We start from the raw sequence: 56,872 nt of genomic DNA on the forward strand, positions 1-56,872 counted from the left end.
GCGTACTGAATGCCGCTTCGCCCGGCCGCAGGCGCAGGATGCCGCCGCCGCGGGTTTCCGTCACGTACACCGTACCGTCTGCGCCGAGCACGATATCGTTGCCCATTTCTCCCGCCGGCAGCGCCAGGCTGCGGTTGAGCGTGCCATCCGCGACGTTCAGCGCGTAGATGCGGTTGGCGCGCGTTTTGCCGCCGGAGAGGAAGTCCGGCGAATTGCCCCACAGCAGCCCGCGCCGTTCGTCCAGCCGCAGCGCGTTTGAGGCGAACACCGTGTCAGCGCCGGGGAAAAAGGTTTCCCACGCTTTACCCGGCCGTTTGCGCAGCACGTTGCCGCTGGTGATCAGGCCGACATACAGCGTGCCGTCCGCCGCGCGGGCGATGCCGTTGGGGTAAAGCGCGCCGGGCGGCAGCGTCATACTGCTTTCCGTACAGTGTGCATCGACGGCGGCCTGCGCCGGCGTGCTGAGGGTGAGTGCAGTAGCGAGGGTGAATAACGCCGCTCGCGCGGTCACAGCGTATGCCATGTCTTTCTCCTGGAATGAAGGAAAAGGGGCTACCAACGTTCGGGGCGGGCAGCGTGCGCCATTGGCGCCTCCAGCGCGGCCACGTCTTCCGGCGATAGCCTGAGGTCTAGCGCCGCCAGTGCATCCTGCAGATGGTGTGGCTTGGACATGCCCACCAGCGGCGATGCCACGCCGGGTTTGGCCAACAGCCAGGCCAGCGCGATTTGCGCCGGGGGAACGCCGCGCGCGGCCGCCACCTCCGCTACCGCAGCGACGGTGCGTTCGACCTCGTTTCTGCCGCCGTACCAACGGGGAGCCTGCTCGTCGGTGGCGGCGCGCAGCGTGCCGCCACTGCCGGAGCCGGCCAGCACGCCGCGGGCCAGCGGCGACCAGGGCGTCAGGCCAAGACCTTCCTCCAGGCACAGCGGGATCAGTTCCTCTTCGTCTTCACGCGTCACCAGGTTGTATTGGCTTTGCAACGAAATAAACGGCGCCAGGCGGTGCTGACGTTGAAAGGCCAGCATTTTCATCAGGCGCCAGGCGTGCAGTGAAGACGCGCCGAGATAGCGGATCTTGCCCGCCCGCACCAGGCCATCGAGGGTGTCGGCAGTTTCTTCGATCGGCGTTTCGGTGTCGAAGCGGTGCAGCACGAACAGATCGAGGTAATCCGTTCCCAACCGCTGCAAGGAGGCGTCAATGCTGTGCAGCAGGTGCTTGCGCGACAGCCCCCGGCTGTTCGGCTGCGCGTCCATCGGAAAGTAGGCCTTGGTGGCGATCACCACGTCTTCTCGACGGGCGAACGCCTTCAGCGCGCGGCCGAGAATGCGTTCGCTTTCTCCGTCGGAGTAAATGTTGGCGGTATCGAAGAAATTGATGCCCGCTTCCAGCGCCTCGCGGATAAAGGGGCGCGCTTCATCCTCCTTCAGCACCCAGGGGCGCCAGGCCGGATCGCCGTAGGTCATGCCGCCCAGGCAGAGGCGGGACACCTTCAGGCCGCTGTCGCCAAGCCGAACGTAGTTCATGGCGTCGTCTCCTCAGCGCATGCCGGCGATGGTGTAACCGCCGTCCACCAGCAGGCTTTGGCCGGTGATGAAGCGGGCTTCGTCCGTCGCCAGCCACAGCGCCACATCGCCGATGTCTTCCGATTCGCCCAGGCGGCCGGCGGGCGTGTGGGCGATAAAGGGCGCGAACGCCGCGCTGTTGGCCACGCTGCCGCGCGCCATCGGCGTGTCGATGATGCCGGGGTTGATGTTGTTGACACGGATGCCCTGGCCGCTGTATTCGAGCGCCACCGCGCGGATCATCGCATCGAGCGCGCCTTTGCTGGCGGAGTAGCTGGATGAACCGGCCAGCGCGCCGTGGGTCAGCCAGGAGGAGGTGTTAACGATCACGCCGCCCGAGCGCTGAGCCAGGAAGGTTTCAATCTCGTATTTCATCGCCAGCCAGACGCCTCTGAGGTTAATGGCGATCACCCGGTCAAAATCCTCGCTGCTCTGTTCGGTGATGGGAGCGAAGTTGCCGATGATGCCGGCGTTATTGAAGGCGACGTCGAGCCGGCCGTAGTGGGCGGTCACCGTGGCGAGCAGCCTGCGGATGTCGTTTTCCTGGGATACGTCGGCCACGATGGGCAGGGCGTCGCCGCCGGCGAGCGCGATGTCGCGCGCCGTGGCTTCGATTTCCGCCGCGCGTCGGCCGGCCAGCGCCACTTTGGCGCCTTCGCGGGCATAGGCCAGCGCGGCGGCGCGGCCGATGCCTGTGCCGCCGCCGCTCACCAGCACGACTTTGTCCGCCAGACGGCGCGGCGTTTCATGAGTTGGAGCTGTAGCATTAATCATCGCATCGATACCTGGTAATGGGTTCGATCGTAATGCTATGTTGTTAGATAACGGATAACTATCCGCTAAAAATTCATCTCACTATTAGATAATTTATATTAATAGCATGAAGAAACCCGAATTGTCCGGACTGGCGGCCTTCGTGGCTATCGCCAGTGAACGCAGCTTCCGCCGCGCCGCCGCCCGATTGGGCGTGACGCCGCCGACGCTGACCCACACCCTGCGCGAACTGGAAGCGCAGGTGGGCATTCGCCTGCTGAACCGCACCACCCGCAACGTTTCGCCGACGGAGGCCGGTGAGCATCTGTTGGCACAGCTGGTGCCGGCCTTTACCGACATCGACGCCGCGCTGGAGAGCCTGAATGCGTTTCGCGAAGGGCCGCGCGGCCTGGTGCGCATCAACGCGCCGCGTTCGGCGATCGATCTCGCCATCGTGCCGCATCTGGGGCGGTTGGCCAGCGAATATCCCGGCATTACGCTGGAGGTGGTGGCGGACGAAGGGTTCGCCAACATCGTCGAGCAAGGCTTTGACGCCGGTATTCGGCTCGGCGAGGATCTGCACAACGATATGCGCGCGGTGCGTCTGACGCCGGATCTGCGTTTTGCCATCGTCGCCACGCCGGGCTATTTTCAACGGCACGGCGAACCGATGCACCCGCAGGATTTGCTGCAGCACCGCTGCATCGGTTGGCGCAAGGCCTCTTCGGGCGAGCGCTACAAGTGGGCGTTTCAGCAGGGCGAGCAGCGATTTACCGTGGCGGTTAACAGCTCGCTGATCGTGGATGACGCCAGGCTGCTGCTGCAGGCGGCGCTGGCGCACGTCGGCATCGCCTTCGCCATCGAGCAGGAGGTGGAAGATCATCTTGCGAGCGGGCGGCTGCGGCGAGTGTTGGCCGACTGGTGCGCGCCGTTTCCCGGTTTTTACCTCTATTACCCCAACCGCAGGAACCATTCCGTGGCGCTGGCCACGGTGATCGAGTTGCTGCGTCTGCCCACCTAATCCTCTTCGCCTGCCATCGCGTTCGGAGAGCAGCAGGCGAATCAAGCTTGAACTATTTTTATTCCCTTTTCGTTTGTTCAGGTGCAAATAAACCCTTAAATTCTCGGCGTGTTTATAACTGTCTGTTTATAATTGTTATTTGAGTGTTTATTGCGAATATTCTGAGTTTATATCGGTTATTTGAGAGCCCGGTCACACTATTTTTTTATGCGAAATGTGAAGGGGGTCAAGCCATCAGGTCAAGGAGAGACGGTTATTCTCTCCCCTGGCTTACCGATCCGTTTTTCATGCTCCGTATACTGTCTGCAACCAGGGCAACGTGACGGAAATTTTCATAAGGAATGTGCGTGAAGCAATCGTGATTGCATCTGGCATACAAATAACACGGGGTTTTTTTGATTATCTGAGGTGCTTGGTATGGAAAAGAAAAAAATCTATCTGTTTTGTTCTGCCGGTATGTCCACTTCCCTGTTGGTTTCAAAAATGAAGGCGCAGGCCGAGAAATACGAAGTGCCGGTGATCATCGCCGCCTACCCGGAAGCGCTGGCTGCGGAGAAAGGCGTTGAAGCGGATCTGATCCTGCTGGGGCCGCAGATTGCCTACACCTTGCCGGAAGTGCAAAAACAGCTGCCCAACAAACCCGTTGAAGTCATCGATCCGCTGCTGTACGGCAAGGTCGATGGGCTGGGCGTGCTGAAGGCCGCGGTGGCCGCCATCAAGAAAGCCAACCAATAACAGGAGGCCGCCGTGAATACCCTCATTGCCTCGCTCGAGAAGGTTATCCTGCCTTTCGCCGTAAAAATCGGCAAGCAGCCCCACGTCAACGCCATCAAGAACGGCTTTATCCGCCTGATGCCGCTGACCTTGACCGGGGCGATGTTCGTGTTGATCAACAACGTGTTCCTAAGCTTCGGCGAAGGATCGTTCTTCTATTCGCTGGGCGTGCGCCTGGATGCCTCCACCATCGAGACGCTCAATAGCCTGAAGAGCATCGGCGGCAGCGTGTACAACGGCACGCTGGGGATCATGTCCCTGATGACGCCGTTCTTTATCAGCATGGCGTTGGCCGAAGAGCGCAAGGTCGATCCGCTCGCCTCGGCGCTGCTGGCGGTGGCGGCCTTTATGACCGTCACGCCGTTCAACGTCGGCGAGGCCTATGCGGTGGGCGCCAACTGGCTGGGCGGCGCCAACATCATTTCCGGTATGGTGATCGGGCTGGTGGTGGCCGAGATGTTTGCTTTCATCGTGCGGCGCAACTGGGTGATCAGCCTGCCGGACAGCGTGCCGGCTTCGGTGTCGCGCTCCTTCTCGGCGCTGATCCCCGGTTTCATCATCCTCTCCATCATGGGGCTGGTGGCGTTCGCGCTGGCGCACTGGGGCACCAACTTCCACCAGATCATCATGGACGGCATTTCGGCACCGCTGGCCAAGATGGGCAGCGTGGTGGGCTGGGTGTACGTGCTGTTCTCCTCGCTGCTGTGGTTCTTTGGGGTGCACGGCTCCATGGCGCTGGCGGCGCTGGACAGCGGCATCATGACGCCGTTCGCGCTGGAAAACGTGGAGCTGTACAACAAATACGGTTCGGTCGAAGCGGCGGTGGCCGCCGGGAAAGAGTTCCACATGTGGGCGAAGCCGTTCGTCGACTCCTACATTTACCTCGGCGGCACCGGCTCGACGCTGGGCCTGATCATCGCCATCTTCATCGCCTCGCGCCGCGAGGATTACCGCCAGGTCGCCAAGCTGGCGACGCCGTCTGGCATTTTTCAGATCAACGAACCGATTCTGTTCGGCCTGCCGGTGATCATGAACCCGGTGATGTTCATTCCGTTCATCCTGGTGCAGCCGGTGCTGACCATTATCACCTCGCTGGCTTATTACTCCGGGCTGATCCCGCCTATCACCAACATCGCGCCCTGGACCATGCCGGTCGGCCTGGGGGCGTTCTTCAACACCAACGGCAGCATCATGGCCATGTTGTTGAGCCTGTTTAACCTGGCGGTCGCCACCGTGATTTATCTGCCGTTCGTGGCGATCTCCAACAAGGCGCAGAGCCAGATCGACGCGGCGACGGAAAGCGAAGAAGACATCGCCAAGGCGCTGAAATTCTAACTGTGGAACGGGGCGGCGCGGCCGCCCTGCAAGGGACGCGAGTATGGAATATCAATTTGCCGACGGGTTCTGGTGGGGGAGCGCCACCTCCGCGCCGCAGTCTGAAGGGGCGGCCGCGCGCGACGGCAAGAGCCGCAACATCTTCGACTATTGGTACGAGATCGCGCCCGAGCGCTTTCACGATCGGGTGGGGCCGGCCGAGGCCTCGACCTTTTACGACCATTTCCGCGCCGATATCGGGCTGCTCAAAACGCTGGGCCACAATACCTTCAGAACGTCTATCTCGTGGTCGCGGCTGATCCCGGACGGTGACGGCGAGGTGAACCCGCAGGCGGTGGCGTTCTATAACGCGATGATCGACGAGCTGCTGGCGCAGGGCATCACCCCGTTTATCAATCTCTACCACTTCGATATGCCGCTGTGCATGCAGCAGCGCGGCGGCTGGGAAAGCCGGGCGGTGGTCGAAGCCTATGCGCGTTACGCCGATATCTGCTTCGGCCTGTTTGGCGATCGGGTCACCCACTGGTTCACCTTCAACGAGCCGATCGTGCCGGTGGAGGCCGGTTACCTGAATGACCTGCATTACCCTTGCGTGGTGGACTTCAAACGGGCGGTCACCGTGGCGTATCACAGCGTACTGGCGCACGCCATGGCGGTGCAGCGTTTCAGAGCGCGGGAGCTGCCGGGGAGCATCGGCATCATTCTGAATCTGAGCCCGACCTATCCATGTTCCGACGCGCCGGAGGATCGGCAGGCCGCGCACGACGCCGATCTGCTGCTCAACCGCAGTTTCCTCGATCCGGTCGCCAAAGGGCGTTATCCGGCGGCGTTGCTGCAGCTGCTGGAGCGGCATGGGCTGATGCCCCACTGCGAGCCGCAGGATGCGCCGCTGATTGAAGGCGGCGTGGTGGACATCCTCGGCGTCAACTATTACCAACCGCGCAGGGTGCAGGCGAAAGAGGGGCGTCGTGCCGAGGGGCCGATCGCATCGCCGGAGGATTTGTTCAGTTACTATGCAATGCCGGGCCGCAAAATCAATCCGCACCGCGGCTGGGAGATCTACGAAAAGGGGCTGTACGACATCCTGATGGATCTGAAAGAGAACTACGGCAACCTGCCTTGTTATATTTCGGAAAACGGCATGGGCGTTGAGGGCGAAGAGGCGTTTATCGGCGTCGATGGGCGGGTGGAGGACGATTACCGCATCGACTTTATTCGCGAGCACCTGAAGTGGCTGCACCGCGCGCTGGCGGAAGGCTCGCAGTGCAAAGGCTATCATCTGTGGACCTTTATCGACTGCTGGTCCTGGCTGAACGCCTACAAGAATCGTTATGGGCTGGTGCGGCTGGATCGGGCGGATCAGCGCCGCACCATCAAGAAAAGCGGCTACTGGTTTGCCGAGGCGGCCAGACGCAACGGATTTGACTAACGGGAGGCCGGCGCCGTGTCCGACAACCGAATTTCGCTGAGTGCCAACGACGTGAAGCTGATTCGCGAGCAGGATTTTTTTAACTGCAAAGATTTTCACCTGTTTATCTACAACAAGGTGGAAAGCGCCACCGGGCTGCATCAGCACGACTATTACGAGTTCACCATCGTGCTGAGCGGCAAATGCTATCAGGAGATCAACGGCAAGCGGGTGCTGCTGGAGCGCGGGGATTTCGTCTTTATCCCCATCGGCTCCTACCACCAGAGCTTTTACGAGTTCGGCGCGACGAAAATCTTCAACGTGGCGGTCAGCAAAGCGTTCTTTGAAGAGCACTATTTGCAGCAGCTGCCGCGCTGCTTCGTCGCCTCGCAGGCCTACAGCCTGAGAAACGAGTTTTTGGCCTATATCGAATCGGTGGTGAGTTCGCCGCAGTTTCGCGAGGACGACTTCGCCGAATTTCTCGAAACGCTGACCTTCTATGTGATCAGCCGTATTCGTCACCACAAAGAAGAAAACGACGGCGGCGATGATATCCCGCAGTGGCTGAAGAACACCCTGGCCGGCATGCATGACAAGGCGATGTTCGGCGAAAGGGCGTTGGCTAACATGGTGGCGCTGTCGGGGAAAACCCAGGAATATCTGACCCGGGCGATGCGGCGTTACTACCACAAGACGCCGATGCAGGTGATCAATGAGATCCGCATCAACTTCGCCAAGACGCAGCTGGAGGTCACCAACTATTCGGTTTCCGATATCGCTTTCGATTCCGGCTATGGCGATGTCAGCCTGTTCATTAAAAACTTCAAGCGGCTCACCGATGTGACCCCAGGCAACTACCGAAAAAAGTGCTACGGCCCTCTTTAGGGCCGCTCCCGATCAGTATCAACGCCGATATGCCGATGAGCTTCAGGCCGCCGGCCGGTTAATCATTCGATTTTTACCTTAGCGAAGGGGAATGCCGCGCCGGTCGGTCGGGCTTCCCTTGCCAAAAATTCATCCCGCGGGAGCCACTATGGAAAAACTACTGATCGTGAATGCCGATGACTTCGGCCTGAGCAAGGGACAAAACTACGGTGTTATCGAGGCGTATCAGCATGGCGTCGTTTCCTCTACCACGGCGATGGTGAACGGCGGCGGCGCACAGCACGCGGCGGCGCTCAGCCGGCAATATCCGGGGTTACCGATCGGGCTGCATTTCGTTTTGACCCATGGCAGGCCGCTGGGCGCCATGCCTTCGCTGGTCAACGAGCATGGCGAATTGGGTAAATGGCTGTGGCGCCGCGCCGAGGCCGGGGAGCTGCAGCTGGACGAGATCCAGGAGGAGCTGCAGCGCCAGTTCACACGGTTTGTGACGCTGTTCGGCAGGCCGCCGACGCACATCGACAGCCACCACCATGTACATATGCAGCCGCAGATTTACCCGCTGGTGGAGGCGTTTGCGCAGGCGCAGGGTCTGCCGCTGCGCCTCGATCGTGAAGAGGCGAAACGGCGCGATATTGCGTTGCAGACGCCCTGCAGCACCGACGCGTTTGACGCGGGATTCTACGGCGAAACGATTTCCGAAGCCTTGTTCCTGCAGCGGTTGGCGCGCGCTGACGAGCTGGGCGCCGAGTCATTGGAAATGATGTGCCACCCGGCGTTCCTCGACGCGACGATCCTGCAGAGCAAATACTGCCACCCGCGCCTCGTCGAGCTGGATGTGTTGACCGCGCCGACGCTGAAAGCGGCGATCGCCGAACGCGGTTTTCTGCTGGGCTCTTTCCTGGATCTGTAGCTCCGCGCCGTTTACAGCATGGCGTGCGCCTTTTTCAGGCCGGTGTCCTCTTGCGGATCGGCGCCCTGAGGCAAGTGCTCCGTTTCCTGTTCTTCAGGCTGCGGCTCGTCGACATCGGGCGCCGCTTCCGGCGGCGGCATGGTGTCGTGAATGATCTGCTCATCAAAGGTCGGATTGAGCGCCGGCGACAGCGGCGAGCTGGCGAGGCTGTCCGGCAGCGGAATGTGCGGCACCGGCGCGTCCTGCGCCAGCTGCGGTTCCTCCGCTTTCGCCGTGCGGCTGAGGGCCGCCAGCAGCACGCCGCACAGGGCGAAGAAGGCGTACAGGATATTGCCGCCAAGCGGCTCGATCAGCGCGCCGACCGCCAGCGGCCCGATGCTGGCGCCGACGCCGAACGCCATCAGCAGGCAGGCGGCCAGCGAGACGCGACGCTCCGGCTCGATCAGATCGTTGGCCAATGCCACCACCAGCGGGTAGAGCGTAAACTGCAGCATGCTGACGACGAACCCCACCGCCAGCAGCAGCGGGAAATCGATGTGCGGCAGCAGCGCCAGCGGCAGCGCCGCCACGATCAGAAAAATGGCGTTGAGGCGCATCAGCAAGGGGCGGTTATAGCGATCCGACAGCCAACTGAGCGGGAATTGCGCCACCAGCCCGGCGAAGATGGCCAGCGCCATGAACAGGCCGGTTTGCTGCGTGCTTAAGGATTGCAGGCTGGCGTAGACCGGCGCCAGGCCGTAAAACGAACCTACCACCATGCCGATCACCAGCGTGGTGGCCAGCACCTTGGGAATAGCGCCGACAAAGTAACGCAGTTCCATCGGCGCCGGCGACATGTGGCGCGCATTGGTGCGGGTGGTGAGAGCGATCGGCACCAGGCAGAGCGCGAAGCACAGTGCGATCACCAGCAGCGTGGCAATGCCCAGATTGCTTTGCAGCATCAGCACGATCTGGCCCAGAGACATGCCGAGATAGGTCGCCGCCATATAGAAACCGAACACCATGCCGCGCTGGTTGGATTCCGCCTGGTCGTTCAGCCAGCTTTCCAGCACCATGAACTGACACATCATGCACAGCCCGATCACCAGGCGCAGCGCAACCCAGGCGGGAATGAACGCCGTCAGGCCGTGCCCCAGCACCGCGGCGGTAATGATGCCGGCGCAGGCCACGTAGGCGCGGATATGCCCGACGCGGGCGATGAGAAAGTGGCCGACCTTACCGCCGATCACCAACCCGATGTAGTTGGCGGCGATGATGGCGCCGATCAGCGCGCTGCTGACGTGGATGGAGGCCAGCCGCAGTGAGACGTAGGTGGTGAGCAGGCCCGAGCCCAACAGCAGCAGCAGGGTGGTGGTGTACAACGGCAAGAATACGCCCAACGTTTTTTTCACGCTATCGTCCTAATCTCTTCTGGTGCGCCCTGAGGCCGCCGCCGCAGCGTGCCGCCTCCGTGATGTTCCTTGTGCTGGTGCGCCGCCGCTCGCTGGGGCGCTTCTTTTGATACTAGCAGCTTGGCCGGGCGCTTAAAACCGCACCTCCTGCGAGGCGCTGCGCATTTCTGCGCGCCAGACGTCGCGCCGCCTTGATAAATGCTACTATCGGGCGCATATACCTGAATTCGCGAGGGAGGGGTTATGAGTGAAAACCAACTGCGCCGGCTCAGCGTGCTGGCGGGGGAAAAACTGAAGGCTCAGGGCCGCTGGATCACCTGCGCGGAATCCTGCACCGGCGGCGGCATCGCCAAGGCCATTACCGATATCGCGGGGAGTTCCGCCTATTTCGATCGCGGTTTCGTCACCTACAGCAATGCGGCGAAGCACGACCTGCTGGGGGTGAGCGAAGCCACGTTGGCGGCGCACGGCGCGGTCAGCGAAGAGGTGGTGCGCGAGATGGCGATAGGGGCGCTGCGTGCGGCGCGGGCCGATCTGGCGCTCTCGGTAAGCGGCATCGCCGGCCCGGACGGCGGCAGCGCGGAAAAGCCGGTCGGCACCGTGTGGTTCGGCTTCGCCGGCAGCGATGGCCGGGGGCTGTCGCGCAAGATGCAATTCGAGGGCGATCGCGATGCGGTGCGGCTGCAGGCGACGATTTTCGCGCTGCAAACCGCCATCGACGAATTTTTGTAAATTAGGCTTGATACTGTATGACTATACAGTATAATTAGTGACATTTCCTGCACAACATACATTCAGTGGCAGTGTGGGGTAACACCGGCATTGCGAAACGAAGGAGCAAAAATGGCTATTGATGAGAACAAGCAAAAGGCGTTAGCTGCGGCACTGGGCCAGATTGAGAAACAGTTCGGCAAAGGCTCCATCATGCGCCTGGGTGAAGACCGCTCCATGGACGTGGAAACGATCTCCACCGGCTCACTGTCACTCGATATCGCTCTGGGCGCCGGCGGCCTGCCGATGGGCCGCATCGTCGAAATCTACGGCCCGGAATCCTCCGGTAAAACCACCCTGACGCTGCAGGTGATCGCCGCTGCGCAGCGCGAAGGCAAAACCTGTGCGTTCATCGACGCCGAGCACGCGCTGGATCCTATCTATGCGAAAAAGCTGGGCGTCGATATCGACAACCTGCTGTGCTCCCAGCCGGACACCGGCGAGCAGGCGCTGGAAATCTGTGATGCGCTGACCCGCTCCGGCGCGGTTGACGTCATCATCGTCGACTCCGTGGCGGCGCTGACGCCGAAGGCGGAAATCGAAGGTGAAATCGGCGATTCGCACATGGGTCTGGCGGCGCGCATGATGAGCCAGGCGATGCGTAAGCTGGCCGGCAACTTGAAAAACGCCAATACCCTGCTGATCTTCATCAACCAGATCCGTATGAAAATTGGTGTGATGTTCGGCAACCCGGAAACCACGACCGGCGGTAACGCCCTGAAGTTCTACGCTTCGGTGCGTCTGGATATCCGCCGCATCGGCGCCATTAAAGAGGGCGACGAAGTGGTGGGCAGCGAAACCCGCGTGAAAGTGGTGAAGAACAAAATCGCTGCGCCGTTCAAACAGGCTGAATTCCAAATCATGTACGGCGAAGGCATCAACAGCCGTGGCGAGCTGGTCGATCTGGGCGTGAAGCACAAGATGATCGAAAAAGCCGGCGCCTGGTACAGCTATAACGGCGAGAAAATCGGTCAGGGCAAGGCGAATGCCTGTAACTTCCTGAAAGAAAACCCGGCTATCGCCGCCGAGCTGGATAAGAAGCTGCGCGATTTGCTGCTGCACAGCGGCGGTGAGCTGGTGGCCGCTTCCGGTGACGACTTCGAAGACGACGAAGCGGAAACCAGCGAGCAGTTCTAACTCGCTGAAGATGTGCGCCGCCGTTCGTGTGGCGCATATCCCATAAATTCAGGCTTGAATGATGAATGACTTGCTAAGCCGCGCCATGCGCCTGCTGTCGCAACGCGATCATAGTGAAGCTGAACTGCGCCGCAAACTTGCGGCGCAGCCGTTTGTGGCGAAAGCCCGTTTTGGCAGCAAGGGGCCACATGCGCCGGCATCACCGCCGGTGGTTGAAGAGCCGGTGGATCCTGCGCTGATCGAGCAGGTTATCGCCTACTGTTACCAGCATAACTGGCTGGACGATAAGCGTTTCGCTCACAGCTACATCGGCAGCCGCAGCCGTAAAGGTTACGGTGCGCAGCGCATCCGCAGCGAACTGATGCAAAAGGGCGTCGACAAAGCGCTGGTGCAGGACGCGCTGGCGGAATGCGACATCGACTGGTGTGAACAGGCAAAACAGGTGGCGCAGCGAAAATTTGGCGATGCGTTGCCAACCGACTGGAAAGAGAAAGCCAAAGTGCAGCGTTATCTGCTCTATCGCGGCTTCTTCCAGGAAGAAATTCAGTCAATTTACCGTGATTTTGCGCAATGAGCGCACACGGGGTTTTACTTCCCTCTGAAGAAAATTTATCTTATCCCCACTTTTTGTTCGTGAGCTGGTTGTCATCGTCGGGATGACGCGTCACCGGCTCACGTGTCGTTATTCTAGCCTTTCCAGGAAAATTATGAGCAAGAGCACCGCTGAGATCCGTCAAGCGTTTCTCGATTTCTTTCATAGTAAGGGTCATCAGGTTGTAGCGAGCAGCTCCCTGGTGCCTAACAATGATCCGACATTGCTGTTTACCAATGCCGGCATGAACCAATTTAAGGATGTTTTCCTGGGGCTCGACAAACGCGCCTATTCCCGCGCCACCACCTCGCAGCGCTGCGTGCGCGCAGGCGGCAAGCATAACGACCTGGAAAACGTCGGTTATACCGCGCGTCACCACACCTTCTTTGAAATGCTGGGCAACTTCAGCTTCGGCGATTACTTCAAGCACGACGCGATCGGCTACGCATGGGAACTGCTGACCGGTGAAAACTGGTTCAACCTGCCGAAAGAGCGACTGTGGGTCACCGTGTATGAAACCGATGACGAAGCGTTCGACATCTGGCAGAAGCAAATCGGCGTACCGGCCGAGCGCATTATCCGCATCGGCGACAACAAGGGCGCGCCTTTCGCTTCCGACAACTTCTGGCAGATGGGCGACACCGGCCCATGCGGCCCGTGCACCGAGATTTTCTACGATCACGGCGATCACATCTGGGGCGGCCCTCCAGGCAGCCCGGAAGAAGACGGCGACCGCTACATCGAGATCTGGAACATCGTTTTCATGCAGTTCAACCGTCAGTCCGACGGCACTATGCTGCCGCTGCCGAAACCTTCTGTGGATACCGGTATGGGTCTAGAGCGCATTGCGGCGGTGTTGCAGCATGTGAACTCCAACTATGAAATCGATCTGTTCCGTACCCTGATCGCCGCCGTGGCTAAAGTGACCGGCGCAACCGATCTGGACAACAAATCCCTGCGCGTTATCGCCGACCACATTCGTTCCTGCGCCTTCCTGGTGTCGGACGGCGTGATCCCGTCTAACGAAAACCGCGGCTATGTGCTGCGCCGTATCATTCGTCGCGCGATCCGCCATGGCAACATGCTGGGCGCGAAAGACACCTTCTTCTACAAACTGGTGGCGCCGTTGATCGAAGTGATGGGCCCGGCGGCCGACGAACTGAAACGCCAGCAATCGCTGGTGGAGCAGGTGCTGAAAACCGAAGAAGAGCAGTTTGCCCGCACGCTGGAGCGTGGCCTGGCGCTGTTGGACGAAGAGCTGGCCAAGCTGCAGGGCGATACCCTGGACGGCGAAACCGCTTTCCGTCTGTACGATACCTACGGTTTCCCGATCGATCTGACCGCTGACGTCTGCCGCGAGCGCGGTTTGAAAGTCGACGAAGCGGGCTTTGAAGAAGCGATGGAAGCGCAGCGCCGCCGTGCGCGCGAATCCAGCGGCTTTGGCGCCGACTATAACAGCCTGATCCGCGTGGACGGCAGCAGCCAGTTCAGCGGTTACGATCACGACGAGCAGCAGGCGACGGTCATCGCGCTGTTCCGCGACGGCCAGCCGGTCGATCAGATCAACGCCGGCGAAGAGGCGGTGGTGGTGCTGGATGAGACGCCGTTCTATGGCGAGTCCGGCGGCCAGGTCGGCGATAAAGGCGTGCTGAAAGCCGCCGGCGCTGAGTTTACGGTCAACGATACCCAGAAATACGGTCAGGCTATCGGCCATCAGGGCAAACTGGCGCAGGGTTCGCTGAAGCTGAACGATCGCGTGGACGCGCAGATCGACGCTGAGCGCCGTAACAGCATTCGTCTGAACCACTCCGCAACTCACCTGCTGCACGCCGCGCTGCGCCAAACGTTGGGCGACCACGTCGCGCAGAAAGGCTCGCTGGTTAACGACAAATACCTGCGTTTCGACTTCTCGCACTTCGAAGCGATGAAGCCGGAGCAAATCCGCGTGGTGGAAGATCTGGTGAACCAGCAGGTGCGTCGTAACCTGCCGGTGCAGACCGAGCTGATGGCCTTGGAAGATGCCAAAGAGAAGGGCGCGATGGCGCTGTTCGGCGAGAAGTACGATGACAACGTGCGCGTGCTGACCATGGGCGACTTCTCCACCGAGCTGTGCGGCGGCACCCACGCCAGCCGCACCGGCGATATCGGCCTGTTCCGCATTCTGAGCGAGTCGGGCACTGCGGCGGGCATCCGCCGTATTGAAGCGGTGACCGGCGCTGGCGCTATCGCTACGCTGCATCAGCAAAGCGATTTGTTGCAAGACGTTGCTCAGTTGGTGAAGGGCGACAGCAACACCCTGACCGATAAAGTGCGCTCGGTGCTCGATCGCACGCGCGCGCTGGAAAAAGAACTGCAGCAGTTGAAAGATCAGCAGGCGGCACAGGAGAGCGCTTCGTTGTCCAGCCAGGCAAAAGTGGTTAACGGCGTGAAGCTGTTGGTCAGCCAGTTGGACAATGTCGAAGCCAAAATGCTGCGCACCATGGTGGATGACCTGAAAAATCAATTGGGTTCGGCCATCATCGTGTTGGCAACGACGGCTGATGACAAAGTCAGCCTGGTTGCTGGTGTGACCAAGGATCTGACTGACCGCGTGAAAGCCGGCGAGTTGATCGGCAACGTGGCGCAGCAGGTCGGCGGCAAGGGCGGTGGTCGCCCGGATATGGCGATGGCGGGGGGGACGGATATCAACGCCCTGCCAGCGGCGTTAAACAGCGTAGAAGCCTGGGTGGCCTCGAAGCTGTGAATATAAATAAATAGCACGCACAAACGCCATAATACTTTGTTGATTATGGCGTTTTCATACTGTGCTAACACAATTTAGTTACAATTGCGGGAACAAAGTTTTTCAAGTCGGCTAAACTTACCATTATCTGAGGTGGGACCAAGTCTGCTTACACTTATTGTGGGTTGCGCGGCTTACGTTTTCACCACATATGATGGATAATGACGGGGAAACTGAGAGACCCGACTCTTTTAATCTTTCAAGGAGCAAAGAATGTTAATTCTGACTCGTCGAGTTGGTGAAACCCTCATGATTGGCGATGAGGTTACGGTTACTGTGCTAGGGGTAAAAGGCAACCAGGTGCGTATTGGTGTGAACGCCCCCAAAGAGGTTTCGGTTCACCGTGAAGAAATCTATCAGCGCATTCAGGCAGAGAAGTCTCAGCAGACGACTTACTGATTCCGAAGCAGCGTCTCGTTGCCAGACGAGACGCTACTGCATCGTTTTACCCACTTCCTTCGCCCTCCCTCTTCTTTTTCGTGATTATTTTCCCGGTTAGTTTCCTGCTTTGTTGCTACAGACGCTGCGGTTGCCTGTTGATAAAACGCCCTTTTTGCCGTGAAATCGCCCATGTTGGGTGCGAATTGTGCAAACGCGCATGAGTTGGGAAAAATTGTTTGACTTAAAAGTCGGAGAAAGTAATATGTGCGCCACGCAGTGCCGATGAGCTTCTCTAAAGCGAGTTAGGCACAATTCGAAAGAAGCGTTTGGTGAGGTGGCCGAGAGGCTGAAGGCGCTCCCCTGCTAAGGGAGTATGCGGTCAAAAGCTGCATCCGGGGTTCGAATCCCCGCCTCACCGCCATTTGCATCCGTAGCTCAGCTGGATAGAGTACTCGGCTACGAACCGAGCGGTCGGAGGTTCGAATCCTCCCGGATGCACCATATTAGCCGTATGGTAGAGTTGGGAACAAAGTACCATAGGGTATCAAAGAATTACTGTGCATCCGTAGCTCAGCTGGATAGAGTACTCGGCTACGAACCGAGCGGTCGGAGGTTCGAATCCTCCCGGATGCACCATTCTTCACTTCCCGTACAGCGAAGAGAAATCTTCAGGCGGGCAGTAAAAAAGAAAGTGTCCCTTAGGGAGGATAACGTTGCTTCAGCAACGGCCCGCAGGGTGAGGCGCAAGCGCCAAATCATCCTCCCGGATGCACCATTCTTTAAGTCTGGCTTCATTAGCGAAGCAGGCAAGCAGTAAAAACAGTAATGCATCCGTAGCTCAGCTGGATAGAGTACTCGGCTACGAACCGAGCGGTCGGAGGTTCGAATCCTCCCGGATGCACCATCTAAGAGAAACCCGCTTCGGCGGGTTTTTCGCTTTTCAGCATTTAACCATTCTCTCTTCACCCCTGTCCTCCTTTGCGCCCGATAGGGCACAGCACATTCCGTTATGACGCAGTCAGCGACAACCCAACGGCTTTACGCTAAAGTAGTTTTCTTTCCTCAACGATCATGGAGTAACGATGTACGACCGCTATCAGGGTCTTATTTTCGACATGGACGGCACGATTCTGGACACCGAGCCAACGCACCGTAAAGCGTGGCGTGAAGTGCTGTCCCGTTATGGCATGACGTTTGATGAAGCGGCCATGGTGGCGCTGAGCGGTTCGCCGACCTGGCGCATCGCGCAGGCGATTATCGCCAGCCATCAGGCCGATCTCGATCCTCATCACCTGGCCGCGGAGAAAACCCGCGCGGTGGAAGCGATGCTGCTGGACAGCGTGCGTCCATTGCCGCTGATCGAGGTGGTGAAGTCCTATCATGGCCGCCGTCCGATGGCGGTCGGCACCGGCAGCGAGCACCGCATGGCGGAAATGCTGCTGCGTCATCTCGGCCTGTTCAACTGCTTTGATGCGATCGTCGGTGCGGACGACGTGCAGCGCCACAAACCGGAGCCGGACACCTTCCTGCGCTGCGCCGAACTGATCGGCGTGCGGCCGGAAAAATGCGTGGTGTTTGAAGACGCTGATTTCGGCATTCAGGCGGCGAAAAGCGCCGGTATGGCGGTGGTAGACGTCCGTACGCTGTGAGTAGTACGCTAGCCGTAATATCGTTATTTGGCAGTAGCTTCCTCAGTGCGACGCTGCTGCCGGGAAATTCAGAAATCGTTCTGGTCGCCTTGCTGACCCAGAGTCGCGTCTCGCCGGAGTTGCTGGTGCTGGCCGCGACCCTGGGCAACACGCTGGGTGGCTTGACCAATGTCATTATCGGGCGCTTGTTACCGGCGTTGAAACCACAGCGGGGGCTGGCAACGGCGCTCGGGTGGCTGCAACGCTTCGGCCCGGCTGCGCTGTTGCTCAGCTGGGTACCGGTGGTGGGCGATTTGTTGTGCGTGTTGGCAGGTTGGCTGCGCATGCCCTGGGGCTCTGTCGCGCTGTTTCTGTGTATCGGAAAGGCGCTGCGTTACATCGTTTTGGCTATGATAACGGTACAGGGCATCGCCTGGTGGCAGTAACCAAGTGAATATAACTCAATATTCTCTCGGGTGCGGATTCAGTATGCTTACGAGTTATTGTTTTTAGAAGCGGGAGGTCAATTTGATCCCGGACGTATCACAGGCGCTTTCTTGGTTGGAAGCCCATCCCCAGGCATTAAAAGGTATTCGTCGCGGCATCGAGCGTGAAACGCTGCGGGTCACGCCGAACGGCACCTTGGCGACCACCGGGCATCCGGAAAAGCTGGGCGCGGCATTGACGCACCACTGGATCACCACGGATTTCGCCGAAGCGCTGTTAGAGTTCATTACGCCGGTTGATGACAATATCGATCACCTGCTGACGTTCCTGCGCGATATTCATCGCTACGTGGCGCGCAATATCGGCGATGAGCGCATGTGGCCGCTCAGCATGCCGTGCTTTATCGAAGCTGAGCAGGATATCGAGCTGGCGCAGTTCGGCTCGTCGAACATCGGCCGCATGAAGACGCTGTACCGCGAAGGGTTGAAGAATCGCTACGGCGCGCTGATGCAGACCATTTCCGGCGTGCACTACAACTTCTCGCTGCCGCTGGAGTTTTGGCAGGCCTGGGCCGGCGTGCAGGACGCAGAAAGCGGTAAAGAGCAGATCTCGGCGGGCTATTTCCGCCTGATCCGCAACTATTATCGTTTCGGCTGGGTGATCCCGTATCTGTTCGGGGCATCGCCGGCCATTTGTTCTTCGTTCCTCAAGGGGCGCGAGACCAATCTGCCGTTCGAGCGCACCGAGCAGGGGATGTGCTACCTGCCGTACGCCACTTCGCTGCGCCTGAGCGACCTGGGTTATACCAACAAGTCGCAGAGCAATCTGGGCATCACCTTTAACGATCTGCACAGCTATGTGGCCGGTCTGAAGCGGGCGATCGCGACGCCTTCCGAAGAGTTCGCCAAGCTGGGCGTGAAAGAGGGTGACCGTTACCTGCAGCTGAACAGCAACGTGCTGCAAATCGAGAACGAGCTGTATGCGCCGATCCGGCCGAAGCGCGTGACCAAAAGCGGCGAGACGCCGTCGGACGCGCTGCTGCGCGGTGGTATCGAATACATCGAAGTGCGTTCGCTGGACATCAACCCGTTCTCGCCGATCGGCGTGGATGCGGTGCAGGCGCGTTTCCTGGATCTGTTCCTGGTGTGGTGCGCGCTGGCCGATGCGCCGGAGATGAGCAGCGATGAACTGCTGTGCACGCGCAAGAACTGGAACCGGGTGATCCTGGAGGGGCGCAAGCCGGGCCAGACCATCGGCATCGGCTGTGGCGCCAGCCATGAACCGCTCGAAAAAGTGGGCAAGGCGTTGTTCGCCGATCTGCGTCGAGTGGCGGAAGTGTTGGACGGCGAAGCCGGCAATCGCCAATACCAGCAGGTGTGCGATGAGCTGGTCGCCGCGTTCGACGACCCTGAACTGACCTTCTCCGCACGGATCCTGAAAGCGATGCAAGCGGAAGGCACCGGGCGCGTCGGCCTGCAATTGGCGGAGCAATATCGCAAGATGCTGCTGGAAGAGCCGTTGGAAATCCTGAACGAGGCCGAGCTGGATAAAGAGCGGGAAGCCTCGTGGCAACGCCAACGCGACATAGAAGCCAATGATACGCTAAGCTTTGAAGCGTTCCTGAAGCAAAACGGCGGAAGCTGAAAAAGAAAAAGGCCACATCAATGTGGCCAAATATGCATCTCTGATGACAGGGATGATGATAACAAATGCGCGTCTTTCAGATACTGAGACTCGCAGGGTTGGAAAAGGTTTCCCGGTTAGGAAAAAAAGTTTCGAAATAAATGCTCTTTTACGAGGAGGTAGCGAAATGCCATTGCTGGATAGCTTTACCGTCGATCATACCCGTATGGCAGCCCCGGCTGTCCGCGTTGCGAAAACCATGAAGACGCCTCACGGCGATACCATCACGGTGTTTGATCTGCGCTTTTGCCGCCCGAACCTGGAAGTGATGCCCGAGCGCGGCATTCACACGCTGGAGCACCTGTTCGCCGGCTTTATGCGTGACCACCTGAACGGCCAGGGCGTGGAGATTATTGACATCTCCCCGATGGGCTGTCGTACCGGTTTCTACATGAGCCTGATCGGCGTGCCGGAAGAGCAGCGCGTAGCTGATGCGTGGAAAGCGGCGATGGCCGACGTGCTGAAAGTGACCGACCAGCGCAAAATCCCTGAGCTGAACGAGTACCAGTGCGGCACTTACCATATGCACTCGCTGGAAGAGGCGCAGGAGATCGCCAAGCACATCCTGGATAACGACGTGGTGGTGAACCACAACGACGAGCTGGCGCTGCCGAAAGAGAAGCTGCAGGAGCTGCATATCTAGACGCGAGTTCCCGCAGAGAAAAAAAGACGCGATTTCGCGTCTTTTTTACGTTCTGGCCAGCGGTCAGTGATGGCCGACGCTGGACTGCAGCGAGGTGATCGGCGTGACCCGCACCTGTTTTATCATGTTGCCCTGTACGTCGAGAATGTCGATATCGTAATGGCCGATACGCAACCGGGTGCCGATTTCGGGGATCTCTTCCAGCTCTTCGAGCAGCATGCCGTTGACGGTGCGCGCCTCGTTGGCCGGCAAGGTCCAGTTGAAGGCCTTGTTCAGCTCGCGCACGTTGGCGGTGCCGTCGATCAAGACCGAACCGTCGCTCTGCGGCGTGACCTCTTCCGCCAGCGTGGGTGACATCGAGGTGGTGAAGTCGCCGACGATCTCCTCGAGGATATCCTCCACCGTGACCAGGCCCTGAATGTCGCCGTACTCGTCGACCACGATGCCGACCTTCTCTTTGTTGCGCTGGAACTTCACCAGCTGCACGTTGAGCGGCGTGCCTTCCGGCACGAAGTAAATCTCGTCGGCGGCGCGCAGCAGGTTCTCTTTGTTGAACTCTTTTTTCTCGGTCATCAGGCGGTAGGCTTCGCGCACGCGCAGCATGCCGATGGCGTCGTCCAGCGAACTGCGGTACAGCACGATGCGGCCGTGCGGCGAGTGGGTCAACTGGCGCATGATCGACTTCCAGTCGTCGTTGACGTCGATGCCGACAATCTCGGTGCGCGGCACCATGATGTCGTTAACCGTCACCTTTTCCAGATCCAGCACCGAGATCAGCATGTCCTGATTGCGTCGGGAGATTTGCGACTGGGATTCGCGCACGATGGTGCGCAGCTCATCCTTGCTGACGGCATCGCTGATGCGCACGTTGGTGCGAATGCCGAACAGGCGCAGCGTCATACTGGTAATGCCGTTGAGCAGCCAGACCAGCGGGAACATCACTTTTTGCAGCGGCGCCAGCAGAAAGCTGCTGGGGAAGGCGATGCGTTCCGGGTAGAGCGCGGCGAAGGTTTTCGGCAGCACTTCGGCGAACAGCAGCACGGCGAAGGTCAGTATGCCGGTGGCGATCGCCACGCCGAGGTCGCCATACAGCCGCATGCCGACGATGGTCGCCAGCGCCGAGGCGAGGATGTTGACCAGGTTGTTGCCGATCAGCACCAGGCCGATCAGCCGATCCGGTTTTTGCAGCAGCTTCTCCACACGGCGCGCCGAGCGATTGCCCTGTTTGGACAGGTGACGCAGGCGATAACGGTTGAGCGTCATCATGCCGGTTTCGGAGGCGGAGAAGTAAGCGGAGACCACGATCATGATCACCAGGATAATGATGAGGGTCCCCGTCGACACATGCTCCAATGCAGTATTCCTTATAGAGAGGGAAAGTTGAGGCGGCCGGCTTAGCGCACCATCACTTGCTGAATCAGACGGCTGCCGAAGTAGGCGAGCGTCAGCAGGAAGGCGCCGGCGAAGCTGAACCAGACGACGCGGCGGCCGCGCCAGCCTTCATGGTAATGGCCCCACAACAGCACGATATACACGAACCAGGCCATGATCGACAGCACCGCTTTATGCACGTTCTCTTTGCTGAACAGGTTATCCATGTACAGCAGGCCGGTGCACAGAGTGAGCGTCAGCAGCACCACGCCGATCTGGGTGATATGGAACATCTTGCGCTCGATGCTCATCAGCGGCGGCATGTCGGCGCTAAAGGTCAACTTCTTGTTTTTCAGAAGGTAGTCGAGCCAGGCAAGCTGCAAGGCGTAGAGCGTGGCGATGATCAGGGTGGCGTAAGAGAACAGCGCCAGGCCGATATGCACCATCAATTCCGGGCTGGACTCCAGGTGAGTGATGAACTCGCCGGGCATGAAGCTGGCGAAGGCCAGATTGATCATCGCGAAGCTGTAGACGATCGGCAGCAGGAACCAGCCGCGGTCGCGCGAGGCGACGAAGGTCATGACCGAACAGATGATCAGGCTGACGATCGAGCCAATGTTCAGCAGGCTGAGATTCTGCCCGGCGCTGACGTCGAAGATGCGCTGCTGCAGCGCGATGGCGTGGCAAATCAGCGCCACCACCGCCGAGACGAGGGCAAGCCGACGGTATGCGCTGTTCTTCCGCAACAAGCTGGGAATGATCAGTCCAAGGCTGAGCAGGTAGGCCATCAAAGCCACAATGGAGAAAACTGGCATAGCGTTTAATTTTGCTTCGGCGTGGTTAATTGGAGTGTCAGTATAACGTTGCGCGCGTTTCACTCCAACCTATCTCCAACGCTGAGGCAGAGATCCGGCGCGCTTCGTGTTATCATCGGCGCAATTGTGTCGCCGGAGCGGCCTGTCATCACACGTTGAGCATGAGACGATGTTTGAAAATTTAACCGATCGATTGTCGCGCACGTTGCGCAATATCAGCGGCCGCGGGCGGCTGACCGAAGAGAATATCAAGGAAACCCTGCGTGAAGTGCGTATGGCGTTGCTGGAAGCGGACGTCGCGCTGCCGGTGGTGCGCGACTTCATCAACCGCGTCAAAGAGAGCGCGGTCGGCCATGAAGTCAACAAGAGCCTGACGCCGGGGCAGGAGTTCGTCAAGATCGTCAAGGGCGAGCTGATCGCCGCGATGGGCGAAGTCAACACCGAGCTGAATCTGGCGGCCCAACCGCCGGCGGTGGTGCTGATGGCGGGCCTGCAGGGCGCCGGTAAAACCACCAGCGTCGGTAAGCTCGGCAAATTCCTGAAAGAAAAACAGAAGAAGAAAGTGTTGGTGGTTTCCGCGGACGTTTATCGCCCGGCGGCGATCAAACAGCTGGAAACGCTGGCGGAAGGCGTCGGCATCGACTTCTTCCCGTCCGACGTCAAAGAAAAACCGATCGACATCGTCAATCGCGCGCTGCAACAGGCCAAGCTGAAATTCTACGACGTACTGATCGTCGATACCGCCGGCCGCTTGCACGTTGACGAAGCGATGATGGACGAGATCAAGCAGGTGCACGCGGCGATCAAGCCGGTGGAAACCCTGTTCGTGGTCGACGCCATGACCGGCCAGGACGCCGCCAATACCGCCAAGGCGTTTAACGAAGCGCTGCCGCTGACCGGCGTGGTGCTGACCAAGGTCGACGGCGATGCGCGCGGCGGTGCCGCGTTGTCCATCCGTCATATCACCGGCAAGCCGATCAAGTTCCTCGGCGTGGGTGAAAAGACCGAAGCGCTGGAGCCGTTCTACCCGGATCGCGTGGCATCGCGCATCCTGGGCATGGGCGACGTGCTGTCGCTGATCGAAGATATCGAAAGCAAGGTCGACCGCGAGCAGGCGGAGAAGTTGGCCAACAAGCTGAAGAAGGGCGACGGTTTCGATCTGACCGATTTCCTGGAGCAGCTCAAGCAGATGCGCAACATGGGCGGCATGGCCAACATGCTGAGCAAGCTGCCGGGCGCTGGCCAGCTGCCGGACAACGTCAAGTCGCAGATGGACGATAAAGTGCTGGTGCGCATGGAGGCGATCATCAACTCGATGACGCTGAAAGAGCGCGCCAAACCGGAAATCATCAAGGGCTCGCGCAAGCGCCGCATCGCGATGGGGGCCGGCATGCAGGTGCAGGACGTCAACCGCTTGCTGAAGCAGTTCGACGAAATGCAGCGTATGATGAAGAAGATGAAGAAAGGCGGCATGGCGAAGATGATGCGCGGCATGAAAGGTATGATGCCGCCGGGCTTCCCAGGCCGCTGATAGGCCTCCGCACGCCGAGTGCGGGCGCTTTCAGCATTCGCCGTTCGCGGTGAAAACCGCCCGAAATTTGACAGGCTGCAAAAGTTGTCCCCTGCGATCGACGCTTTAGATTGCTTTTTGCGCCAAAATGAGTAAAATTTTCGGGCTTTTTATATTGCAACCGGGCCCCGTCCCTCAATGGGGCCCGGCTGTTTTATTAACTAAAGAGGATGTTATGGTAACAATTCGTTTGGCACGTGGCGGCGCTAAAAAGCGTCCGTTCTATCAAGTAGTAGTGACCGACAGCCGCAACGCTCGTGATGGTCGTTTCATCGAGCGCGTAGGCTTCTTCAACCCGATCGCTTCCGGTCAGGCTGAAGCACTGCGTCTGGACCTGGACCGCATCGAGCACTGGGTCGGTCTGGGTGCAACCGTTTCTGATCGCGTTCACGCGCTGATCAAAGACGCTAAGAAAGCAGCTTAATCTGTCGCGGTGGTGGCAATGAGCAAGCAACTCAAACCGGTAGCGCCTAAGCAGCCGATTGTACTCGGTAAAATGGGGTCCGCTTACGGCATTCGTGGTTGGCTCAGAGTGTTTTCATCCACCGAGAACGCCGAAAGCATTTTTGACTATCAGCCGTGGTTTATCCAGCAGGCGGGTCAGTGGCAGCATATCGAGTTGGAAGACTGGAAGCGCCACAGTCAGGATCTGATCATCAAGGTCAAAGGCATTGACGATCGGGACGCGGCGAATCTGCTGACTAATCGCGAGATTATGGTGGATTCCGATCAACTTCCTCCGCTGGAGGGTGATGATTACTACTGGAAAGACCTGATGGGCTGCCAGGTAGTCACTACCGCCGGCTACGAGCTGGGTAAAGTCATCGATATGATGGAAACCGGCTCGAACGATGTGATGGTTGTGAAAGCGAACCTGAAAGATGCGTTCGGCATGAAGGAGCGGTTGATTCCGTTTCTTCATGGGCAGGTTATCAAGAAAGTCGATCTCACTGCCCGCGTGATTGAGGCAGATTGGGATCCTGGTTTTTGACCCCCGGATCAAACGGTCGAAGCAAGTGGAATAACGGTAAGGGGATTGGCTTGTGTTCATCGGTATTGTAAGCCTGTTTCCTGAGATGTTCCGCGCTATCACCGATTACGGGGTGACTGGCCGGGCAGTAAAAAATGGCCTGCTGAGCGTGCAGTGTTGGAGTCCTCGCGACTTCACCTACGACCGGCATCGCACCGTGGACGATCGCCCTTACGGCGGCGGCCCGGGAATGCTGATGATGGTGCAACCTTTACGGGAAGCCATTCATGCGGCGAAAGCAGCGGCAGGCGAGGGAGCAAAGGTGATTTATCTGTCACCTCAGGGGCGCAAGCTGGATCAAACCGGCGTGTGCGAACTGGCGGCCAATCAGAAGATGATTCTGGTGTGCGGCCGCTACGAAGGGATAGACGAGCGCGTAATCCAAACCGAAATTGACGAAGAATGGTCAATCGGCGATTACGTTCTCAGCGGCGGGGAACTGCCGGCGATGACCCTGATTGATTCAGTCGCCCGTTTCATACCGGGTGTGCTGGGCCATCAGGCCTCAGCGGAGGAAGACTCCTTCGCCGACGGATTGCTGGACTGCCCGCACTATACCCGCCCCGAGGTGTTGGAAGGGATGGAAGTACCGCCGGTTCTGCTGTCGGGCAACCATGCCGAGATACGTCGCTGGCGCTTAAAGCAGTCGCTGGGCCGAACCTGGCTTAGAAGACCTGAACTTCTAGAAAGCCTAGCTCTGACTGACGAGCAAGCGGTGTTGCTGGCTGATTTCCAACGGGAACATCAGGCCAGGCAACAGGACTATGAAGGAAACGTCTGACATCAGACGGGACCGATATATCAGTTTACCTAGGGTAAGAGACATATTATGAGCAACATTATTAAGCAACTTGAACAAGAGCAGATGAAACAAGACGTACCTGCATTCCGTCCGGGTGATTCCGTGGAAGTGAAGGTATGGGTCGTTGAAGGTAGCAAAAAACGTCTGCAGGCATTCGAGGGCGTGGTTATCGCTATCCGTAACCGCGGTCTGCACTCTGCATTCACTGTTCGTAAGATTTCCAACGGCGAAGGTGTTGAGCGCGTATTCCAGACTCACTCCCCAGTAATCGACAGCATTGCTGTGAAACGTCGTGGTGCCGTTCGTAAAGCTAAACTGTACTACCTGCGTGAGCGTACTGGTAAGGCTGCTCGTATCAAAGAGCGTCTGAACCGCGTTGGCTAACGCTGCATCCAAAAGTTAATAGTTATCAGGGGTTGGCATTATGCCAACCCCTTTTTTTATCTGGAAAATCTATCACCTCGCATTTGCGAGACTTGGCCGCCTGGCAGCGACATTAAAAAGCCTGCATCAGCAGGCTTTTTGCATTACAGCGCGGCGGCGCTTTGTTTATGCTGACTCTCCGGCGGGTGCGGCTGCGCCGGGACAATGTCATCGCCAGGTTTGACGATCACCCGCGCGACGGACTCGTGCGTGGCGAACGTGCAGCTGCAATTGATGTTGCGGCATTGATGGTAACGCTCTTTGGTCGACTCGCTCAGATAGCGGCTGGAGCGAGTGTGGGCCACGTGACCGCATAATGGACAGTGCATCATAAGAACCCCCTTGAACAAATTAAGTGAAATTGTTGTGGCATCACCCTTCGGCGAGCGAACTCGTCATGATGAGGCAATACCCTGCAAGCACAGTGCGCGTTCCGTGGCGCGTCGCTGTTCCAGCCCTTTGTTTTTCTTTCCGTTTACGTAAATCCAGCGAGGCAACTGATCGCAGGCCTGCCGCCACTGGCGCTGTTGCAGCAGCGCGACCAGCGTAGAGTGGCAGGCTGCGCTGACGCCCACGTTGAAGGCGAAGGCGATCACCGCATCATAGGTTTGTTGCGAGAGCGTATGCGGCAGGCAAGCGGCCATGCCGCGTTCGGTGCGGCGAACATCGTCGACCAAACCCACCGCGGCTTGCCGTTCATCGATCGTCTTGCCTGGGATGACGTCGGCAGTATGCCCAATGCCCTGCGTCCACACCCCGGCGCTGCACTGGTAAGGCGACAGGCGGCAACCTTCGAGATCGGCGATCAGCCTGAGACCGGCTTCTGAGGTTTGCAGCTCGCCAAATGACGGTAACAGCACCGCGATGGCCAAAACGGCGGCGACGCTGCAGCGCTTAACGATTGCACTCATCGTAAATTTTCCTCCGTGATGCCGCATTGCGCTCAATGGCCTTCAGGATCTGCAGGCTTTTACGTCGGTAGTACCAGTTCACCAGAAACGTGCCGATGCCTACAGCCGCACCGACTAAAAAGGCAATGTCCTGCGGAGAGAGCTTGCCGAGCCAGGCGAGAAACAGGGCCATGGCGTAGGTGATGAATGAGGTGATTTTCTCCATAACTTATGCTCGCTTTTGTTTACAGCATCTCGGGAACTATGGTGGCCATCGATGCGTTACTGGTCGCTCACTATCGAAATCCATCATGCCCCGATGCTGTACAATAATTACTGTATATGCATACAGTATTAAGCTATTTGCTAAAGTCGTCAATGGGTGGGATGAATATTTTTAGCAGATTGTGCAAAAGAGGGCCGCAGGCATAAAAAAGCCCATCGATGATGGGCTTCGAGAGATTCTGGAAGGGAGATTACAGGCCGTAGACCAGCGTGACCGAGGTGGTGGTGTCGGTGTTTTTCGGTGCCGAGGCCGGCGGTTTGCTGTTGTAGGTCACGGTGTAGGCTACGCGCAGTGAGAAGCGATCGTTGATCGCCACGTTCAACGCGCTTTCCGAGTTCAGCGTGGTTTCCTCGTTCGCCAGCGCGGAAACGCCCTGAATGAACTTGGTGTTGTCGGTCAGCTGATAGGAATAGTTGGCCGCACCGTAGGCCAGCCCTTTGGTCGAGCGGCCGCCGCCGTGGTATTCGTCATGGCGCACGCCGGGACCGAATTCTACCCGCAGGTCGCTGAGCGGCCCGTTGAGGAGTTGACGGCCGTAGCCGCCCGTCAGCGTGGAGCGTGAATCGTAACCGTTGAAACGGTCGCTCAGCCAGCTGGCTTGGCCGAACAGGTAGTTGCGGTCGGTCAGGTTATAGCGCGTACGGCCACCGGCCTGGTATTTTTCGGAGGAGCGCACGTTGGAGGAGGTGGTGTTGTTGGCCGCCCCCCACAGGCTGTACGCCGCGTCGCTGTTGAACCAGGTCATGTTGGTGTTGGCCAGCAGGGTGGAACTCTGCGAGTTGCCTGACTGGGCGTTGTAGCCCGCCTGCACGTTGCCTTCAAACGGTTTCTTGGCGGTGGCCGGATCGTCCATCGCGGTGAAAAGCGTATTGTCGGCGAGAGCTGAAACACTGGTGAAAGTCGTTAAGCAGCAAATATACAGCGGAAAAGCGCGACGAGCGCGAGAAGAGAGCATTTTGGATCCAGTTGTTAAGGGTGGTTATTGTTGATGACGGTCACATTATATCGGTTCATTTCGGCGACAAAAATAGCCGCCATTAGCTTAAGTTTTTAATTTTTATTCCTTATTTATTCGCTTTTCTTCTACTGAAATTCATCGCTTTCAGCAGCGCTTCGTGCTGAGTCTGGCGGATGCCTGTCTCAGCCCATTCGTTGGCGCTGAGGTGGGGGCGCGTCTTCCTTGTAAAATCAAATGTACATTTATGTTTACGAATTCCATCTACTGCCAGGCAAGCGGGTAGAGAGGCGCTGGCAATCCTTTTGTTTGCATATCTTATTAAATTTATTGTGTTTATTTTATTTATTGAAGTGCCTTTCCCAATGGTTTTTCTTAGGGGTGATTACGGTAATTTTTTATTTACGGAAATTGGATTGAAAACTTTACATTGCGTGATAAGGTAGAGTCCTGAAACGCTCAAGGTTCCACTTCAACGCATAACGCCAAACGACAGGAATAGCATCATGCAAAAAGACGCGCTCAATAACGTACACATCAGTGCAGAACAGGTTCTCATCACGCCGGAGGAGCTGAAGAACCAGTTCCCGCTTAGCGCCGACGACGAAAATGAAATCGCCACCGCGCGTAACACCATCGCCAACATTTTGCAGGGGCGCGATCATCGCCTGTTGGTAGTGTGCGGGCCTTGTTCGATCCACGATCCGGATGCGGCGCTTGACTACGCCCGTCGTTTGAAAACCCTGGCGGCTGACTTGAGCGATCAGCTGTATATCGTTATGCGCGTCTATTTTGAAAAACCCAGAACCACTGTCGGCTGGAAAGGTTTGATCAACGATCCGTACATGGACGGTTCGTTTGACGTTGAAGCAGGCTTGCATATCGCGCGTCGCCTGTTGCTGGATCTGGTGGGCATGGGCTTGCCGTTGGCTACCGAAGCATTAGATCCGAACAGCCCGCAGTACCTGGGGGACTTGTTCAGCTGGTCGGCGATCGGTGCGCGCACCACCGAGTCGCAGACCCACCGCGAAATGGCTTCCGGCCTGTCGATGCCGGTCGGCTTCAAAAACGGCACCGACGGCAGTCTGGGCACCGCCATCAACGCCATGCGCGCCGCCGCCATGCCGCACCGTTTCGTCGGCATCAACCAGGCGGGCCAGGTTTGCCTGCTGCAGACCAAGGGCAACCCGGACGGGCATGTGATCCTGCGCGGCGGTAAAACCCCGAACTACAGCGCCGAGCACGTTGCGGCCTGTGAAAAACAGATGCTCGAGGCGGGACTCCATCCGTCCTTGATGATAGATTGCAGCCATGGCAACTCGAATAAAGACTATCGCCGTCAGCCGGCGGTGGCCGAGTCCGTGGTGGAGCAGATTAAGGCGGGCAACCGTTCGATCACCGGCATCATGCTGGAGAGCCATCTGCATGAGGGCAACCAGTCTTCCGAGCAGCCGCGTGCAGACATGCGTTACGGTGTGTCCGTCACCGACGCCTGCATCAACTGGGAAAGCACGGAAACGCTGCTGCGTCATATGCATCAGGAACTCGGCGCTGCGCTGACGGCACGCACGGGAGAAAAGTAAGTTATGGTGGCAGAACTGACCGCGTTGCGCGATCAAATTGACGAGGTGGACAAAGCGCTGCTGGATCTGCTGGCGAAACGCCTGCATCTGGTAGCGGAAGTCGGCGAGGTGAAAAGCCGCCACGGTTTGCCGGTTTATGTGCCGGAGCGCGAAGCGGCGATGCTGGCCTCGCGCCGTCAAGAGGCGGAGAACCTCGGCGTGCCGCCGGATTTGATCGAGGATGTCTTGCGCCGCGTGATGCGCGAATCGTACGTCAGCGAAAACGATAAAGGCTTTAAAACCCTGTGCCCGCAGCTGCGGCCGATCGTCATCATTGGCGGCAACGGCCAGATGGGCCGGCTGTTCAACCGGCTGCTGACGTTGTCGGGTTATCAGGTCAGGGTATTGGATCAGGAAGATTGGCCGCGGGCGGAACAGCTGTTGGCAGACGCCGGCATGGTGATCGTCAGCGTGCCGATCCATGTGACCGAACAGGTGATAAGCCGCCTGCCGCCGTTGCCCGACGACTGTATTTTGGTGGATTTGGCGTCGGTGAAGAACCGTCCGCTGCATGCGATGCTGGCGGTGCACAGTGGCCCGGTGGTGGGGTTGCACCCGATGTTCGGCCCGGACGTGGGCAGCGTGGCGAAGCAGGTCGTGGTCTATTGCGACGGGCGCCGGCCAGAGGCTTACCAGTGGTTGCTTGAACAGCTGCAGGTGTGGGGGGCGCGGCTGCACCGCATCAGTGCGGTCGAACACGATCAGAACATGGCGTTTATTCAGGCGCTGCGGCACTTTGCCACCTTCGCCTACGGGTTGCATCTGGCGGAAGAGAACGTGCAACTGGAGCAGTTGCTGGCGCTCTCTTCGCCGATCTACCGGCTGGAGCTGGCGATGGTTGGCCGCCTGTTTGCGCAGGATCCGCAGCTGTACGCCGACATTATCATGTCGTCGGAGGAAAACGTGGCGTTGATCAAACGCTACTACCAGCGCTTCGGCGAGGCGATCAAGCTGTTGGAGCACGGCGACAAACAGGCGTTTATCGATAGCTTCCGCAAGGTGGAGCACTGGTTTGGCGATTACGCCCAGCGCTTCCTGGTGGAAAGCCGCACGCTGTTGCGGCAGGCTAACGACAGCCGGCAGTAAAATACCGGCGGTAAATAAAAATGAAGGGTTCGGCTTGGCCGAACCTTTTTTTATCGCGTCAGGATGGGTTGACCGGCACCACGGTGTCGCTGGGATAACAGCCCAGCACCTTCAGCGAGCGGGTGATGGGCGCCAGATCGCGCAGCGCTTTTTGCATTGCGTCGCCACGCAGGTTGGCCTGTACATCAATATAAAACATCTCTTCCCACGGATTGCCGTTGATCGGGCGTGACTCCAGTTTGGTCATGATGATGCCGTTGTCGCGCAATACCAGCAGCGCTTCGACCAGCGCGCCGGATTGCTGGCCGGTCGCCATGATCAGCGTGGTTTTGGCCGGCACCTGTTCGGAGACGTCGATCGCTTTACGCGCCAGGACGATAAAGCGGGTGATGTTCTGCTGTTGATTGGCGAGGTTGTGTTCCAGCACTTGCAGCCCGTAGAGCGCGCCGCCGGCCTCGCTGCCCAGCGCCGCCACCTTCGGCGAATTCAATTTGGCGACTTTCTCCATTGCGGCGGCCGTGCTTTCAGTGTATTCGATTTTCCAGTGCGGGAATCGATTCAGGAACTGGCTGCACTGCTGGAACGGCTGCGGGTGGCTGTAGACGGTTTCAATCTGGCTCAAATCGCTGTCGCCGGCCACCAGAACACAGTGGTTGATAGGGTTGGTCAGTTCGCCGACGATCGACAGACTGGTGTGTTGCAGCAGGTCGTACACCTCATTAATCGAGCCGGAGCTGGTGTTCTCGATCGGCAGAATGGCGTAGTCCGCCTGGCCGGTTTCCACCTGGGCGAAGATATCCTGAAACTTCTGGCAGCCACATTCGATCAACCGATCGAAATGGCGGGCGGCGTATTGGCGCGCCGCCAGATGTGAATAAGAGCCTTTCGGGCCGAGAAAGGCGATGCGGGCGGAGTGTTGGCTGACGGGATTGAGCTGGTGCTGCAGCAGCGCCTGCTGGGTCAGGACGGAGTCTTCAATGATCAGTTGGAACAGGCGGGTGACGTAGAAACCGTCCAGGTCGTAAGGCTTGGCGGCGGCGATCAGCGCATCCAGCAGATCGCGCTCGCGCTCTTTGTCGCGGATCGGACGGTGAGAGTGCAGTTTGGTCTTGCCGACTTCGATCGCCAGTTCACGGCGTTCCGCCAGCAGGGCCAACAATTTCAAATCCAGTGCGCTGATGCGCTCGCGCAGCACCAATAACGGGTTGTCAGTCATAATCAGCTTCCGCCTTCAGTTCTTATTCGTTGTATAACAGCCATAAAAAAAGCCTCCTGTTTCCAGGAGGCCTTGTTGTTCGTCTTCGCATTCTTTCTCACACGACGAAACGCCTCCCAGTCAGGGGAAGGTAAAAAAGAATGCGAAGAAAAACGGTGTGCGTGGCATGGTTTACCTAAGGTTAATGCGAACAGGTTTTAAAGTAACCGCTGGCTTTTACCCCGTCAACAAAAATACCCGACAAAAAACGCGCCCTCGGGCGCGTTTGATGCGGCAACCGCAGTCGGACGGTTATTCCTGTTCCTGCGTCACTTCCGGCACGATGTCTTTCACGCTGGCATTGCAGCGGCGCGCTTCGCCTTTGTGCTGCACCTTGTTCAACTGGCGCTCCAGCTTGGCGATCAGCTCGTTAACGGCGGTATACATGTCATCATGTTTGGCGCTGGCGACCAGCGGGCCGTTCGGCGTGGTAATGGTAGCGTCGGCGACAAACCCCTGCGGTTCTTTGGATAAGACGATATGCGGGTTTATCAGCTGGGTCTGCCATTTTTCCAGTTTGGTGAGACGGTCTTCGACGTGATTGCGGATTGCGGGAGTGATATCCATTTGTTTGCTGGTAATGTTCAATGTCATATAACTTACCTCTCTGTCTTTCCGTCTTGGTGAACCCAGCATACCCCGCTTTTTGTTTAAATGCGTGATGTAAATCACGATTTTTTGTCACTTTTTGCAAAGTTAGTTCAATCTGTGATTCAGCATTTGAATTGGTTATCTAATGCTTGAGAGTTGCCGCCGGATGGCGCATTATCGATGAGTTGACCGGTGAGGAGCGCTAGCTAACACCGTGTTTTTACTTGTGTATTCTTCCAGTGAAAACCAGGTCCACGCCAATGAAAACGGCAGCCGAGGCTGCCGTTTTGTTTTTTTGCCGTTGCCGACGCGCGCTTATTGCGGGTTGGCGGCGATCACTTTGGCCACTTTGTCAGCCTGGCCGTTCAGCTGCAGCTGCTTGTAGGCATTTTCCATCAGCGGCAACACGTCGTGCGTCGCTTTGGTATCCGGGAATTCACGCAACATCTGCTCGGCGCGATTAACGACCGCGACGTAAGCACCGCGTTTAGTGTAGTATTCCGCCACCGAAAGCTCATACTTGGCCAAGCGGTCTTTCAGATACACCAAACGCTTGTTGGCGTCGGTCGCGTATTGGCTGTTCGGGTATTGCTGAATCAACTGGCTGAAGTCGCGGAACGCAGCGCGAGCGTGCTGAGGATCGCGGTCCGAACGGTCAACCCCGAAGAAGCCCTGCAGCGCGCTGTCATCGAGCGCCATGTCGGTCAGACCGCGCATGTACATCACGTAATCGATGTTCGGGTGCGTCGGGTTCAGGCGCATGAAGCGATCGATGGATGCCTGCGCCATCGGCAAGTCGGCGGCCTTATAGTAGGCGTAAATCAAATCCAGCTGGACCTGCTGGGAATACGGCCCGAAAGGATAGCGGTTATCTAACGCTTCGAGTTGCGTAATCGCGCCCTTGAAGTTACCGTCCTGCAGCTTTTGCTGCGCGGTGGCATAGATTTCCGAAGGTGGGTTGTCGGGAACCGCATCCTTGGATGTGGAGCAACCTGCCAGCGCCAGGCTCAACGTGGCTGCCGCCACCAGATATTTCATACGCGTCATGACGTTTTGATTATCCTCAGGGTGTTATTCCGGGAGACTGTCCGTTAAGCTCCCGACAAAGACCAGGTACAATAGCACATTATATTAAACGGCATCGCCGTGAAAACCCAACGTTAACGAAGAAGCTGCATATGGCACAACAAGTACAACTCACCGCAACGGTGGCCGAATCTCAACTCGGACAACGTTTAGATCAGGCTTTGGCCGAATTGTTCCCTGATTATTCACGATCTCGCATAAAAGAGTGGATCCTGGGCGATCGGGTGAAGGTCAATGGCAAAACGTCAAACAAACCGAAAGAGAAGGTGCTGGGCGGAGAGACGGTCGCCATCGATGCACAGATAGAAGAAGAGGCGCGTTGGGAGCCGCAGGATATCGCGTTGGATATCGTCTATGAAGACAGCGACATCCTGGTGATCAACAAGCCGCGCGATTTGGTGGTGCACCCTGGCGCCGGTAACCCGGACGGCACGGTGCTCAATGCGCTGCTGCATCACTACCCGGAAATCGCCGACGTGCCGCGCGCCGGCATCGTGCACCGTCTGGATAAAGACACCACCGGCCTGATGGTGGTGGCGAAAACCGTGCCGGCGCAAACCCGGCTGGTGGAAGCGCTGCAGGCGCGTGAAATCACCCGCGAATACGAAGCGGTGGCGATTGGCACCATGACCGCCGGCGGCACGGTAGAAGAGCCCATAGCGCGCCATTCCACCAAGCGTACCCACATGGCGGTGCACCCGATGGGTAAACCGGCGGTGACGCACTACCGCATCATGGAACACTTCCGCGCGCACACCCGTCTGCGTCTGCGCCTGGAAACCGGCCGTACTCACCAGATCCGCGTGCACATGGCTTACATCAGCCATCCGCTGGTGGGCGATCCGCTGTACGGCGGCCGTCCACGTCCGCCGAAGGGGGCTTCGGAAGCTTTCATCAACACGCTGCGCGGTTTTGACCGTCAGGCGTTGCACGCCACCATGCTGCGTTTGTACCATCCGATCAGCGGCATCCAGATGGAGTGGCATGCGCCGCTGCCGCAGGACATGGTCGATCTGATTAACGCGCTGAAGGCGGATACCGAAGAATTCAAAGATCAGATGGACTGGTAATGAACTCGCTCATTCTGCCCGACTGGCCATTGCCTCCCGGCGTTAAGGCCTGCAGCACCACGCGCGGCGGCGGCGTCAGCCTGCCGCCTTATGACTCGCTGAACCTCGGCGCCCACGTCGGTGACGAGGAGCAAGCGGTGAAGCGCAATCGGGAACGGTTGGTTACCGTCGCCGGCTTGCCGCAGATGCCGGTGTGGCTCGAGCAGATACATGGCACCCGTGTGGTGACGTTGGCGGGGCAAGCGCCCGCCGATCTGCGGGCGGATGCGGTTTACAGCAACGTGCCGGGGCAGGTGTGTGCCGTGATGACGGCGGATTGTCTGCCGGTGCTGTTCTGTTCGCAGCACGGCGATGAAGTGGCCGCCGCTCACGCCGGCTGGCGTGGGTTATGCCATGGCGTGCTGGAGCAAACCGTGGCGGCGTTCAGCGCCGCGCCGAGCCAGATCAGCGCCTGGCTGGGGCCGGCGATCGGCCCGCAGCAGTTTGAGGTCGGGCCGGAGGTGCGCGCTGCCTTTATCGCGGAAGACGCCGAAGCCGCGGCGGCGTTTACGCCGCACGGCGATAAGTTTTTGGCTAATATCTACTTGCTGGCTCGCCAACGTTTGTTGCGGGCAGGCGTGCAGGCCATCTACGGCGGCGACCGCTGCACGGTTAACGAAAAGAGTCATTTTTTCTCCTATCGACGCGATGGAATAACCGGACGTATGGCAAGTTTAATCTGGCTGATATAACCTATTGAATTAGGACGATCCAACGACGCATGGCGTTGTACCGAAAATTTAGCGTCGAGATAACCTTGAAAATTTGAGGGATGACCTCATTTAATCTCCAGTAGCAATTTCGACCCATCTTGGAGGTGTTATGCGTCTGGATCGTCTTACCAACAAATTCCAGCTTGCCCTCGCCGATGCCCAGTCACTAGCCCTTGGGCACGACAACCAGTTTATTGAACCGCTACATCTGATGAGCGCCCTGCTCAATCAGGAAGGGGGCACGGTTCGTCCACTATTAACTTCCGCAGGTATCGATGCCGGGCGCGTACGCACCGAGATCGAACAGGCGCTGTCCCGTTTACCGCAGGTAGAAGGTACCGGTGGCGACGTTCAACCGTCCCACGAGTTGGTGCGCGTCCTGAACCTGTGCGACAAGCTGGCACAGAAGCGTGCGGATAAATTCATTTCTTCCGAGCTGTTTGTGCTGGCGGTGCTGGAAGACCGCGGCTCGTTGACCGACTTGTTGAAAGCGGCCGGCGCAACGGCCGACAAAATCAGCAAAGCCATTGAACAAATGAGAGGCGGTGACAGCGTGGAAGATCAAGGCGCCGAAGACCAACGGCAAGCATTGAAGAAATACACGATCGATCTGACCGAACGCGCCGAGCAGGGCAAACTTGACCCGGTGATCGGCCGTGACGAAGAGATCCGCCGCACCATTCAGGTGCTGCAACGCCGTACCAAAAACAACCCGGTGCTGATCGGCGAACCTGGCGTGGGTAAAACCGCCATCGTCGAAGGCCTGGCGCAGCGCATCATCAACGGCGAAGTGCCGGAAGGGCTGAAGCACAAGCGCGTATTGTCCCTCGATATGGGCGCTTTGATCGCCGGCGCCAAATACCGCGGCGAGTTTGAAGAGCGTCTGAAAGGTGTGCTCAACGATCTGGCCAAGCAGGAAGGCAGCGTCATCCTGTTTATCGACGAACTGCACACCATGGTCGGCGCCGGTAAGGCGGATGGCGCGATGGATGCGGGCAACATGCTCAAGCCGGCGCTGGCGCGCGGCGAACTGCACTGCGTCGGTGCCACCACGCTGGATGAGTACCGCCAATATATAGAGAAGGATGCGGCGCTCGAACGTCGTTTCCAGAAAGTGTATGTGGCGGAGCCGAGCGTGGAAGACACCATCGCTATCCTGCGCGGCTTGAAAGAGCGTTACGAACTGCACCACCACGTGCAGATCACCGACCCGGCCATCGTGGCGGCGGCAACGCTTTCTCACCGTTATATCGCCGATCGTCAATTGCCGGACAAGGCTATCGACCTGATCGACGAAGCGGCGTCCAGCATTCGCATGCAGATGGATTCCAAGCCGGAATCGCTCGACAGGCTTGAACGCCGCATCATTCAGTTGAAGCTGGAACAGCAGGCGCTGAATAAAGAGTCTGACGACGCCAGCAAGAAACGCCTGGACATGCTCAGCGATGAGCTGGGGCAGAAAGAGCGAGAATATTCGGAGCTGGAAGAAGAGTGGAAAGCGGAAAAAGCCTCGCTCTCCGGCACCCAGAACATCAAGGCTGAACTCGAGCAGGCCAAAATCACCCTGGAGCAGGCGCGCCGCGTCGGCGATCTGGGGCGGATGTCGGAACTGCAATACGGCAAAATCCCTGAGCTGGAGAAACAGCTCGCCGCCGCCACGCAGGCTGAAGGCAAAAGCATGAAACTGCTGCGCAATCGGGTGACCGATGCGGAGATTGCCGAAGTGCTGGCGCGTGCCACCGGCATCCCGGTGGCCAGAATGCTGGAAGGCGAACGCGACAAACTGCTGCGCCTGGAGCAAGAGCTGCATTCGCGGGTGATCGGCCAGGACGAAGCGGTCAGCGCGGTCTCTAATGCTATCCGCCGCAGCCGCGCCGGGTTGTCCGATCCTAACCGGCCGATCGGTTCGTTCCTGTTCCTCGGCCCGACCGGGGTGGGGAAAACCGAGCTCTGCAAGGCGCTGGCTTCGTTCCTGTTCGACAGCGACGACGCCATGGTGCGTATCGACATGTCTGAGTTTATGGAGAAACACTCCGTTTCGCGTCTGGTCGGCGCGCCTCCGGGCTATGTGGGTTATGAAGAGGGCGGCTATCTGACGGAAGCCGTGCGCCGCCGGCCTTACTCGGTGATTCTGCTGGATGAAGTCGAGAAAGCGCACCCGGACGTATTCAACATTCTGCTGCAGGTGTTGGATGACGGCCGACTGACCGATGGCCAGGGCCGTACCGTCGATTTCCGCAATACCGTGGTGATCATGACTTCCAACCTGGGTTCCGATCTGATCCAGGAGCACTTCGGTCAGATGAACTACGCGCAGATGAAAGAGTCGGTGATGGAGATGGTGAGTCACCACTTCCGTCCTGAGTTCATCAACCGTATCGACGAAGTGGTGGTGTTCCATCCGCTGGGCGAGAAACACATTGCTGCAATCGCCAAAATTCAGCTGTCGCGTTTGTACAAACGTTTGGAAGAACGCGGTTACGAAGTGACCATGACCGAACCGGCCCTGGCTTTGTTGAGCAAAACCGGTTACGACCCTGTGTATGGTGCGCGTCCGTTGAAACGCGCGATTCAGCAGGAGATCGAGAACCCGCTGGCGCAGCAAATCCTGTCCGGCAAGCTGATTCCCGGCAAGCTGGTGACGCTGGATGTGGAAAACGACCATATCGTTGCACGCCAATAACGGCAACTAAGCGTCATGAAGATGAAAGGGAGCGGGTGACCGCTCCCTTTTCTTTATCTTCATTTGTCTCTATTTACAGGGTTTGCCGCTATTGCTGCGCTAAAACCGGTGTTTTTTGACTAATAAACATCCTAAAAAGGCATTTTGGGCGATTATTTGAGCGCTTGAAAAGTTTTTTGCATTTAGGGGTTGCGGCCTGCCGAGAACTCCCTATAATGCGCCTCCACTGACCGGGAACAACGACTGACAAGCCGCCGGGTCAGCGAGAAGACAGCGAAATAAACGCTTGACTCTCCGGGCTAAAAGCGTAATATACGCAGCCCGCGCCGATGAGTTTCTCGGCACTGCTCTTTAACAATTTATCAGACAATCTGTGTGGGCACTCCACAAGACGATATCCAGCATCTTCGGATGCAAAAAAATATCAAGTCTTGAAGAGTGACTAACTGAAGTAAAATTCATGCAGTAAATCTTTGAGCATCGCTTCTCGAGTGGAAGCACATCAAGCTTTTAATTGAAGAGTTTGATCATGGCTCAGATTGAACGCTGGCGGCAGGCTTAACACATGCAAGTCGAGCGGTAGCACAAGGGAGCTTGCTCCCCGGGTGACGAGCGGCGGACGGGTGAGTAATGTCTGGGAAACTGCCTGATGGAGGGGGATAACTACTGGAAACGGTAGCTAATACCGCATAACGTCGCAAGACCAAAGAGGGGGACCTTCGGGCCTCTTGCCATCAGATGTGCCCAGATGGGATTAGCTAGTAGGTGGGGTAATGGCTCACCTAGGCGACGATCCCTAGCTGGTCTGAGAGGATGACCAGCCACACTGGAACTGAGACACGGTCCAGACTCCTACGGGAGGCAGCAGTGGGGAATATTGCACAATGGGCGCAAGCCTGATGCAGCCATGCCGCGTGTGTGAAGAAGGCCTTCGGGTTGTAAAGCACTTTCAGCGAGGAGGAAGGTGGTGAACTTAATACGTTCATCAATTGACGTTACTCGCAGAAGAAGCACCGGCTAACTCCGTGCCAGCAGCCGCGGTAATACGGAGGGTGCAAGCGTTAATCGGAATTACTGGGCGTAAAGCGCACGCAGGCGGTTTGTTAAGTCAGATGTGAAATCCCCGGGCTCAACCTGGGAACTGCATTTGAAACTGGCAAGCTAGAGTCTCGTAGAGGGGGGTAGAATTCCAGGTGTAGCGGTGAAATGCGTAGAGATCTGGAGGAATACCGGTGGCGAAGGCGGCCCCCTGGACGAAGACTGACGCTCAGGTGCGAAAGCGTGGGGAGCAAACAGGATTAGATACCCTGGTAGTCCACGCTGTAAACGATGTCGATTTGGAGGTTGTGCCCTTGAGGCGTGGCTTCCGGAGCTAACGCGTTAAATCGACCGCCTGGGGAGTACGGCCGCAAGGTTAAAACTCAAATGAATTGACGGGGGCCCGCACAAGCGGTGGAGCATGTGGTTTAATTCGATGCAACGCGAAGAACCTTACCTACTCTTGACATCCAGAGAACTTTCCAGAGATGGATTGGTGCCTTCGGGAACTCTGAGACAGGTGCTGCATGGCTGTCGTCAGCTCGTGTTGTGAAATGTTGGGTTAAGTCCCGCAACGAGCGCAACCCTTATCCTTTGTTGCCAGCGGTTCGGCCGGGAACTCAAAGGAGACTGCCAGTGATAAACTGGAGGAAGGTGGGGATGACGTCAAGTCATCATGGCCCTTACGAGTAGGGCTACACACGTGCTACAATGGCATATACAAAGAGAAGCGACCTCGCGAGAGCAAGCGGACCTCATAAAGTATGTCGTAGTCCGGATTGGAGTCTGCAACTCGACTCCATGAAGTCGGAATCGCTAGTAATCGTAGATCAGAATGCTACGGTGAATACGTTCCCGGGCCTTGTACACACCGCCCGTCACACCATGGGAGTGGGTTGCAAAAGAAGTAGGTAGCTTAACCTTCGGGAGGGCGCTTACCACTTTGTGATTCATGACTGGGGTGAAGTCGTAACAAGGTAACCGTAGGGGAACCTGCGGTTGGATCACCTCCTTACCTAAAGATATTAGTTCGCGTGGCGTGCTCACACAGATTGTCTGATAGAAAGTAACGAGCAGAAATACCTTTATAGGCTTGTAGCTCAGGTGGTTAGAGCGCACCCCTGATAAGGGTGAGGTCGGTGGTTCAAGTCCACTCAGGCCTACCACTTCTCGGAAGTGGAAAAGGTACTGCGCGTGACTGTATGGGGCTATAGCTCAGCTGGGAGAGCGCCTGCCTTGCACGCAGGAGGTCAGCGGTTCGATCCCGCTTAGCTCCACCATATAGTCCGGTATTTCACTACTTCAGAGTATATTGGCAACAGTATGCTGCGAAGTATTTTGCTCTTTAACAATCTGGAACAAGCTGAAAATTGAAACATGACGGCTGAAATTCATTCCTCCGTAGAAGTACCGGAGTGAAGAGTAACCTGTCATAGAGTCTCTCAAATGTTTGCAGCGCGAACGATGGAAACATCTTCGGGTTGTGAGGTTAAGTGACTAAGCGTACACGGTGGATGCCTAGGCAGTCAGAGGCGATGAAGGGCGTGCTAATCTGCGAAAAGCGTCGGTAAGGTGATATGAACCGTTACAACCGGCGATACCCGAATGGGGAAACCCAGTGTGTTTCGACACACTATCATGTCATGAATACATAGTGGCATGAGGCGAACCGGGGGAACTGAAACATCTAAGTACCCCGAGGAAAAGAAATCAACCGAGATTCCCCCAGTAGCGGCGAGCGAACGGGGAGGAGCCCAGAACCTGAATCGGCTTGTGTGTTAGTGGAAGCGTCTGGAAAGTCGCGCAGCAAAGGGTGATAGCCCCGTACACTAAAATGCACAGGTCGTGAGTTCGATGAGTAGGGCGGGACACGTGACATCCTGTCTGAATATGGGGGGACCATCCTCCAAGGCTAAATACTCCTGACTGACCGATAGTGAACCAGTACCGTGAGGGAAAGGCGAAAAGAACCCCGGCGAGGGGAGTGAAATAGAACCTGAAACCGTGTACGTACAAGCAGTGGGAGCACCTTCGTGGTGTGACTGCGTACCTTTTGTATAATGGGTCAGCGACTTATATTTTGTAGCAAGGTTAACCGTATAGGGGAGCCGTAGGGAAACCGAGTCTTAACTGGGCGATTAGTTGCAAGGTATAGACCCGAAACCCGGTGATCTAGCCATGGGCAGGTTGAAGGTTGGGTAACACTAACTGGAGGACCGAACCGACTAATGTTGAAAAATTAGCGGATGACTTGTGGCTGGGGGTGAAAGGCCAATCAAACCGGGAGATAGCTGGTTCTCCCCGAAAGCTATTTAGGTAGCGCCTCGTGAACTCATCTTCGGGGGTAGAGCACTGTTTCGGCTAGGGGGCCATCCCGGCTTACCAAACCGATGCAAACTCCGAATACCGAAGAATGTTATCACGGGAGACACACGGCGGGTGCTAACGTCCGTCGTGAAGAGGGAAACAACCCAGACCGCCAGCTAAGGTCCCAAAGTCATGGTTAAGTGGGAAACGATGTGGGAAGGCATAGACAGCCAGGATGTTGGCTTAGAAGCAGCCATCATTTAAAGAAAGCGTAATAGCTCACTGGTCGAGTCGGCCTGCGCGGAAGATGTAACGGGGCTAAACCATGCACCGAAGCTGCGGCAGCGACGCTTAGGCGTTGTTGGGTAGGGGAGCGTTCTGTAAGCCGTTGAAGGTGGCCTGTGAGGGTTGCTGGAGGTATCAGAAGTGCGAATGCTGACATAAGTAACGATAAAGCGGGTGAAAAGCCCGCTCGCCGGAAGACCAAGGGTTCCTGTCCAACGTTAATCGGGGCAGGGTGAGTCGACCCCTAAGGCGAGGCTGAAAAGCGTAGTCGATGGGAAACAGGTTAATATTCCTGTACTTGGTGTTACTGCGAAGGGGGGACGGAGAAGGCTAGGCTGGCCGGGCGACGGTTGTCCCGGTTTAAGCGTGTAGGGGGTGTGACCTGGTAAATCCGGTTGCATACTAACCCTGAGGCGTGATGACGATGCACTACGGTGCAGAAGTAGTTGATGCCCTGCTTCCAGGAAAATCCTCTAAGCTCCAGGTAACATTAAATCGTACCCCAAACCGACACAGGTGGTCAGGTAGAGAATACCAAGGCGCTTGAGAGAACTCGGGTGAAGGAACTAGGCAAAATGGTGCCGTAACTTCGGGAGAAGGCACGCTGGCATGTAGGTGAAGTCCCTTGCGGATGGAGCTGAAGCCAGTCGAAGATACCAGCTGGCTGCAACTGTTTAATAAAAACACAGCACTGTGCAAACACGAAAGTGGACGTATACGGTGTGACGCCTGCCCGGTGCTGGAAGGTTAATTGATGGGGTCAGCCGCAAGGCGAAGCTCTTGATCGAAGCCCCAGTAAACGGCGGCCGTAACTATAACGGTCCTAAGGTAGCGAAATTCCTTGTCGGGTAAGTTCCGACCTGCACGAATGGCGTAATGATGGCCAGGCTGTCTCCACCCGAGACTCAGTGAAATTGAACTCGCTGTGAAGATGCAGTGTACCCGCGGCAAGACGGAAAGACCCCGTGAACCTTTACTATAGCTTGACACTGAACATTGAGCCTTGATGTGTAGGATAGGTGGGAGGCTTTGAAGCGTGGACGCCAGTCTGCGTGGAGCCATCCTTGAAATACCACCCTTTAATGTTTGATGTTCTAACTCGGCCCCATAATCTGGGGTGAGGACAGTGTCTGGTGGGTAGTTTGACTGGGGCGGTCTCCTCCCAAAGAGTAACGGAGGAGCACGAAGGTTAGCTAATCACGGTCGGACATCGTGAGGTTAGTGCAAAGGCATAAGCTAGCTTGACTGCGAGAGTGACGGCTCGAGCAGGTACGAAAGTAGGTCTTAGTGATCCGGTGGTTCTGAATGGAAGGGCCATCGCTCAACGGATAAAAGGTACTCCGGGGATAACAGGCTGATACCGCCCAAGAGTTCATATCGACGGCGGTGTTTGGCACCTCGATGTCGGCTCATCACATCCTGGGGCTGAAGTAGGTCCCAAGGGTATGGCTGTTCGCCATTTAAAGTGGTACGCGAGCTGGGTTTAGAACGTCGTGAGACAGTTCGGTCCCTATCTGCCGTGGGCGTTGGAAGATTGAGAGGGGTTGCTCCTAGTACGAGAGGACCGGAGTGAACGCACCACTGGTGTTCGGGTTGTCATGCCAATGGCATTGCCCGGTAGCTAAGTGCGGAAAAGATAAGCGCTGAAAGCATCTAAGCGCGAAACTTGCCTCAAGATGAGTCTTCCCTGGGCCTTTAAGGCCCCTGAAGGAACGTTTAAGACTAAGACGTTGATAGGCTGGGTGTGTAAGTGCAGCGATGCATTGAGCTAACCAGTACTAATGATCCGTGAGGCTTAACCTTACAACACCGAAGGTGTTTTAGAGACGAAGAGATTTTCAGCGAAGTTCCGAGATTGGTTCTGATGGCGACACGAGAGTGAAGCGGTTGGAATGAAACGAATTTGCCTGGCGGCAATAGCGCGGTGGTCCCACCTGACCCCATGCCGAACTCAGAAGTGAAACGCCGTAGCGCCGATGGTAGTGTGGGGTCTCCCCATGCGAGAGTAGGACACTGCCAGGCATCAAATAAACGTTATCAGCGTGACGACTGGTAATGCGCAAATCGCAGAGCGCGATATTGCCGGCATCGAGAGATGCGACGTAAAAGAATCGGTGGAGCGGTAGTTCAGTTGGTTAGAATACCTGCCTGTCACGCAGGGGGTCGCGGGTTCGAGCCCCGTCCGTTCCGCCACTTAATTGATAAGCCCTGAGTCTCTGACTCAGGGCTTTTTCATATGCAAAATTCATAAAACCTCGCCGAATTTGTCGCCGTTCCTGCCGCTTTCCTCAATATTGTTGCCTGTTGATCAAAAGTCTTATGCCGAACCTGGCGTTTTTGCTCACTAAAAATATTGCCATACTCTCTCGCATCGCTATTTATCCACTAATGAGAGAGCAAATATTGTGAGCATCCCTGCATTTGGTTTAGGTACTTTTCGCCTTCAGGATCAGGTCGTTATCGACTCTGTGAGCACGGCACTGGAATTGGGCTATCGGGCTATCGATACCGCACAGATCTATGAAAACGAAGCGGCCGTCGGCCAGGCTATCGCCGCTAGCGGTGTGCCGCGTGACGAGTTGTTCATCACAACCAAGATCTGGATCGCGAATCTGGCTAAGGGCGCCTTAATTCCCAGTCTGCGAGACAGCTTGGCCAAGCTGCAGACCCCGTATGTCGATCTGACGCTGATTCACTGGCCATCGCCAAATGATGAGGTGCCTGTCGCAGAGTTTATGGCTGAACTGCTGGAAGCCAAGCGATTGGGGCTGACCCGTCAGATTGGTATATCTAACTTCACCATCGATCTGATGCAGCAGGCGATTGATGCGGTTGGCGCCGATCAGATTGCGACTAATCAGATCGAACTGTCACCGTTCTTGCAGAATGAAAAAGTGGTGGCGTTCGCACGGAAACATGGTATCGCCATCACCTCTTATATGACGCTGGCGTATGGCAAAGCGTTGCAGGATGAGACGATCAAAAGCATTGCCGCCCGTCACAATGCGACGCCGGCACAGGTGGTTCTGGCCTGGGCGTTGAAGCTGGGCTACGCGGTGATCCCTTCTTCGACCAAGCGCGAAAACCTGGAAAGCAACCTGTTAGCGCAGCAACTGACGCTGAGTGACGAAGATATGGCGCAGATTGCGGCGCTTGAAAGCAACGGCCGATTGGTCAGCCCGGAAGGCCTGGCACCCAACTGGGACTAATCTTCAGATATGAAGACCTCAGGCGCCCCAAGAGGGCGCCTTTTTATCGCTTTAGCCGTTCGCTGATAAAATCGATAAAGCTGCGCAGGCGATTACTGACAGCGCTATCGCTGTAGTACACCGCGTTGATCGGCATTTCGAGTGGCAGCGTGTCTCCTACCAGAAGGGGAACCAGGTTCCCGCGTTTGACGTCTTCATCACTCATAAAGTCCGACAGGCAGGCGATGCCGTTGCCGTGCAGGCACAGGTGGCGCTGGGTTTCGCCGCTGTTGGTGGTCAGCCCCGGAACGATCTCCAGTTGTCGACCATCGGCACAGGTCAGCGGCCAGCGGTTCAGGCTGGGCAGATCGTTAAAGCCGATGCAGCAATGGTGCTCCAGGTCGGCTACCGTCTTTGGCGCGCCATATTGCGCCAGGTAGGCGGGGGAGGCCAGGATGCGTCGATAGCTGGCCATCAGCTTGCGCGCTTTCAGCGTAGAGTCCGTCAGCTCGCCGACGCGGATTGCGATATCCACTTTTCGTTCGATCAAATTGATGAAGTTTTCCGAAGAGACCAGCGACAGGGACATTTCCGGATAGCGTTCACGAAACTCGGCGACCAGCGGCGTCAACAGATGCAAGACGACCGGCGTTGCGGCATCGACGCGCAGCAGCCCCTGCGGGCGTTGACGGCTTTCCATCAACGCATTTTCCGCTGCGGCCATATCGCTCAATACTTTCTGCACCTGCCGAAAGTAGTTTTCGCCTTCTTGGGTCAGACTGATTTGGCGTGTCGTGCGGTTGAGCAGGGTTACCCCCAGCTTGCTCTCCAGCTTTTTTACCGTTCGACTGACCACGGAGTTGGCCTGCTGCAGGCGCTCCGCCGCCCGGCTGAAGCTGCCGCTTTCCACTACGGTGACGAAGGTGATAAGCTCGTCCGAATTCGCTTTCATTTTTGCTCCAAAGGCAAACTCTGTTCTAAATTTTTAGCGATTTCGTCATTTAAACACGTCGGAGCATCGTCGTCACCCACAGGAATCTGATTGCGCATATTCCTGTTTCTCCGTCTGCATTTTGCTGGCCCTTTCGCATTTTTCACCTCTGCTGCATCACCTTTACACTGCTATACCCTCAGAAGATTGAAATCGCCGCAGGCGGCCCCTATAACTGAAAAGGTTATGCCTGTAAAAGCCATGCCGTCTGTGCGGGGCAGGCGTATAATCAATTCACCGTTGGCGAAGTCTTCATCGCCAGTTTCATGCTAATGGGTTATAGGCGAATCGCGTGCCGAAACGAACTTATGCAATGAGGTATGTTGCAGGCCAGCCAGTTGAGCGAATCTTTCCTGGCGCCGTTAATCAGCCGTTGCCGCCAGGGGCGGCGCTGCCGACGACCGGCGCCTTGCGCGTTATGGTGTGGAATATTTTCAAACAGCAGCGAGCCGACTGGCTTTCGGTGCTGAAAAACCATGGCAAAGATGCGCAGCTGGTGCTGTTGCAAGAAGCGCAAACTACGCCGGAGCTGGTGAGCTACGCTACCGCCAACTATCTGGCGGCCGATCAGGTGCCGGCCTTTGTGTTGCCGCAGCACCCTTCCGGCGTGATGACGCTGGCGGCCGCTCATCCGGTTTACTGCTGCCCGCTGCGCGAGCGAGAGCCGCTGCTGCGGCTGTCCAAGTCGGCCCTGATCACCGTTTATCCGCTGTACAACGGTGAGCTGTTGATGGTGGTGAACATCCATGCGGTGAACTTTAGTCTGGGAGTCGACGTCTACAGCAAGCAGCTGGGGCCGATCGGCGAGCAGATCGCCAGCCACCGGGGGCCGGTGATCATGGCCGGGGACTTCAACGCCTGGAGCCGCAAACGTATCAATGCCTTGTATGACTTTGCCGGTGAGATGGCGCTGCGCGAAGTGAGCTTCGCCGACGATCACCGCCGTAAGGCTTTTGGCCGCCCGCTGGACTTTGTGTTTTATCGCAATCTTGGGGTCGTAGAGGCGTCGGTACTGGTGACCAGCGCGTCGGATCACAATCCGCTGTTGGTGGAGTTCCACCCGGAAAAAGATTCTCCCGTCTGGTGAATCGCAGGCAATAAAAAAGCACCCCGAAGGGTGCTTTTTTTGTGCCGGAAACTTAGGTATCCGGCGTCAGCTTGTTGCCGACAAACAGGGTTAACTTCAGACCGGGTTGAAGGCTGTTGCCTTTACCGAGCGTTGAATTCCAACGCATCACGTCGTTAATATCGACGCCGTGACGACGTGCGATACTGGCAAGCGAATCACCTTTACGAACCTGATAGGTAATACTGCTGTTACCGCCAGTATTGCTGGCCACTTGCAGGGTTTGCCCAACTTTTATGGCGCTCTTGGCGCGTAAGTTGTTCCAACTCTGCAAATCGCTGGTCTTAACGTTCAGCCGCTTGGCAATGCCCGATAAGGTGTCGCCGGAGCGCACTTTATACGAATTGCCACCGGTCAAACCGCTGTTCTTCGCCAACTGCGTCGTTGGCTGAGTCACGGCGATCTGGCCATCGGCCAGCGAGTCTTTCAGTTGCTCGGCATGCCCTTTGGGAACCATGATGTAATGGGGCCCGTTGGGTGCCGTAACGCCTTTTTTGTAGCCTGGGTTATACGCTTTCATCTTGGTGACTGAAAGCCCCGCCATCTCAGCCGCCTGAGTCAGCTGGATCTGCTGCCCGACATCGATACGCGCCAGCGCACGGGTTTCATCCGTTTTCGGGAGTTTCACGCCGTACTTCTTGCTGTTCTTGATGATGTCGCTCAGCGCCAGCATTTTCGGGACATAGATTGACGTTTCACGCGGAAGCGACAATGCCCAGAAATTGGTTGGCTTACCCTGGCGTTTGTTTGCCTTCACCGCTTGCATCACGCGGCCTTCACCACTGTTATAGGCGGCTACGGTCAGTAACCAGTCGCCGTTAAACATACGGTTCAAGCGCTGCATCATGTTAAGCGCAGCGGTTGTCGAGGCGACGACATCGCGTCGACCGTCATACCACTGATTGTTTTTCAAACCATAATTGCGACCCGTTTGCGGCACGATTTGCCATAGCCCTGCGGCGTTGGCACTTGACGTGGCGTGGGGGTCAAAAGCGCTCTCCACTATGGGTAGCAGTACCAGTTCCATCGGCATATTACGTTTCTTAATCTGCCCGACTATCCAGTACATGTACGGCTCTGCCCGTAATGTTACATCGTGGAGATAGCTCTTACTTTTTAAGTACTTTCTTTTCTGATCACGGATCCGGGAATTTTCCGGAACCTCCATCTTCAGCTCGTCGCTAATGAAGTTCCACAGGTCCTGTTGCGCGGCGGGACTGTTGTTATCCAACCACCGCGCCGAGCTCGCTCGGCCATTTGCTGTGTACTCTCCTGCTTCACCATCTTGACCAGCTGAAGACAAACTCTGTGCATGCTGTTCTGGCGCCGGTGCGTCCTGCCTGGACGACTGGCAACCCACTAGCAAGACTGAGGCGAGAAATATCGCTTTAGCCTTCATGTGTGTGTCAATGTAGTTGCTTAAAAGACGAGCAATAATACTTTGCTTCGCCAAATAACACAACTAAAAGCTCAGAAGTTATCTTTCCGCAGGCGTAATTCGGAAAAAACTGAATGAAGGCTTTCCGGTGGTGAATTAAAGCCTAATTTCTTTTGTAAATCAGTGTCATGGCAACGTAAAAACAGGTTAATTTTGCGCTCTAATTGCAATGTGGTTGGCACGCTGGCTTGGCCTTTTGCCCTTAACGCTTCAACATGTTGTTGATATGTTTCAATCTCTCGATCTTCCGGCAAAATAGCCCGCGCAAACTTAAGATTTGAAAGAGTATATTCATGCGCGCAGCAAATTAAGGTGTTATCGGGAAGTTGCGCGAGTTGTTGAAATGAGTCGTACATTTGTTTGGCGCTGCCTTCAAACAGCCTGCCGCAGCCGGCGGAGAAAATTGTGTCGCCGCAGAACAGATAAGGGGCACTATAGAATGCCACATGGCCCAACGTATGGCCGGGGACGGCGATAGTCTTGTATTGGTGGCCATCGATGGCAAAGGTGTCGCCGTCGCGGACGATGTGGTTGGCGCCTTTGTCCGCGGTTTCTTGCGGCCCATAGACAGCCAGGCCGGGATATTGCGCCACGATCTGCGCCACGCCGCCGACGTGATCGTGATGATGGTGGGTCAGCAGGATCGCCGCCGGCGTCAGCTGCAGGCGCTGCAGCGCTTCCAGCACCGGCTGCGCCTCACCCGGATCGACGATAATGCAGCGCCCCTGCCGGTCATCCAATAACCAAATGTAATTGTCCTGGAAGGCGGGAATGCTGATAAGATTCATGGTGTACCTCTCGTTGGCAACGGCTTGAAAGAAGATAATAAATCATGAAACCAGCCCATACTCTACAAAAGCTCACCGGCCCGCAGTCCTGGGCGGAGCTGCCGTGGGGGGAATACTATCGTGAAGCCCTCGAGCGGCAGTTGCAACCCTGGTGGCCAAAGCTGTTCGGTTTCCATCTGCTGAAGATGGGCATGCTCAGCGCCGAGCTGGCCACGGACAAATGCGCGATTTCCCATCAGGTCAACGTAGGGTTGGAGGGGGAAGGGCTGCAGGTGATCGCCGATGCTTATCAACTGCCGTTTGCCGCCAAGTCGGTGGATGCCTGCCTGTTGGCGCATACGCTGTCCTATGCGGACGATCCGCACCGTATGCTGCGTGAAGTAGACAGGGTGTTGATCGACGATGGCTGGTTGGTTATCAGCAGCTTCAATCCGTTCAGCCTGCTGGGATTGGGCAAACTGGTGCCCGGATTGCGTCGCCGCCAGCCCTATGTCAGCCGCATGTTTACCCAGATGCGGCTGCTGGATTGGCTCAGCCTGCTGAATTATGAGGTGTTGTACCAGGCGCGTTTTCACGTGCTGCCATGGCACCGCAAGGGCGGCAAGTTTTTATGCACTCATTTGCCGGCGCTGGGCTGCATGAGCGTGATTGTGGCGCGCAAACGCACCTTGCCGCTGACGCCTACGCCGATGAAACTGGGGGCGAGAAAACCTTCTCTCAGCCGCGCGGTGGGCGCGACCAAGAGCTATCGCAAACTGCCTTAGGCTTCCGGTTGGTAACCGACGTCTTCCTGCGTCGGCTTACCGGCCGCTTCGCGCGCCAGCACGTCACAACGTTCGTTCTCCGGGTGGCCGGCGTGGCCCTTGACCCATTCCCATTTTACCTCGTGGCGCTGAATGGCCTGATCCAATCGCTGCCACAGATCGACATTTTTGACCGGCTTCTTGTCGGCGGTTTTCCAGCCGCGCTTCTTCCAGTTATGGATCCAGCTGGTGATGCCCTGGCGCACATACTGGCTGTCGGTGCTGAGCGTCACGGCGCAGGGCACGGTCAGCGCTTCCAGCGCCACGATCGCCGCCATCATTTCCATGCGGTTATTGGTGGTCAGACGAAAACCCTCGCTGAAGGTTTTTTCCGTCTGCTTATAGCGTAATATCGCGCCGTAGCCACCGGGGCCGGGGTTGCCAAGGCAGGAGCCGTCGGTGAAAATTTCTACCTGTTTGAGCATCTCTGGTAGACTCTTCCTATCAGTTTTATAAAAGCCAAGTCTGACATAAACGAGCGCTGTGAGCACTGCAATATGATCTCTACAACCACCAGACAGATTGTCCTCGATACCGAAACCACCGGTATGAACAAGCTTGGGGTGCACTACGAAGGGCACCGCATCATCGAAATCGGTGCGGTGGAGGTGATTAACCGCCGCCTGACCGGGCGCAATTTCCACGTTTACATCAAGCCGGACAGGCTGGTGGATCCGGAAGCCTACGGCGTACACGGCATCAGCGACGACTTCCTGGCCGACAAGCCGACCTTCGATCAGGTTGCCGAGGAATTCCTCGACTTTATCCGCGGCGGCGAACTGGTGATCCATAACGCGGCGTTCGATATCGGCTTTATGGATCACGAATTCCGCATGCTGCAGCAGGGCATCCCGAAGACAGAGACCTTCTGCACCATTACCGACAGCCTGCTGATGGCGCGCCGCCTGTTCCCGGGCAAGCGCAACAACCTCGATGCCTTGTGCAGCCGTTATGAGATAGACAACAGCAAGCGTACGCTGCACGGCGCATTGCTCGATGCCGAGATCCTGGCGGAAGTCTATCTGGCGATGACCGGCGGTCAGACCTCGATAGCCTTCCAGATGGAGGGGGATACCCAGCAAAACGACGCCGCGCAAGAGATTCAGCGCATTGTCCGCCCGGCGACCGCGATGAAAGTGGTCTACGCCAGCGACGAAGAAGTGAAGGCGCATGAGGCGCGTCTGGATCTGGTGGCGAAGAAGGGCGGCAGCTGCCTGTGGCGCGGAGCGCCGGCCGAATAACGGCGTTTTTGCGTGAAAAAACCTCAGCGGATGAACCTTCGTTGAAAAACTGTGCAAACGGTTCATTTGGTGAGAAAAAGGCGTTGACGGAACCGAAAGGCGTCCGTAATATGCGCCTCGTTCCCCCGCAAGAGGGAATGGCGCGGAGCGGTAGTTCAGTTGGTTAGAATACCTGCCTGTCACGCAGGGGGTCGCGGGTTCGAGCCCCGTCCGTTCCGCCACTATTCAGAAGCCCTGAGTTAGCGATAACTCAGGGCTTCGTCGTTTCTGCTCTCTGAAAAACGGTGCGGCTCAATGAACGGGGCCGGCAGACCGGCCCCTTATCCTCAGAATAACACCGAGTAGTTCAAGCCGAAGGTGCGTCCACGGCCTTTATAGCTGTACAGCTCAGGCGAACCGTAGGTTGGGCTGTACAGTATCGGCGCGCGTTGGCCCCAAACGGTGGTGTACTCCTTGTCCAGCAGGTTTTCCACGCTGAAGCTGATTTTCCCCACCGGCAGGGCATAGCTGCCGAGGAAATCGAGGGTGTTGTAGCCATCGATCTTGCGGCCCTGAGTGGAATTGGCCTTGGTGTAATCACCGTCGTCCGACACGTCGAAGGTCTGCTGCGACTGTAAGCGCAGATTCCAGTCGCCCGGCGCCCAGCCGACATAGGCGGTGACTTTCGATGGGCTGGCGGTATCCACCACCAGCTTCTTCCATTCGCCGTTGACCTTGGTTTCGGAACGGATAACGTTGAAGTTGGTGCCGGCGCTCCAGTCGCTGTCTTCAAAGAAATAATCCACCGCGCCTTCTACCCCGTAGATGCGGCGCTTATCCGCATTGACGTTGATGGTCATGTCGGTTTTGTTGATGGCGATGCTCTTGTCGGACAGCGAGTAGTAGGCGGCGATTTGCGTGCGCAGGTTATCGCCGGTATAGCGCCAGCCCAGCTCGTAAGCATTGACCTTGATGCCTTCCAGCCTGGAATCGCCGACGTTAACGCTTTTCAGCAGCTGGTAGTGGCCGCCGTTCAGCGCGTAGGTGCCGTTGCCGTAATACTTGCCCGGATCCGGGATCTCGAAGCCCTGAGAGAAGTTGAACCAGGTTTGCTGGCGCTCGGTCAGGTGCGCCAACAGGCCGGCGTTGAACAGCGCATTGTTGTAGTCGGTTTTCCCTCCCGGAATGGCGTCGGCGGAGGCGGCGGCACCGGTAGCGATCGCCTGCTGCTGGTTATAGCCGACGAAGTCGTCGATCTTGTTTTCGGTGTACTGGTAACGCACGCCGCCGCTCAGGGTGAAGATCGGGTTGATGTCGTAACTGGCCTGCAGGAACGACGCCAGATTGCTGGTGGTATAGCTCGGGTAGCGGCCGGTGCTGTAGGCGTTCTCCAGCGTCATGCCGCCGGACTGTTGCGCCTTCGCCAGGTTAAAGAACTGTTGGTTGGCGTTGAAGCTCTCATGCTCGGCGTCGATGCCGTAAGTCAGCGTCAGCGCGTCGACAGGTTTGCTGTTTAACGTCAGTTTGCCGCCGTAGAAGTCGGTTTTTTGCTGCGAGGCGCCAATGCTGCTGACGTAATAGTTCGGCGCTTTGCCCGCCAGCGTCGGGAACGGGTAGAAGGTCAGGGTTTCGTCGCGGTAGTAGACCTGCGCCACCAAATCCTGGCCGAGGAAATCGGTGTTGGAATATTGCAGGTTGATCAGATGGCGTTCGGTGCCGGGGATGCGGTCGGAATCTAAGCTACCGCTGTTGTAGGCCTTGGCGTTGCCGGTCACCGCCGCGAAGTTTTCTCCCAGGAACAGGCCGTGGTCGCCGTCGGACTGGCTTTTGTAGTATTGGGTGGTCAGCTGCAACTGTTGATGATCGTCGATGTTGAGGGTGCCGGTGCCCATCACGTCGAGGCGATCGGAATACTGCAGGCCGGTTTGGGTGTTGTCGATCAGCACCTCGTTGCCTTTGCCGTCATACCAGCCGCCGTAGCGCTGGTAAGAAACGGACAGGCGCCCCGAGGCGTTGTCGTTGCCGCCGCTGACCGCCGCCGCCACGTTCTCGTCGTGATCGTTATGGCCGCCAAAGCCGGTTTTACCGCCGATCTGCAACTCGACCTGCTGTTCCGGTTGCCCCTTTTTGGTGACGATGTTGATCAGGCCGCCGGTGCTGCCGCCGCCGTACAGCGAAGTCGCGCCGGAAATCACCTCAATATGATCGATATTGAACGGATCGATAGAATCCAATTGGCGGCTGTCGCTGCGCGATGAGTTCAGGCGTACGCCGTCGATCATCACCATCATCGAACGGCCGCGCATATTCATGCCATAGTTGGTGCGGCCCTGGCCGCTGACGTCCATGCCGGGGATCAGCTGCGCCAACATGTCCTTGATCTCTTTGCCGCCCTGGACCTGCTGTTCGATCTCCTGGCTTTCGATGACCCAAGTGGTCTGCGCCATTTCCGCCACGCTGCGGTGCGAACGGCTGGCGGAGACCACCAACTGCTCTTCGTTGCCGGTTTTCTGATCTTCTGCCCAAGCCGCCGGCGCAAGCATTGCCAGCAGACAAGGGTTCAATACCCAAAGGTGTTTGCGTTTCATCGTTATTTCCCAGGTGATTTTGTTATTACTCTATTTTTGAGAATGCTTCTTTTATCAATAACGTTTCTTGTTATCAATAAAATCATGATATGATTTTTTGCGATACATTAACGTAATTAATTAGTTTTATTAACATTTTACCCACTGCGCGATCGAGCACCCCACGCCGTCAACACGGCAGCCGATCGGTCATATGCGCAAGCGACAGCGTTGCCGGAGAATCGAGAACATGTCCGCCAGCTACAGAATTTTTGATATCACCCTGAAAAGCAAAACGCTGATTTCACCTTCGCTGGTGCGCTGCGTGTTTGAAGGTGCGGATATTCATCGGATGAAGCTTGAAGCGCCGGATCAGCGCATCAAACTGTTGTTCCCGGCGGCGGACGGCCAGAGCCCGCAGTTGGCCAACGGCCCGGATTGGTACGGCGATTACATGGCGATCCCCAAAGAACAACGGCCGGTGATGCGCACCTATACGCTGCGTGCGCTGCGCCGTGAGCAGAATCAGATGGACGTCGAATTCGTGCTGCATGGTGTGAACGGCCCGGCTTCCGCTTGGGCGACCCACGCCGAGCCGGGTGACGCCATTCAGACGGTCGCGCCCAACGGCGAGTTCGGCGGCGACAGCGGCGGCTACGAATGGGCGCCGCCGGCGCAGTTGCAGCAGGCGCTATTGATCGCCGATGAGACGGCGGTGCCGGCGGCGATGGGCATTCTGGAGCAGCTGGCGCAGCAGGCCAATCCGCCGCGGGTGCAGGCGTTCTTCGAAGTGCCGGTGGCGGGGGATTGCCTGGATTTGGCCCGTTTCCCGTTCGCCGAGGTTTACTGGCTGCCGCGCGACGTGGGCCGCCAGTTGGCGCACGGTACGCTGCTGGTGGAAGCGGTGCGCCAGCGGGTCGATATCCCCGCGTCGGCGTGCGCGCAGGCGCAGTCCCTGGCGGAAAGCAGCCTGAGCGATGAGGTGCTTTGGGAGCGGGCGGCCGGCGGTAACGCTTTTTATGCCTGGGTGGCGGCCGAGTCTTCCACGGTGAAAACGCTGCGGCGTTATCTGATCGGCGAACGCGATCTGGATCGCGCTACCGTCAACTTCATGGCCTATTGGTGCTGAACGCGCGGCCCTTTTCCGGCATTAACGCTGGAGCAGGGCATGCCGCTGCTATTCCCCCTCAACGAATAATCGCTTGCCAGCGGGTAGTTCGACCGTGTTATGTTCCGCTGAAACGAAGGTTACAGCGAGAACGATAATGCAACGGTTCGACGAACGCCTGCGCCGCGACTACCCACAGCTGACGCCGCAGGAGCAGCGGGTGGCCGACTTCATCTTCGATCACTATGACGATTTGATCGGCTACAACAGCGCCGAGCTGGCGCGTCTGAGCGGCGTTTCCAAAGCCACGGTCAGCCGCTTGTTCAAACGGCTGGGTTACCCCAACTACCGCGCCATGCGCGATGAGCTGCGCACCCTGCGCCAAAGCGGCATGCCGCTGACCGACAGCCGCGATGCGGTGCAGGGCGATACGCTATTGGCGCGGCACTGTAAGCAGGAAATGGCCAACCTCACCCGCTGGGTAAAGCAGATCGATGCGGTGCAGTTCAGCGCGGCGATCGCCGCACTGGCGCAGGCGCGAAGCGTGATGCTGCTGGGGCTGCGCAACAGCTATCCGGTGGCGATGCACCTGCGCCAGCAGCTGATGCAGGTGCGGGAGCAGGTGCTGCTGGCGCCGCAGCCGGGGCAAACGCTGGCGGAAGATCTGGCGGGGCTGACGCCGCAGGACATGGCGGTGGTGGTGGCGTTCCGTCGCCGGCCGCGCCAGATAAAGGCGCTGCTGGCGCTGTTGCAAAGCCGCGGGGTGCCGACGCTGCTGATCTGCGAACCGCAGGCGCAGGCGTTGTTCCCACTGGCCAACTGGCACTTGACCGTGCCGCTCGACAGCGTGTCGGCGTTCGACAGCTATGCCGCCGCCATGAGCCTGGCCAGCCTGCTCAGCAATGCGTTGCTGCATGAGCGGCTGGCGCAGGGGCGGCAGCGTATTCATCACGTCGCCGAACTGTTCCAGGCGCTGGACGAACTGGAGCTGCGTTAAGCGCGGCAGGTCATTTCCCTTCCTGCACTTTCCACCGTTTAAGGCGGATCGGTCACCTCATTGTGTTACTTTGGTTTCATTAATTGATCATAAGAATCTTTTGTTTCAACTGAATCCCTATCGGGAGTAGGCTGTTGGGCAGCAAACAAACGTCATGTCGACGCTGACGGCATAACTCAATAACTTACTAAGCTGACAGGGAATGAACATGTTGGATATCTCGCAATTCGATCAGATTAACCCGCCGGCACGCCTGCTGATGGGGCCGGGGCCGATCAACGCCGATCCGCGCGTGCTGCGCGCCATGTCGAGCCAGCTGATCGGCCAGTACGATCCGGCGATAACCGGTTACATGAATCAGGTCATGGCGCTGTACCGCGCGCTGTTCCGCACCGAAAACCGCTGGACGATGCTGGTGGACGGCACCTCGCGCGCCGGTATCGAGGCGCTGCTGGTTTCCGCCATTCGGCCGGGCGATAAGGTGCTGGTGCCGGTCTTCGGCCGTTTCGGGCATCTGCTGTGCGAGATTGCCCGCCGCTGCCGTGCCGAGGTGCACACGATCGAGGTACCGTGGGGCGAGGTGTTCAGCGCCGATCGCATCGAAGACGCGATCAAGCGAGTGCGC

Annotated in this window: 51 protein-coding genes, 8 tRNA genes, 3 rRNA genes and 1 other annotated feature (2 of these 63 running past the window's edge); of the genes, 43 read left to right on the forward strand and 19 right to left on the reverse strand. The window is 57.5% G+C overall.

Annotated features, from left to right (window positions below; all coding sequences use genetic code 11):
• The 3 genes in view from SSARUM2_RS03620 to SSARUM2_RS03630 are tightly spaced (at most 29 nt apart) and all read right to left on the reverse strand, a layout consistent with a single transcriptional unit that may run on beyond the window.
• Positions 1–523, reverse strand: the 5' portion of a protein-coding gene (locus SSARUM2_RS03620) for a hypothetical protein (RefSeq protein WP_223915604.1). It extends 470 nt beyond the left edge of the window; only the first 523 of its 993 coding nucleotides appear in the window; the start codon lies at positions 521–523; its stop codon lies off the left edge, out of view.
• A gap of 29 nt (positions 524–552) precedes the next feature.
• Entirely contained in the window at positions 553–1,524 is a 972-nt protein-coding gene (locus tag SSARUM2_RS03625) for an aldo/keto reductase (protein ID WP_041033335.1), read from the reverse strand.
• 12 nt (positions 1,525–1,536) lie between these two features.
• Positions 1,537–2,274, reverse strand: coding sequence for an SDR family oxidoreductase (locus tag SSARUM2_RS03630; RefSeq protein ID WP_325984683.1), 738 nt, complete (start codon positions 2,272–2,274; stop codon positions 1,537–1,539).
• 169 nt (positions 2,275–2,443) lie between these two features.
• On the opposite strand from SSARUM2_RS03630, the gene SSARUM2_RS03635 reads away from it, so the two are divergent.
• The 6 genes from SSARUM2_RS03635 to chbG all read left to right on the forward strand — a co-directional run bounded on the left by SSARUM2_RS03635 (position 2,444) and on the right by chbG (position 8,649).
• Positions 2,444–3,337, forward strand: coding sequence for a LysR family transcriptional regulator (locus SSARUM2_RS03635; RefSeq protein WP_041033336.1), 894 nt, complete (start codon positions 2,444–2,446; stop codon positions 3,335–3,337).
• A 417-nt stretch (positions 3,338–3,754) separates the two neighbouring features.
• Entirely contained in the window at positions 3,755–4,072 is a 318-nt protein-coding gene (locus tag SSARUM2_RS03640; RefSeq protein WP_004932561.1) for a PTS sugar transporter subunit IIB, read from the forward strand.
• A gap of 12 nt (positions 4,073–4,084) precedes the next feature.
• The gene (gene chbC, locus SSARUM2_RS03645; protein ID WP_004932557.1) at positions 4,085–5,446 is read left to right on the forward strand and encodes a PTS N,N'-diacetylchitobiose transporter subunit IIC; all 1,362 of its coding nucleotides are present in this window, start codon (positions 4,085–4,087) and stop codon (positions 5,444–5,446) included.
• Positions 5,447–5,489: 43 nt separating this feature from the next.
• Positions 5,490–6,875, forward strand: coding sequence for a glycoside hydrolase family 1 protein (locus tag SSARUM2_RS03650; RefSeq protein ID WP_060426888.1), 1,386 nt, complete (start codon positions 5,490–5,492; stop codon positions 6,873–6,875).
• Positions 6,876–6,890: 15 nt separating this feature from the next.
• On the forward strand, positions 6,891–7,739 hold the full coding sequence (gene chbR, locus SSARUM2_RS03655) for a transcriptional regulator ChbR (protein ID WP_033637170.1): 849 nt from the start codon (positions 6,891–6,893) through the stop codon (positions 7,737–7,739).
• 148 nt (positions 7,740–7,887) lie between these two features.
• Positions 7,888–8,649, forward strand: a complete 762-nt coding sequence (chbG, locus tag SSARUM2_RS03660; RefSeq protein WP_043148122.1) for a chitin disaccharide deacetylase — start codon at positions 7,888–7,890, stop codon at positions 8,647–8,649.
• An 11-nt stretch (positions 8,650–8,660) separates the two neighbouring features.
• Here the strand turns inward: chbG and SSARUM2_RS03665 are convergent, their stop codons facing one another.
• A complete protein-coding gene (locus SSARUM2_RS03665) occupies positions 8,661–10,040 on the reverse strand; it encodes an MFS transporter (protein ID WP_049213106.1) in 1,380 nt (459 codons plus the stop codon).
• Positions 10,041–10,283: 243 nt separating this feature from the next.
• Between SSARUM2_RS03665 and pncC the strand changes: the two genes are divergently transcribed.
• The 13 genes from pncC to luxS all read left to right on the forward strand — a co-directional run bounded on the left by pncC (position 10,284) and on the right by luxS (position 20,104).
• Positions 10,284–10,772 (forward strand): nicotinamide-nucleotide amidase, encoded by a 489-nt coding sequence (gene pncC, locus SSARUM2_RS03670; protein ID WP_033649270.1) that lies wholly within the window; start codon positions 10,284–10,286, stop codon positions 10,770–10,772.
• Positions 10,773–10,883: 111 nt separating this feature from the next.
• Positions 10,884–11,948: a recombinase RecA gene (recA, locus tag SSARUM2_RS03675; RefSeq protein WP_004932541.1), complete on the forward strand. Its 1,065-nt coding sequence runs from the start codon at positions 10,884–10,886 to the stop codon at positions 11,946–11,948.
• Positions 11,949–12,009: 61 nt separating this feature from the next.
• The gene (gene recX, locus SSARUM2_RS03680) at positions 12,010–12,522 is read left to right on the forward strand and encodes a recombination regulator RecX (RefSeq protein WP_047569255.1); all 513 of its coding nucleotides are present in this window, start codon (positions 12,010–12,012) and stop codon (positions 12,520–12,522) included.
• 133 nt (positions 12,523–12,655) lie between these two features.
• On the forward strand, positions 12,656–15,283 hold the full coding sequence (alaS, locus tag SSARUM2_RS03685) for an alanine--tRNA ligase (protein WP_060439080.1): 2,628 nt from the start codon (positions 12,656–12,658) through the stop codon (positions 15,281–15,283).
• Positions 15,284–15,535: 252 nt separating this feature from the next.
• Positions 15,536–15,721 (forward strand): carbon storage regulator CsrA, encoded by a 186-nt coding sequence (csrA, locus tag SSARUM2_RS03690; RefSeq protein WP_004091602.1) that lies wholly within the window; start codon positions 15,536–15,538, stop codon positions 15,719–15,721.
• A 310-nt stretch (positions 15,722–16,031) separates the two neighbouring features.
• Positions 16,032–16,124: transfer RNA gene (locus tag SSARUM2_RS03695), tRNA-Ser, on the forward strand.
• A 3-nt stretch (positions 16,125–16,127) separates the two neighbouring features.
• A tRNA-Arg gene (locus SSARUM2_RS03700) sits at positions 16,128–16,204 on the forward strand.
• Between the two features lie 58 nt (positions 16,205–16,262).
• Positions 16,263–16,339: transfer RNA gene (locus SSARUM2_RS03705), tRNA-Arg, on the forward strand.
• Positions 16,340–16,530: 191 nt separating this feature from the next.
• A tRNA-Arg gene (locus SSARUM2_RS03710) sits at positions 16,531–16,607 on the forward strand.
• Between the two features lie 178 nt (positions 16,608–16,785).
• Positions 16,786–17,352 carry a fructose-1-phosphate/6-phosphogluconate phosphatase gene (gene yqaB / locus SSARUM2_RS03715; protein WP_033650025.1) on the forward strand — a complete coding sequence of 189 codons (567 nt, stop codon included), beginning with the start codon at positions 16,786–16,788 and terminating at the stop codon, positions 17,350–17,352.
• Positions 17,349–17,777: a YqaA family protein gene (locus tag SSARUM2_RS03720; RefSeq protein WP_004932520.1), complete on the forward strand. Its 429-nt coding sequence runs from the start codon at positions 17,349–17,351 to the stop codon at positions 17,775–17,777. Before yqaB ends, SSARUM2_RS03720 begins: the two co-directional genes overlap by 4 nt.
• An 82-nt stretch (positions 17,778–17,859) precedes the next feature.
• A complete protein-coding gene (gshA, locus tag SSARUM2_RS03725) occupies positions 17,860–19,422 on the forward strand; it encodes a glutamate--cysteine ligase (RefSeq protein ID WP_033637178.1) in 1,563 nt (520 codons plus the stop codon).
• A gap of 166 nt (positions 19,423–19,588) precedes the next feature.
• Positions 19,589–20,104 carry an S-ribosylhomocysteine lyase gene (gene luxS, locus SSARUM2_RS03730; RefSeq protein WP_019455133.1) on the forward strand — a complete coding sequence of 172 codons (516 nt, stop codon included), beginning with the start codon at positions 19,589–19,591 and terminating at the stop codon, positions 20,102–20,104.
• Positions 20,105–20,167: 63 nt separating this feature from the next.
• Here the strand turns inward: luxS and SSARUM2_RS03735 are convergent, their stop codons facing one another.
• Both SSARUM2_RS03735 and SSARUM2_RS03740 read right to left on the reverse strand, forming a co-directional pair.
• The gene (locus tag SSARUM2_RS03735; RefSeq protein ID WP_033637180.1) at positions 20,168–21,457 is read right to left on the reverse strand and encodes an HlyC/CorC family transporter; all 1,290 of its coding nucleotides are present in this window, start codon (positions 21,455–21,457) and stop codon (positions 20,168–20,170) included.
• A 41-nt stretch (positions 21,458–21,498) separates the two neighbouring features.
• Positions 21,499–22,290: an inner membrane protein YpjD gene (locus SSARUM2_RS03740; protein ID WP_033652955.1), complete on the reverse strand. Its 792-nt coding sequence runs from the start codon at positions 22,288–22,290 to the stop codon at positions 21,499–21,501.
• A gap of 169 nt (positions 22,291–22,459) precedes the next feature.
• On the opposite strand from SSARUM2_RS03740, the gene ffh reads away from it, so the two are divergent.
• From ffh to rplS, 5 genes are all read left to right on the forward strand, one after another.
• Positions 22,460–23,821 carry a signal recognition particle protein gene (ffh, locus tag SSARUM2_RS03745; RefSeq protein ID WP_004932504.1) on the forward strand — a complete coding sequence of 454 codons (1,362 nt, stop codon included), beginning with the start codon at positions 22,460–22,462 and terminating at the stop codon, positions 23,819–23,821.
• Between the two features lie 214 nt (positions 23,822–24,035).
• A complete protein-coding gene (rpsP, locus tag SSARUM2_RS03750; protein WP_004932501.1) occupies positions 24,036–24,284 on the forward strand; it encodes a 30S ribosomal protein S16 in 249 nt (82 codons plus the stop codon).
• An 18-nt stretch (positions 24,285–24,302) separates the two neighbouring features.
• Positions 24,303–24,851 (forward strand): ribosome maturation factor RimM, encoded by a 549-nt coding sequence (rimM, locus tag SSARUM2_RS03755; protein ID WP_049196875.1) that lies wholly within the window; start codon positions 24,303–24,305, stop codon positions 24,849–24,851.
• A gap of 52 nt (positions 24,852–24,903) precedes the next feature.
• Positions 24,904–25,671, forward strand: coding sequence for a tRNA (guanosine(37)-N1)-methyltransferase TrmD (trmD, locus tag SSARUM2_RS03760; RefSeq protein ID WP_047569238.1), 768 nt, complete (start codon positions 24,904–24,906; stop codon positions 25,669–25,671).
• A gap of 48 nt (positions 25,672–25,719) precedes the next feature.
• Positions 25,720–26,076, forward strand: a complete 357-nt coding sequence (gene rplS / locus SSARUM2_RS03765) for a 50S ribosomal protein L19 (protein WP_025301638.1) — start codon at positions 25,720–25,722, stop codon at positions 26,074–26,076.
• 143 nt (positions 26,077–26,219) lie between these two features.
• Here the strand turns inward: rplS and SSARUM2_RS03770 are convergent, their stop codons facing one another.
• From SSARUM2_RS03770 to SSARUM2_RS03785, 4 genes are all read right to left on the reverse strand, one after another.
• Entirely contained in the window at positions 26,220–26,447 is a 228-nt protein-coding gene (locus SSARUM2_RS03770; protein ID WP_033637183.1) for an ogr/Delta-like zinc finger family protein, read from the reverse strand.
• Between the two features lie 63 nt (positions 26,448–26,510).
• Entirely contained in the window at positions 26,511–27,026 is a 516-nt protein-coding gene (locus SSARUM2_RS03775; RefSeq protein ID WP_049196870.1) for a lysozyme, read from the reverse strand.
• Complete coding sequence (locus SSARUM2_RS03780; RefSeq protein ID WP_025301641.1) at positions 27,010–27,231, reverse strand: holin; 222 nt, start codon at positions 27,229–27,231, stop codon at positions 27,010–27,012. The genes SSARUM2_RS03775 and SSARUM2_RS03780 overlap by 17 nt, the downstream gene beginning before the upstream one ends.
• Positions 27,232–27,481: 250 nt before the next feature.
• A complete protein-coding gene (locus SSARUM2_RS03785; protein WP_004932469.1) occupies positions 27,482–28,246 on the reverse strand; it encodes a DUF481 domain-containing protein in 765 nt (254 codons plus the stop codon).
• Between the two features lie 506 nt (positions 28,247–28,752).
• On the opposite strand from SSARUM2_RS03785, the gene SSARUM2_RS03790 reads away from it, so the two are divergent.
• Together SSARUM2_RS03790 and tyrA are read left to right on the forward strand one after the other, a co-directional pair.
• Positions 28,753–29,829 carry a 3-deoxy-7-phosphoheptulonate synthase gene (locus SSARUM2_RS03790; RefSeq protein ID WP_060439079.1) on the forward strand — a complete coding sequence of 359 codons (1,077 nt, stop codon included), beginning with the start codon at positions 28,753–28,755 and terminating at the stop codon, positions 29,827–29,829.
• Between the two features lie 3 nt (positions 29,830–29,832).
• Positions 29,833–30,954 (forward strand): bifunctional chorismate mutase/prephenate dehydrogenase, encoded by a 1,122-nt coding sequence (gene tyrA / locus SSARUM2_RS03795; RefSeq protein ID WP_060439078.1) that lies wholly within the window; start codon positions 29,833–29,835, stop codon positions 30,952–30,954.
• Positions 30,955–31,012: 58 nt separating this feature from the next.
• On the opposite strand, the gene pheA is transcribed toward tyrA, so the two are convergent.
• The 4 genes from pheA to bamD form a co-directional block, all read right to left on the reverse strand.
• Positions 31,013–32,170, reverse strand: a complete 1,158-nt coding sequence (gene pheA / locus SSARUM2_RS03800) for a bifunctional chorismate mutase/prephenate dehydratase (protein WP_049196868.1) — start codon at positions 32,168–32,170, stop codon at positions 31,013–31,015.
• 42 nt (positions 32,171–32,212) lie between these two features.
• Positions 32,213–32,339 (reverse strand) — a sequence feature (Phe leader region).
• Entirely contained in the window at positions 32,291–32,338 is a 48-nt protein-coding gene (locus SSARUM2_RS03805; protein WP_101428074.1) for a hypothetical protein, read from the reverse strand. It overlaps the preceding feature by 48 nt.
• Positions 32,340–32,461: 122 nt before the next feature.
• Entirely contained in the window at positions 32,462–32,803 is a 342-nt protein-coding gene (raiA, locus tag SSARUM2_RS03810) for a ribosome-associated translation inhibitor RaiA (protein ID WP_004932457.1), read from the reverse strand.
• Between the two features lie 312 nt (positions 32,804–33,115).
• Positions 33,116–33,847: an outer membrane protein assembly factor BamD gene (gene bamD / locus SSARUM2_RS03815; RefSeq protein ID WP_004932456.1), complete on the reverse strand. Its 732-nt coding sequence runs from the start codon at positions 33,845–33,847 to the stop codon at positions 33,116–33,118.
• A gap of 131 nt (positions 33,848–33,978) precedes the next feature.
• Here bamD and rluD point away from each other — a divergent pair, with 131 nt between their 5' ends.
• The 10 genes from rluD (at position 33,979) to dkgB (ending at position 45,230) form a co-directional block, all read left to right on the forward strand.
• A complete protein-coding gene (rluD, locus tag SSARUM2_RS03820; protein ID WP_004932452.1) occupies positions 33,979–34,956 on the forward strand; it encodes a 23S rRNA pseudouridine(1911/1915/1917) synthase RluD in 978 nt (325 codons plus the stop codon).
• A complete protein-coding gene (gene yfiH, locus SSARUM2_RS03825) occupies positions 34,956–35,687 on the forward strand; it encodes a purine nucleoside phosphorylase YfiH (RefSeq protein ID WP_041033370.1) in 732 nt (243 codons plus the stop codon). The genes rluD and yfiH overlap by 1 nt, the downstream gene beginning before the upstream one ends.
• A 130-nt stretch (positions 35,688–35,817) precedes the next feature.
• A complete protein-coding gene (gene clpB / locus SSARUM2_RS03830; RefSeq protein ID WP_025301647.1) occupies positions 35,818–38,391 on the forward strand; it encodes an ATP-dependent chaperone ClpB in 2,574 nt (857 codons plus the stop codon).
• A gap of 511 nt (positions 38,392–38,902) precedes the next feature.
• Positions 38,903–40,444: ribosomal RNA gene (locus tag SSARUM2_RS03835) — 16S ribosomal RNA — on the forward strand.
• Between the two features lie 74 nt (positions 40,445–40,518).
• Positions 40,519–40,595 (forward strand) — tRNA-Ile (locus SSARUM2_RS03840).
• A gap of 38 nt (positions 40,596–40,633) precedes the next feature.
• A tRNA-Ala gene (locus SSARUM2_RS03845) sits at positions 40,634–40,709 on the forward strand.
• 207 nt (positions 40,710–40,916) lie between these two features.
• Positions 40,917–43,824, forward strand: a 23S ribosomal RNA gene (locus tag SSARUM2_RS03850).
• Between the two features lie 103 nt (positions 43,825–43,927).
• Positions 43,928–44,043: ribosomal RNA gene (gene rrf, locus SSARUM2_RS03855) — 5S ribosomal RNA — on the forward strand.
• Together the 16S, 23S and 5S rRNA genes with 3 tRNA genes alongside form the textbook arrangement of a ribosomal RNA operon.
• A gap of 94 nt (positions 44,044–44,137) precedes the next feature.
• Positions 44,138–44,214, forward strand: a tRNA-Asp gene (locus tag SSARUM2_RS03860).
• Positions 44,215–44,426: 212 nt separating this feature from the next.
• Complete coding sequence (dkgB, locus tag SSARUM2_RS03865) at positions 44,427–45,230, forward strand: 2,5-didehydrogluconate reductase DkgB (protein ID WP_060439059.1); 804 nt, start codon at positions 44,427–44,429, stop codon at positions 45,228–45,230.
• Positions 45,231–45,273: 43 nt separating this feature from the next.
• On the opposite strand, the gene yafC is transcribed toward dkgB, so the two are convergent.
• The gene (yafC, locus tag SSARUM2_RS03870) at positions 45,274–46,161 is read right to left on the reverse strand and encodes a DNA-binding transcriptional regulator YafC (RefSeq protein WP_060427832.1); all 888 of its coding nucleotides are present in this window, start codon (positions 46,159–46,161) and stop codon (positions 45,274–45,276) included.
• A gap of 331 nt (positions 46,162–46,492) precedes the next feature.
• Between yafC and SSARUM2_RS03875 the strand changes: the two genes are divergently transcribed.
• Positions 46,493–47,287 (forward strand): endonuclease/exonuclease/phosphatase family protein, encoded by a 795-nt coding sequence (locus tag SSARUM2_RS03875; protein WP_028127832.1) that lies wholly within the window; start codon positions 46,493–46,495, stop codon positions 47,285–47,287.
• A gap of 52 nt (positions 47,288–47,339) precedes the next feature.
• Here the strand turns inward: SSARUM2_RS03875 and mltD are convergent, their stop codons facing one another.
• Together mltD and gloB are read right to left on the reverse strand one after the other, a co-directional pair.
• Entirely contained in the window at positions 47,340–48,725 is a 1,386-nt protein-coding gene (gene mltD / locus SSARUM2_RS03880) for a murein transglycosylase D (RefSeq protein WP_101427805.1), read from the reverse strand.
• A 71-nt stretch (positions 48,726–48,796) separates the two neighbouring features.
• Positions 48,797–49,552, reverse strand: a complete 756-nt coding sequence (gene gloB / locus SSARUM2_RS03885; protein WP_060452684.1) for a hydroxyacylglutathione hydrolase — start codon at positions 49,550–49,552, stop codon at positions 48,797–48,799.
• Positions 49,553–49,596: 44 nt separating this feature from the next.
• Here gloB and SSARUM2_RS03890 point away from each other — a divergent pair, with 44 nt between their 5' ends.
• Positions 49,597–50,316 carry a class I SAM-dependent methyltransferase gene (locus tag SSARUM2_RS03890; protein ID WP_033637192.1) on the forward strand — a complete coding sequence of 240 codons (720 nt, stop codon included), beginning with the start codon at positions 49,597–49,599 and terminating at the stop codon, positions 50,314–50,316.
• Here SSARUM2_RS03890 and rnhA read toward each other — a convergent pair.
• Complete coding sequence (gene rnhA, locus SSARUM2_RS03895; RefSeq protein ID WP_004930193.1) at positions 50,313–50,780, reverse strand: ribonuclease HI; 468 nt, start codon at positions 50,778–50,780, stop codon at positions 50,313–50,315. The genes SSARUM2_RS03890 and rnhA overlap by 4 nt on opposite strands.
• Before the next feature lie 72 nt (positions 50,781–50,852).
• Here rnhA and dnaQ point away from each other — a divergent pair, with 72 nt between their 5' ends.
• Together dnaQ and SSARUM2_RS03905 are read left to right on the forward strand one after the other, a co-directional pair.
• Positions 50,853–51,596 carry a DNA polymerase III subunit epsilon gene (gene dnaQ / locus SSARUM2_RS03900; RefSeq protein ID WP_004930195.1) on the forward strand — a complete coding sequence of 248 codons (744 nt, stop codon included), beginning with the start codon at positions 50,853–50,855 and terminating at the stop codon, positions 51,594–51,596.
• Positions 51,597–51,740: 144 nt separating this feature from the next.
• A tRNA-Asp gene (locus tag SSARUM2_RS03905) sits at positions 51,741–51,817 on the forward strand.
• Positions 51,818–51,922: 105 nt separating this feature from the next.
• Here SSARUM2_RS03905 and SSARUM2_RS03910 read toward each other — a convergent pair.
• Entirely contained in the window at positions 51,923–54,163 is a 2,241-nt protein-coding gene (locus SSARUM2_RS03910) for a TonB-dependent siderophore receptor (protein ID WP_060429231.1), read from the reverse strand.
• Between the two features lie 229 nt (positions 54,164–54,392).
• Between SSARUM2_RS03910 and SSARUM2_RS03915 the strand changes: the two genes are divergently transcribed.
• The 3 genes from SSARUM2_RS03915 to SSARUM2_RS03925 all read left to right on the forward strand — a co-directional run.
• The gene (locus SSARUM2_RS03915; protein ID WP_041033385.1) at positions 54,393–55,271 is read left to right on the forward strand and encodes a siderophore-interacting protein; all 879 of its coding nucleotides are present in this window, start codon (positions 54,393–54,395) and stop codon (positions 55,269–55,271) included.
• Positions 55,272–55,407: 136 nt separating this feature from the next.
• Positions 55,408–56,247 (forward strand): MurR/RpiR family transcriptional regulator, encoded by an 840-nt coding sequence (locus tag SSARUM2_RS03920; RefSeq protein WP_033653349.1) that lies wholly within the window; start codon positions 55,408–55,410, stop codon positions 56,245–56,247.
• A 208-nt stretch (positions 56,248–56,455) separates the two neighbouring features.
• Positions 56,456–56,872 carry the start of an alanine--glyoxylate aminotransferase family protein gene (locus tag SSARUM2_RS03925; protein WP_060452760.1) on the forward strand. The gene runs 828 nt beyond the window's last position, so the window shows 417 of its 1,245 coding nt (coding positions 1–417); the start codon lies at positions 56,456–56,458; its stop codon lies beyond the right edge, outside the window.

It is taken from the genome of Serratia sp. K-E0102 (genome assembly GCF_029962625.1).
GTDB classification, from domain to species: domain Bacteria; phylum Pseudomonadota; class Gammaproteobacteria; order Enterobacterales; family Enterobacteriaceae; genus Serratia; species Serratia sarumanii.

Excerpts from the sequence above, each read along its gene's own strand:
- csrA (WP_004091602.1), top strand. The coding sequence starts at position 15,536 with ATGTTAATTCTGACTCGTCGAGTTGGTGAAACCCTCATGATTGGCGAT.
- SSARUM2_RS03625 (WP_041033335.1), bottom strand. The coding sequence starts at position 1,524 with ATGAACTACGTTCGGCTTGGCGACAGCGGCCTGAAGGTGTCCCGCCTC.
- rimM (WP_049196875.1), top strand. The coding sequence starts at position 24,303 with ATGAGCAAGCAACTCAAACCGGTAGCGCCTAAGCAGCCGATTGTACTC.
- SSARUM2_RS03770 (WP_033637183.1), bottom strand. The coding sequence starts at position 26,447 with ATGATGCACTGTCCATTATGCGGTCACGTGGCCCACACTCGCTCCAGC.
- rpsP (WP_004932501.1), top strand. The coding sequence starts at position 24,036 with ATGGTAACAATTCGTTTGGCACGTGGCGGCGCTAAAAAGCGTCCGTTC.
- tyrA (WP_060439078.1), top strand. The coding sequence starts at position 29,833 with ATGGTGGCAGAACTGACCGCGTTGCGCGATCAAATTGACGAGGTGGAC.
- rluD (WP_004932452.1), top strand. The coding sequence starts at position 33,979 with ATGGCACAACAAGTACAACTCACCGCAACGGTGGCCGAATCTCAACTC.
- mltD (WP_101427805.1), bottom strand. The coding sequence starts at position 48,725 with ATGAAGGCTAAAGCGATATTTCTCGCCTCAGTCTTGCTAGTGGGTTGC.
- SSARUM2_RS03635 (WP_041033336.1), top strand. The coding sequence starts at position 2,444 with ATGAAGAAACCCGAATTGTCCGGACTGGCGGCCTTCGTGGCTATCGCC.
- SSARUM2_RS03775 (WP_049196870.1), bottom strand. The coding sequence starts at position 27,026 with ATGAGTGCAATCGTTAAGCGCTGCAGCGTCGCCGCCGTTTTGGCCATC.
- pheA (WP_049196868.1), bottom strand. The coding sequence starts at position 32,170 with ATGACTGACAACCCGTTATTGGTGCTGCGCGAGCGCATCAGCGCACTG.
- chbG (WP_043148122.1), top strand. The coding sequence starts at position 7,888 with ATGGAAAAACTACTGATCGTGAATGCCGATGACTTCGGCCTGAGCAAG.
- pncC (WP_033649270.1), top strand. The coding sequence starts at position 10,284 with ATGAGTGAAAACCAACTGCGCCGGCTCAGCGTGCTGGCGGGGGAAAAA.
- yqaB (WP_033650025.1), top strand. The coding sequence starts at position 16,786 with ATGTACGACCGCTATCAGGGTCTTATTTTCGACATGGACGGCACGATT.
- SSARUM2_RS03780 (WP_025301641.1), bottom strand. The coding sequence starts at position 27,231 with ATGGAGAAAATCACCTCATTCATCACCTACGCCATGGCCCTGTTTCTC.
- SSARUM2_RS03650 (WP_060426888.1), top strand. The coding sequence starts at position 5,490 with ATGGAATATCAATTTGCCGACGGGTTCTGGTGGGGGAGCGCCACCTCC.
- yafC (WP_060427832.1), bottom strand. The coding sequence starts at position 46,161 with ATGAAAGCGAATTCGGACGAGCTTATCACCTTCGTCACCGTAGTGGAA.
- yfiH (WP_041033370.1), top strand. The coding sequence starts at position 34,956 with ATGAACTCGCTCATTCTGCCCGACTGGCCATTGCCTCCCGGCGTTAAG.
- SSARUM2_RS03915 (WP_041033385.1), top strand. The coding sequence starts at position 54,393 with ATGTCCGCCAGCTACAGAATTTTTGATATCACCCTGAAAAGCAAAACG.
- SSARUM2_RS03920 (WP_033653349.1), top strand. The coding sequence starts at position 55,408 with ATGCAACGGTTCGACGAACGCCTGCGCCGCGACTACCCACAGCTGACG.
- SSARUM2_RS03640 (WP_004932561.1), top strand. The coding sequence starts at position 3,755 with ATGGAAAAGAAAAAAATCTATCTGTTTTGTTCTGCCGGTATGTCCACT.
- rplS (WP_025301638.1), top strand. The coding sequence starts at position 25,720 with ATGAGCAACATTATTAAGCAACTTGAACAAGAGCAGATGAAACAAGAC.
- gloB (WP_060452684.1), bottom strand. The coding sequence starts at position 49,552 with ATGAATCTTATCAGCATTCCCGCCTTCCAGGACAATTACATTTGGTTA.
- SSARUM2_RS03740 (WP_033652955.1), bottom strand. The coding sequence starts at position 22,290 with ATGCCAGTTTTCTCCATTGTGGCTTTGATGGCCTACCTGCTCAGCCTT.
- luxS (WP_019455133.1), top strand. The coding sequence starts at position 19,589 with ATGCCATTGCTGGATAGCTTTACCGTCGATCATACCCGTATGGCAGCC.
- rnhA (WP_004930193.1), bottom strand. The coding sequence starts at position 50,780 with ATGCTCAAACAGGTAGAAATTTTCACCGACGGCTCCTGCCTTGGCAAC.
- alaS (WP_060439080.1), top strand. The coding sequence starts at position 12,656 with ATGAGCAAGAGCACCGCTGAGATCCGTCAAGCGTTTCTCGATTTCTTT.
- recA (WP_004932541.1), top strand. The coding sequence starts at position 10,884 with ATGGCTATTGATGAGAACAAGCAAAAGGCGTTAGCTGCGGCACTGGGC.
- SSARUM2_RS03890 (WP_033637192.1), top strand. The coding sequence starts at position 49,597 with ATGAAACCAGCCCATACTCTACAAAAGCTCACCGGCCCGCAGTCCTGG.
- SSARUM2_RS03785 (WP_004932469.1), bottom strand. The coding sequence starts at position 28,246 with ATGCTCTCTTCTCGCGCTCGTCGCGCTTTTCCGCTGTATATTTGCTGC.
- clpB (WP_025301647.1), top strand. The coding sequence starts at position 35,818 with ATGCGTCTGGATCGTCTTACCAACAAATTCCAGCTTGCCCTCGCCGAT.
- ffh (WP_004932504.1), top strand. The coding sequence starts at position 22,460 with ATGTTTGAAAATTTAACCGATCGATTGTCGCGCACGTTGCGCAATATC.
- SSARUM2_RS03790 (WP_060439079.1), top strand. The coding sequence starts at position 28,753 with ATGCAAAAAGACGCGCTCAATAACGTACACATCAGTGCAGAACAGGTT.
- recX (WP_047569255.1), top strand. The coding sequence starts at position 12,010 with ATGAATGACTTGCTAAGCCGCGCCATGCGCCTGCTGTCGCAACGCGAT.
- SSARUM2_RS03910 (WP_060429231.1), bottom strand. The coding sequence starts at position 54,163 with ATGAAACGCAAACACCTTTGGGTATTGAACCCTTGTCTGCTGGCAATG.
- dnaQ (WP_004930195.1), top strand. The coding sequence starts at position 50,853 with ATGATCTCTACAACCACCAGACAGATTGTCCTCGATACCGAAACCACC.
- raiA (WP_004932457.1), bottom strand. The coding sequence starts at position 32,803 with ATGACATTGAACATTACCAGCAAACAAATGGATATCACTCCCGCAATC.
- bamD (WP_004932456.1), bottom strand. The coding sequence starts at position 33,847 with ATGACGCGTATGAAATATCTGGTGGCGGCAGCCACGTTGAGCCTGGCG.